General features: G+C 42.7%; 57 protein-coding genes. 10 read left to right on the forward strand and 47 right to left on the reverse strand.

Translation table 11 applies throughout. The features are described from left to right. Positions 1 to 78: 78 nt before the first annotated feature. The 5 genes from DZ860_RS20575 to DZ860_RS20595 form a co-directional block, all read right to left on the reverse strand. Complete coding sequence (locus tag DZ860_RS20575; protein ID WP_243641897.1) at positions 79 to 858, reverse strand: NYN domain-containing protein; 780 nt, start codon at positions 856 to 858, stop codon at positions 79 to 81. Positions 859 to 875: 17 nt separating this feature from the next. Next, positions 876 to 1595 (reverse strand): hypothetical protein, encoded by a 720-nt coding sequence (locus DZ860_RS20580; protein ID WP_032073007.1) that lies wholly within the window; start codon positions 1593 to 1595, stop codon positions 876 to 878. Positions 1596 to 1724: 129 nt separating this feature from the next. Beyond that, positions 1725 to 2702, reverse strand: coding sequence for a nuclease-related domain-containing protein (locus DZ860_RS20585; protein WP_032073006.1), 978 nt, complete (start codon positions 2700 to 2702; stop codon positions 1725 to 1727). Positions 2703 to 2758: 56 nt separating this feature from the next. Further along, positions 2759 to 3019: a hypothetical protein gene (locus DZ860_RS20590; protein ID WP_014386658.1), complete on the reverse strand. Its 261-nt coding sequence runs from the start codon at positions 3017 to 3019 to the stop codon at positions 2759 to 2761. A 19-nt stretch (positions 3020 to 3038) separates the two neighbouring features. Beyond that, positions 3039 to 3281, reverse strand: a complete 243-nt coding sequence (locus DZ860_RS20595; RefSeq protein ID WP_014386657.1) for a hypothetical protein — start codon at positions 3279 to 3281, stop codon at positions 3039 to 3041. Positions 3282 to 3512: 231 nt separating this feature from the next. Here DZ860_RS20595 and DZ860_RS20600 point away from each other — a divergent pair, with 231 nt between their 5' ends. Further along, a complete protein-coding gene (locus DZ860_RS20600) occupies positions 3513 to 4607 on the forward strand; it encodes an ATP-binding protein (RefSeq protein ID WP_014386656.1) in 1095 nt (364 codons plus the stop codon). A gap of 36 nt (positions 4608 to 4643) precedes the next feature. On the opposite strand, the gene DZ860_RS20605 is transcribed toward DZ860_RS20600, so the two are convergent. The 13 genes from DZ860_RS20605 to DZ860_RS20675 form a co-directional block, all read right to left on the reverse strand. Beyond that, complete coding sequence (locus DZ860_RS20605; protein ID WP_014386655.1) at positions 4644 to 4919, reverse strand: hypothetical protein; 276 nt, start codon at positions 4917 to 4919, stop codon at positions 4644 to 4646. Between the two features lie 203 nt (positions 4920 to 5122). Continuing rightward, on the reverse strand, positions 5123 to 5569 hold the full coding sequence (locus DZ860_RS20610) for a hypothetical protein (protein ID WP_014386654.1): 447 nt from the start codon (positions 5567 to 5569) through the stop codon (positions 5123 to 5125). Positions 5570 to 5652: 83 nt separating this feature from the next. Further along, complete coding sequence (locus tag DZ860_RS20615) at positions 5653 to 6081, reverse strand: hypothetical protein (protein WP_014386653.1); 429 nt, start codon at positions 6079 to 6081, stop codon at positions 5653 to 5655. Positions 6082 to 6285: 204 nt separating this feature from the next. Next, positions 6286 to 6810, reverse strand: a complete 525-nt coding sequence (locus tag DZ860_RS20625) for a hypothetical protein (protein WP_101905910.1) — start codon at positions 6808 to 6810, stop codon at positions 6286 to 6288. 76 nt (positions 6811 to 6886) lie between these two features. After that, positions 6887 to 7141 carry a hypothetical protein gene (locus tag DZ860_RS20630; RefSeq protein WP_041154783.1) on the reverse strand — a complete coding sequence of 85 codons (255 nt, stop codon included), beginning with the start codon at positions 7139 to 7141 and terminating at the stop codon, positions 6887 to 6889. Positions 7142 to 7232: 91 nt separating this feature from the next. After that, the gene (locus DZ860_RS20635; protein ID WP_032073003.1) at positions 7233 to 8027 is read right to left on the reverse strand and encodes an RHS repeat-associated core domain-containing protein; all 795 of its coding nucleotides are present in this window, start codon (positions 8025 to 8027) and stop codon (positions 7233 to 7235) included. Continuing rightward, positions 8027 to 8281, reverse strand: a complete 255-nt coding sequence (locus tag DZ860_RS20640; protein ID WP_101905909.1) for a hypothetical protein — start codon at positions 8279 to 8281, stop codon at positions 8027 to 8029. The genes DZ860_RS20635 and DZ860_RS20640 overlap by 1 nt, the downstream gene beginning before the upstream one ends. 455 nt (positions 8282 to 8736) lie before the next feature. After that, complete coding sequence (locus tag DZ860_RS20650) at positions 8737 to 9615, reverse strand: RHS repeat-associated core domain-containing protein (RefSeq protein ID WP_243641898.1); 879 nt, start codon at positions 9613 to 9615, stop codon at positions 8737 to 8739. Positions 9616 to 9672: 57 nt separating this feature from the next. Next, complete coding sequence (locus DZ860_RS20655) at positions 9673 to 10104, reverse strand: hypothetical protein (protein WP_101905908.1); 432 nt, start codon at positions 10102 to 10104, stop codon at positions 9673 to 9675. 67 nt (positions 10105 to 10171) lie between these two features. Beyond that, on the reverse strand, positions 10172 to 10627 hold the full coding sequence (locus tag DZ860_RS20660) for a hypothetical protein (RefSeq protein ID WP_133305458.1): 456 nt from the start codon (positions 10625 to 10627) through the stop codon (positions 10172 to 10174). Then, positions 10608 to 14807 carry an RHS repeat-associated core domain-containing protein gene (locus DZ860_RS20665; protein ID WP_014386644.1) on the reverse strand — a complete coding sequence of 1400 codons (4200 nt, stop codon included), beginning with the start codon at positions 14805 to 14807 and terminating at the stop codon, positions 10608 to 10610. Before DZ860_RS20665 ends, DZ860_RS20660 begins: the two co-directional genes overlap by 20 nt. Before the next feature lie 535 nt (positions 14808 to 15342). Beyond that, on the reverse strand, positions 15343 to 16428 hold the full coding sequence (locus tag DZ860_RS20670; RefSeq protein WP_046224244.1) for an AAA family ATPase: 1086 nt from the start codon (positions 16426 to 16428) through the stop codon (positions 15343 to 15345). Further along, on the reverse strand, positions 16425 to 17534 hold the full coding sequence (locus DZ860_RS20675) for a hypothetical protein (protein WP_046224245.1): 1110 nt from the start codon (positions 17532 to 17534) through the stop codon (positions 16425 to 16427). Before DZ860_RS20675 ends, DZ860_RS20670 begins: the two co-directional genes overlap by 4 nt. 349 nt (positions 17535 to 17883) lie before the next feature. On the opposite strand from DZ860_RS20675, the gene DZ860_RS20680 reads away from it, so the two are divergent. Beyond that, positions 17884 to 18258, forward strand: a complete 375-nt coding sequence (locus DZ860_RS20680; RefSeq protein ID WP_052715035.1) for a hypothetical protein — start codon at positions 17884 to 17886, stop codon at positions 18256 to 18258. Positions 18259 to 18467: 209 nt separating this feature from the next. Here the strand turns inward: DZ860_RS20680 and DZ860_RS20690 are convergent, their stop codons facing one another. The 4 genes from DZ860_RS20690 to DZ860_RS24825 form a co-directional block, all read right to left on the reverse strand. Next, positions 18468 to 18803: a hypothetical protein gene (locus tag DZ860_RS20690; RefSeq protein ID WP_181382977.1), complete on the reverse strand. Its 336-nt coding sequence runs from the start codon at positions 18801 to 18803 to the stop codon at positions 18468 to 18470. A 93-nt stretch (positions 18804 to 18896) separates the two neighbouring features. After that, the gene (locus DZ860_RS20695) at positions 18897 to 19139 is read right to left on the reverse strand and encodes a hypothetical protein (RefSeq protein ID WP_014386860.1); all 243 of its coding nucleotides are present in this window, start codon (positions 19137 to 19139) and stop codon (positions 18897 to 18899) included. A gap of 25 nt (positions 19140 to 19164) precedes the next feature. Then, positions 19165 to 20115 carry a DNA-methyltransferase gene (locus tag DZ860_RS20700; protein WP_046224247.1) on the reverse strand — a complete coding sequence of 317 codons (951 nt, stop codon included), beginning with the start codon at positions 20113 to 20115 and terminating at the stop codon, positions 19165 to 19167. 39 nt (positions 20116 to 20154) lie between these two features. After that, entirely contained in the window at positions 20155 to 20418 is a 264-nt protein-coding gene (locus DZ860_RS24825; RefSeq protein ID WP_226977602.1) for a hypothetical protein, read from the reverse strand. A 379-nt stretch (positions 20419 to 20797) separates the two neighbouring features. Here DZ860_RS24825 and DZ860_RS20705 point away from each other — a divergent pair, with 379 nt between their 5' ends. Beyond that, a complete protein-coding gene (locus DZ860_RS20705; protein ID WP_032073047.1) occupies positions 20798 to 21073 on the forward strand; it encodes a hypothetical protein in 276 nt (91 codons plus the stop codon). Between the two features lie 4 nt (positions 21074 to 21077). On the opposite strand, the gene DZ860_RS20710 is transcribed toward DZ860_RS20705, so the two are convergent. The 12 genes from DZ860_RS20710 to DZ860_RS20770 all read right to left on the reverse strand — a co-directional run bounded on the left by DZ860_RS20710 (position 21078) and on the right by DZ860_RS20770 (position 30503). After that, positions 21078 to 21593, reverse strand: coding sequence for a hypothetical protein (locus DZ860_RS20710; protein WP_032073046.1), 516 nt, complete (start codon positions 21591 to 21593; stop codon positions 21078 to 21080). Then, the gene (locus DZ860_RS20715; protein ID WP_041154785.1) at positions 21590 to 22099 is read right to left on the reverse strand and encodes a thermonuclease family protein; all 510 of its coding nucleotides are present in this window, start codon (positions 22097 to 22099) and stop codon (positions 21590 to 21592) included. Before DZ860_RS20715 ends, DZ860_RS20710 begins: the two co-directional genes overlap by 4 nt. A gap of 10 nt (positions 22100 to 22109) precedes the next feature. Then, the gene (locus DZ860_RS20720; RefSeq protein WP_120034883.1) at positions 22110 to 22532 is read right to left on the reverse strand and encodes a hypothetical protein; all 423 of its coding nucleotides are present in this window, start codon (positions 22530 to 22532) and stop codon (positions 22110 to 22112) included. Between the two features lie 184 nt (positions 22533 to 22716). Beyond that, positions 22717 to 24291: a hypothetical protein gene (locus DZ860_RS20725; RefSeq protein WP_046224250.1), complete on the reverse strand. Its 1575-nt coding sequence runs from the start codon at positions 24289 to 24291 to the stop codon at positions 22717 to 22719. Positions 24292 to 24309: 18 nt separating this feature from the next. Further along, positions 24310 to 25185: a DsbA family protein gene (locus tag DZ860_RS20730; protein WP_032073044.1), complete on the reverse strand. Its 876-nt coding sequence runs from the start codon at positions 25183 to 25185 to the stop codon at positions 24310 to 24312. Between the two features lie 12 nt (positions 25186 to 25197). Next, positions 25198 to 26160 carry a signal peptide peptidase SppA gene (gene sppA / locus DZ860_RS20735; RefSeq protein ID WP_014386852.1) on the reverse strand — a complete coding sequence of 321 codons (963 nt, stop codon included), beginning with the start codon at positions 26158 to 26160 and terminating at the stop codon, positions 25198 to 25200. A gap of 2 nt (positions 26161 to 26162) precedes the next feature. Next, positions 26163 to 27293 carry a hypothetical protein gene (locus DZ860_RS20740; protein ID WP_014386851.1) on the reverse strand — a complete coding sequence of 377 codons (1131 nt, stop codon included), beginning with the start codon at positions 27291 to 27293 and terminating at the stop codon, positions 26163 to 26165. A 5-nt stretch (positions 27294 to 27298) separates the two neighbouring features. After that, a complete protein-coding gene (locus DZ860_RS20745; RefSeq protein ID WP_014386850.1) occupies positions 27299 to 27592 on the reverse strand; it encodes a hypothetical protein in 294 nt (97 codons plus the stop codon). Positions 27593 to 27602: 10 nt separating this feature from the next. Beyond that, the gene (locus tag DZ860_RS20750; protein ID WP_014386849.1) at positions 27603 to 28076 is read right to left on the reverse strand and encodes a hypothetical protein; all 474 of its coding nucleotides are present in this window, start codon (positions 28074 to 28076) and stop codon (positions 27603 to 27605) included. A 776-nt stretch (positions 28077 to 28852) separates the two neighbouring features. Next, entirely contained in the window at positions 28853 to 29257 is a 405-nt protein-coding gene (locus DZ860_RS20760; protein WP_014386847.1) for a hypothetical protein, read from the reverse strand. After that, positions 29247 to 29636 (reverse strand): K201_gp033 family CxxC-rich protein, encoded by a 390-nt coding sequence (locus DZ860_RS20765; protein WP_014386846.1) that lies wholly within the window; start codon positions 29634 to 29636, stop codon positions 29247 to 29249. The genes DZ860_RS20760 and DZ860_RS20765 overlap by 11 nt, the downstream gene beginning before the upstream one ends. Before the next feature lie 54 nt (positions 29637 to 29690). Next, entirely contained in the window at positions 29691 to 30503 is an 813-nt protein-coding gene (locus tag DZ860_RS20770) for a hypothetical protein (protein WP_181726419.1), read from the reverse strand. Positions 30504 to 30903: 400 nt separating this feature from the next. Here DZ860_RS20770 and DZ860_RS20775 point away from each other — a divergent pair, with 400 nt between their 5' ends. Next, on the forward strand, positions 30904 to 31365 hold the full coding sequence (locus DZ860_RS20775) for a hypothetical protein (RefSeq protein WP_014386844.1): 462 nt from the start codon (positions 30904 to 30906) through the stop codon (positions 31363 to 31365). 863 nt (positions 31366 to 32228) lie between these two features. On the opposite strand, the gene DZ860_RS20785 is transcribed toward DZ860_RS20775, so the two are convergent. Together DZ860_RS20785 and mobI are read right to left on the reverse strand one after the other, a co-directional pair. After that, the gene (locus tag DZ860_RS20785) at positions 32229 to 32519 is read right to left on the reverse strand and encodes a hypothetical protein (protein WP_014386843.1); all 291 of its coding nucleotides are present in this window, start codon (positions 32517 to 32519) and stop codon (positions 32229 to 32231) included. A gap of 24 nt (positions 32520 to 32543) precedes the next feature. After that, complete coding sequence (gene mobI / locus DZ860_RS20790; protein WP_120034884.1) at positions 32544 to 33098, reverse strand: conjugative transfer protein MobI(A/C); 555 nt, start codon at positions 33096 to 33098, stop codon at positions 32544 to 32546. Positions 33099 to 33570: 472 nt separating this feature from the next. Here mobI and DZ860_RS20795 point away from each other — a divergent pair, with 472 nt between their 5' ends. Continuing rightward, positions 33571 to 34548 carry a ParM/StbA family protein gene (locus DZ860_RS20795; protein WP_017086038.1) on the forward strand — a complete coding sequence of 326 codons (978 nt, stop codon included), beginning with the start codon at positions 33571 to 33573 and terminating at the stop codon, positions 34546 to 34548. A 13-nt stretch (positions 34549 to 34561) separates the two neighbouring features. Then, positions 34562 to 34837 carry a KPHS_p301480 family protein gene (locus tag DZ860_RS20800; protein ID WP_041154791.1) on the forward strand — a complete coding sequence of 92 codons (276 nt, stop codon included), beginning with the start codon at positions 34562 to 34564 and terminating at the stop codon, positions 34835 to 34837. 74 nt (positions 34838 to 34911) lie between these two features. Here DZ860_RS20800 and DZ860_RS20805 read toward each other — a convergent pair whose 3' ends face one another. The 4 genes from DZ860_RS20805 to DZ860_RS20820 all read right to left on the reverse strand — a co-directional run bounded on the left by DZ860_RS20805 (position 34912) and on the right by DZ860_RS20820 (position 36929). Further along, positions 34912 to 35439 carry a FlhC family transcriptional regulator gene (locus tag DZ860_RS20805; RefSeq protein ID WP_342749706.1) on the reverse strand — a complete coding sequence of 176 codons (528 nt, stop codon included), beginning with the start codon at positions 35437 to 35439 and terminating at the stop codon, positions 34912 to 34914. 37 nt (positions 35440 to 35476) lie between these two features. Next, positions 35477 to 36082 (reverse strand): hypothetical protein, encoded by a 606-nt coding sequence (locus DZ860_RS20810; protein WP_226977603.1) that lies wholly within the window; start codon positions 36080 to 36082, stop codon positions 35477 to 35479. A 1-nt stretch (position 36083) separates the two neighbouring features. Beyond that, complete coding sequence (locus DZ860_RS20815) at positions 36084 to 36584, reverse strand: transglycosylase SLT domain-containing protein (protein WP_234352464.1); 501 nt, start codon at positions 36582 to 36584, stop codon at positions 36084 to 36086. Between the two features lie 87 nt (positions 36585 to 36671). After that, entirely contained in the window at positions 36672 to 36929 is a 258-nt protein-coding gene (locus tag DZ860_RS20820; protein ID WP_032073043.1) for a helix-turn-helix domain-containing protein, read from the reverse strand. A 704-nt stretch (positions 36930 to 37633) separates the two neighbouring features. Between DZ860_RS20820 and DZ860_RS20825 the strand changes: the two genes are divergently transcribed. Further along, entirely contained in the window at positions 37634 to 37993 is a 360-nt protein-coding gene (locus DZ860_RS20825) for a permease (protein ID WP_128740504.1), read from the forward strand. A gap of 53 nt (positions 37994 to 38046) precedes the next feature. On the opposite strand, the gene DZ860_RS20830 is transcribed toward DZ860_RS20825, so the two are convergent. The 6 genes from DZ860_RS20830 to DZ860_RS20855 all read right to left on the reverse strand — a co-directional run bounded on the left by DZ860_RS20830 (position 38047) and on the right by DZ860_RS20855 (position 48016). Beyond that, on the reverse strand, positions 38047 to 41685 hold the full coding sequence (locus tag DZ860_RS20830; protein ID WP_120034886.1) for a conjugal transfer protein TraG N-terminal domain-containing protein: 3639 nt from the start codon (positions 41683 to 41685) through the stop codon (positions 38047 to 38049). 6 nt (positions 41686 to 41691) lie between these two features. Further along, positions 41692 to 43131 carry a conjugal transfer protein TraH gene (locus DZ860_RS20835; RefSeq protein ID WP_014386833.1) on the reverse strand — a complete coding sequence of 480 codons (1440 nt, stop codon included), beginning with the start codon at positions 43129 to 43131 and terminating at the stop codon, positions 41692 to 41694. A 1-nt stretch (position 43132) separates the two neighbouring features. Continuing rightward, positions 43133 to 44083, reverse strand: coding sequence for a conjugal transfer protein TraF (gene traF, locus DZ860_RS20840; protein ID WP_046224271.1), 951 nt, complete (start codon positions 44081 to 44083; stop codon positions 43133 to 43135). 173 nt (positions 44084 to 44256) lie between these two features. Further along, on the reverse strand, positions 44257 to 45771 hold the full coding sequence (locus DZ860_RS20845) for a UvrD-helicase domain-containing protein (protein WP_120034888.1): 1515 nt from the start codon (positions 45769 to 45771) through the stop codon (positions 44257 to 44259). Between the two features lie 56 nt (positions 45772 to 45827). Further along, a complete protein-coding gene (locus DZ860_RS20850; RefSeq protein ID WP_053309112.1) occupies positions 45828 to 46379 on the reverse strand; it encodes an Lcl C-terminal domain-containing protein in 552 nt (183 codons plus the stop codon). Beyond that, positions 46379 to 48016 carry an Lcl C-terminal domain-containing protein gene (locus DZ860_RS20855; RefSeq protein ID WP_120034890.1) on the reverse strand — a complete coding sequence of 546 codons (1638 nt, stop codon included), beginning with the start codon at positions 48014 to 48016 and terminating at the stop codon, positions 46379 to 46381. Before DZ860_RS20855 ends, DZ860_RS20850 begins: the two co-directional genes overlap by 1 nt. Positions 48017 to 48366: 350 nt before the next feature. On the opposite strand from DZ860_RS20855, the gene DZ860_RS20860 reads away from it, so the two are divergent. Together DZ860_RS20860 and DZ860_RS20870 are read left to right on the forward strand one after the other, a co-directional pair. Then, entirely contained in the window at positions 48367 to 49182 is an 816-nt protein-coding gene (locus DZ860_RS20860; protein WP_120034892.1) for a hypothetical protein, read from the forward strand. 385 nt (positions 49183 to 49567) lie between these two features. Next, complete coding sequence (locus tag DZ860_RS20870; RefSeq protein ID WP_032073039.1) at positions 49568 to 50650, forward strand: hypothetical protein; 1083 nt, start codon at positions 49568 to 49570, stop codon at positions 50648 to 50650. A gap of 67 nt (positions 50651 to 50717) precedes the next feature. Here the strand turns inward: DZ860_RS20870 and DZ860_RS20875 are convergent, their stop codons facing one another. Beyond that, the gene (locus tag DZ860_RS20875) at positions 50718 to 51611 is read right to left on the reverse strand and encodes a DNA replication terminus site-binding protein (RefSeq protein ID WP_104975154.1); all 894 of its coding nucleotides are present in this window, start codon (positions 51609 to 51611) and stop codon (positions 50718 to 50720) included. A 328-nt stretch (positions 51612 to 51939) separates the two neighbouring features. Here DZ860_RS20875 and DZ860_RS20880 point away from each other — a divergent pair, with 328 nt between their 5' ends. Then, positions 51940 to 52587 (forward strand): restriction endonuclease subunit M, encoded by a 648-nt coding sequence (locus DZ860_RS20880; protein WP_133305459.1) that lies wholly within the window; start codon positions 51940 to 51942, stop codon positions 52585 to 52587. Positions 52588 to 52733: the final 146 nt, after the last annotated feature.

The following is a 52733-nucleotide window of genomic DNA, read 5'->3' on the forward strand; positions in this document are numbered from 1 at the left end:
TTGGTAAAGAGAGTCGTGTAAAATATCGAGTTCGCACATCTTGTTGTCTGGTTATTGATTTTTCTCAGAACCATTTGATCACATGACAAGATGTGCATCTACCTTAAATTTATGATTTTTATCAAAATCATTAGGGGATTCCTCAGTGTTACGGGTTCTATAGCGCGTTGGATATTTATCAAAAAAGTCAGATAACTTCTTCAACCCGTAGTTTCGAGGGTCAAAATCTGGCTTCAGTCTCTTTAAGTACTTGCCTATTTCACCTAGTTTTGCCCAGCCCGATTCATCTCGATAGTTCTGCCAAGCTTGATGCATTAATCGCCATAATTCGCGTTCTGAGTCTTGATTAGAGCTTGGTTGTGCCTCCCCAAGATCAACATCAGCGTTTAAGTTCTCTATCGCTACAAAGTCATCACAAGCGTTTTTAAACGAAGTCGGAGTCATCGCTTTTCCTACACCGATGACGTGTATCTCCGACTCTCTTAATCTCGTAGCAAGACTTGTAAAGTCACTATCACTGGATATCAAAGCAAAAGCATCAAACCTTTGGCTGTACAAGAGATCCATTGCATCAATAATCATTAAAGAGTCTGTCGAGTTTTTTCCAGATGTATAGGCAAATTGCTGCTTAGCTTGAATCGCTAACTCATTCAAAGGCTGCTTCCAGTTTTTTAGTTGTTCAGCAGAAAAATCGCCATATGCACGTTTAACGATGATCTGCCCAAAACTAGAAAGCTCTTCAATAATCAGGTTTAGCTTTGAGTGTGGAGTGTTTTCTGAATCAATTAATACAGCGATTTTTCTGTTACCCATAATCCGTGCGTGACCATCCTTTATGTAGTTAGTTGCACTATCCAATTTTATTCCTTCCAAGGTTATTGTTCGCGCTCAAAAACAGTTACTAAGGTGCGACGCCCATTATCGTTAACAATAAGGTATGTGAATTTGGAAGTTGGATGCCCCCAAGCTTCTACATTGTCGGCAGTACCGTATTTTTTCGCTTTATGGGCCAAAACATTTGCAGGCAAATTTCGAATTCTCAACTCAGGATGTTTAAGTCGATTGACTAAACTCGCCCAGGGCTTTTTGGGATCTCCAGTGCTCAATCGCTCTTTATACTGTTCAACAGCGTGAGCGGTAACATAAACGGTCCCCATTGCTGGTGTTTCAACGGCATCATGCGTATTTGCATATTCCTGGCGATTTGCATCTAAGAGCACTGTTACACATGATTTTGGGTCGGCCATGAACTCACGACTTTGTGATACCTCTATTTGCACTCCAGCCATTCGGTTTTGAAGAAATGCTGCAAACTTTTGTGCATGTTTTTTCGTAGATTTACCACGGGCAAGCTTTTTGATTGCTCCCTTTGACACAACGAGTTTGTAGCCAGAACCAGAACCCGGCTCTCGACCCATTACTTTTTCTTCAAAGAGTAGGTATTGAATGGCTGATAATTCTGAAATCAAATCAGAATCTTCATGGGAAAAGTCGATTTTTACATCAAGAATTCCACTGCGTTTAGTGCCCACACGCCAGAATACTCGGCTCGTTTGGTCATCTAGTTTTTCAGAAAGAGTGGTTAGAATCATCATAGTCTTATCTCCGGTATTTAAGATCCCTTCCGGCATCGCCGTAAGGACCTCATTTAGTTAATATTCATACTTACTTTATCATGCTTTTTGAAAACGCAACCCCTCCCCTCCACTTTCACATGTGAAAGTCTAAGAAACGGTATTTTGCTCAGACTCCACGCGCTCTTTTTGCACAAACACCAAATACGATTCTGAACATTCACATTTTAACCAGTACTCTAACTTTTTCTTTGTTACCTTAGCTCTCTTGCTTCCACAATGAGCACAAGGAGTTCGCATTGAAGTGTTAGTGTCACAACAAAGACACTTTACGAAGTAACCAAACTTCCCATGACATGCTGTAAGCTGCTCAGCCTCACCACACTTTTTACAGCGGATTTTTTTTGAATCAACCTCATTACGAACAAGCATTTCGTTTTCCTGTTCTTTATGTAATGAGCCAGAGTTATCGACTGACCTGTTAGAACAAAGTTCATCCAATAAATATTCAGTTATGCTATGCAACTCTTCTTTAGTAAAAAAAGGTTCTGTTGCTAAAAACGCTTTAAGCTTTCCTTTTTCACCTATTCTCCTAACGGCATCAGCTACAGCTTCGCTTTTAATGATTCTTTCGTTAATGTCAGCAGGTATATTATCTCTGTGCAAAATACACGAGTTAGAAACAACGCATAACGAGTCCCACCGTCGGCCACCAACATTTTGCTGGACACCTAACATTTTCCCCAGGAACTTAGGAGCGTTATCAACAAGAGCTTTCTTCAATAATTGCTGTTGCAACTCAGCTTGTTTGATCGGAGAAGGAATACCTGACCAATAACCTTTATAACTTCTGGACCACTCACCACTCTCGTTAACTTTGACTTCCCCATAGATACTTTTTGATTCAAGTATTAGGAAACCGTATTTATGCAATACTAAGTGATCTATCTGTGCTTTTTCACCATTATACGTGAAGGTAAAATCGTTAAATACGTGAATTTCTTCGCTATCTTTAAACGCTCGACGTAAATAAAAAGCCACATCTCGCTCTTGTTTTTCACCTGCAATGATACGACTATCCTCTGAGTTACTTTCTGCTTTAATAGCCTTTGTTGTAATAATTGGCATATCAACACCTTTTAAATGCGAGTTCTTTATGCAGACTTTCACATGTGAAAGTCCAGCTAGTACGCCCAACTGTCAAAATCTGTATGGGTGAGAATTTCACCGTCTTTGGCCGGACGAACATAAACACTTCCATAACCCCCTTCTGTTCCAATCGCGTAACACGCAATAGAAAATGCAATTTGAGGGTTAGGTACAGTGGCAACTATTTCTTCATTGATTGTTACGACAGAACAATGACCCGTGTACGAATCTGGCAACTCAGAAATTGCGGTTGCTGCATCGAGCGTTTCACTTCCATCCGATATCAGAATGCTCATATTTAGCTACCAAACTGTACTAAAATCCAAAGAAACTACCACCAGCAAGTCCTGACGAATCGCCAACAACAGCAGCATAAATGGCAGCAGCTATTGCCGCAACGATGACAAACTTAACGATGGCAAAGCCAAAAGAGAACAGCCTCCATATTAAAAAGAACCCAATCACAGCAGCAATCCAGCGCCAATCAAAGGGTATATCACCTAAAGAACTATCAAGGGCTCTCTGAACTTCATATAGCCAGCCGTTTATCATATCCATAAGATCAATCTCCAGAGCATCATGCTCTTAGTGTACCGACATGACATTTTTTTAAGAGATGAGAACTTGCCCTTTTTTGGGCAAATTGAGGGACATGACAAAGAGCTACTTAGTAAAAGAGTGATCTGCTTTAGGATGGCAATCCTATTTGTGGTTGGTTGTGTTAAATAATCTACCACAATTCTATTTTGTGGTATCATTGATAACACAATTTACCAAAGGAGCACGACAATGGATATCTGGCATTATCCTCGTACACAGCTTGCTACGTTTATCCTTAACGGGATGGACAAAGGTCTTCTTCAACGAGTTTCAATCTTCGCTCCACGCAAGCGAGGAAAAACTCAATTCATTCAAAAAGATATCATTCCTATGGCTCGTGAACTTGGTGTCTTACCTATCTATGTAGATTTTTGGATGCAAAAAGACGACCCAGAAGGCATCTTCATTAAATCCGTCATTGATGCTTGTGAAAGGAATGAAGGATTTCTACATAAGCTTGGCAAAGCTCTCAACTTCAAAAAGTTAGGTTTTAGTGCAGCTGGTGGCAAAGTTGAAGTAGAGCGTTCTCAGGGAGAACTGAGAGCTGACTTGTTCGCTGTATTTCAACGCTTAAACGAGCTGGATATGCCTGTTTTACTGTTGCTTGACGAAGTTCAACATTTGGCTACTCGCAAAGAATTTGACTCGTTTACGGCAGCTCTACGCAGTTTTGTAGTGAACAGAGAGGATAACAACGTCAAATGCATCTTCACAGGTTCAAGTAGAGAGGGGTTAAGTCGCTTATTCAAAGACAACAAGGCTCCATTCTACAACTCCAGCCAAACCCAGATATTTGAAGAGCTGGATATGGATTTCGTTGAATTCGAGTTGGCCGCATTCAAAAATGTCACTGGTGGTGTCGAACTCGACAAACACAAAGCCCTAGAAATCTTAATCAAACAAAATCGCGCTCCCGCTCGGTTTGTTGAAATGTTAAAGAATATGGCCCTGAACATGGTTCATGACCTAGATATTGGTGTCCATCGTTATGACGTTGATCGTATCGAGTCAGAGGACCACTTTTCAAAAACATACGAACAACTGAAACCTATCGAAGTGGCGATCCTAAAGCTTGTTGCTGCCAATGAGTCAAAAGGTCTTTATACCAAAACAGGACTAGACAAAGTGAAAGCTTTCACTGGCGACCCAGAAACAGACGTTACAAAATGGTCGGTGAAAAATGCAGTCACACGATTGAAGTCGCTTGAGCTAATTTACAGCCCAGAGCGTGGGAAGTTGGAAATTGAGAACCACGACTTTCGTGATTATATTCTTGAAAAATAAGTGCCTTTCGGCATGTTAAGACTATCAGCCCATGCTTCATGCGTGGGTTTTGTTTATGAGTTGTACTTCTATATTCTCAAACCCCATGTCTCTAACCTGATTTACCAGGATATCAAGCCTCCACACTCTCAAGTCACTGGTTCTTCCATGTCTAATTGCATACGCGATTCCTTTACCACTATCAATCCCAACCAAATGAAACTTATTAGGATGCAGTTTAGATTCCTGCGCAATTAGTTTGGTCATTGTTCGAGTCTCCGCGAGACGGCGGAACTCACCTTCTTTTACTTGATGGAAAACGACTCCAGACATACATATCACCATTATATTGACTACATATGCTCATTATGTCGATTTAAAGGGGGAAATCAAAGAGGTTTTATTGCTGGGGCACGATAAGTAATAAGCTGAGGTTCGAAGCAGAAACGCCATCAGCCAGGTCAGTGATGTAATTTTGCACAAACTTTAACTAATTGTCCAAAGTCTCAAACACATCCCCCAGCAATATAGCACAATTAGTTCAACTGACTTTCAGTAACAACTTGATCCCAAGTGTGCAGTACCTTCGACAAATGCTGATGCTTCTTGTTGAACTCAACATCACTCAATACCGCTTTATACGGGGCACTTAGGTCGGAACAATTAATATTAGCCCCTACCAGTTGAAGCGTGTCAGTGAGGGAACCACCACTAGCATCAAGCCCTAAGCGGTCAACGGTTTCACTACTAACAAGCGCTTGTACAACATTGGCAAAGTCGCGTGAGCTTAATTGTTCAATACTAAGCTTTGTCTTACAGCTACTTTCCACTGCGGCCTTGTATTGAATGGTGTATTTCGCGTTAACTGGGGCCATAGAGTGCATCGCCATTAGATACGCATCAACTTCTGTTTTAGGGAAAACATCCGCTTGAGCTGAAAATGCAGTTAACGTCGCTAGCAGTAGTCCAATTTTCTTCATCATTCTTGTTCCTGTTACATTGTTCAAAGTGGCATTATTTACTCGACTGATTTTCAAGCTAAATATTACATTCAGTCAAGCACTTATCACTTTTCGAACATGGGTAGTAATTCCTGAACACTTTTTTCACAAGCGGCTTGTCTACGGCCACTTTCGTAAAAGTAAGCCCATAGACTTTGTGGCATCCCCTCAAGAAACTCGATAGGAAAAGGATTAGGTGTTTTAGCCCAACAGTTTTGCTTCTGGTCAGAATAACCTTGTCGTTGCGCATCTTGCTGAAATAACGTGTATAACGCTTTTAGTTCATCATCATTATAGAAACAATGATAATTACCACCAACTAGTTGGTTGGTCCCTAGTTCTATCCATAGAGGATACCGAGAAGAACTACCGAAACAAATTAACTGATAGTGTGGCTTCGATTGTCTTACCTCATCTTCACAAAGCTCTACTTTGCTGGAGGTAAATGTATCTTTCCCTATTAAAAATGGATTGTATTGATACTGACTAGCCATTTTATCTCCTTGATATTCATATTTGCGCTGGTTTTCCCAGTTCCGGCATCCACCTCGGCAAGTAACTCGCCATCGAGGCCATAAACATAGAGCACACCCACGCCACCAGCTGGCTTAATCCGCTGGTGGTAGTGAAAAAGGTTCATAGAGGTCAGTCAATCCCAGTGAGTTCAATCACTTCAACGCATGTTTAGATGAGCAACTTCAACCTCTATGCAAATCCTCTTCTAACTTTTGCTCCTCATCATCTGTGACTACACCTTTAAAGACATAAGTTGTTTCACGGGGCAATTCTTTTTCTTTGAATAAGAGAGCTTTTATATCGCCTACCTTTGCTACTTTACTTTGGAATTTACTAGGCATCTTCTCAAACTGAATCTCACCTATACCTCCCCTACCAAGGAAAATATTAAATATCGCATATTCCTTGCCATTTCTTTTAAGAGCAAATTTATATCCAGTTACAGGTTCGTCAGGGCATATTTTTATTTCTTTAAGCCATTTTTTTCTAACTGTATCCAGCCCATCAAATATCTGTAGCAACTTCCCACTCTTGGAACGCTCCATCATATCCAGACGTTTAAATTGCTGAATTAGTTTACCTTTATCCTCTTCCGTAATGTGTAGGTAGAAGGCAGTTAATGCCTCTACCTCATAACACCTCAACCACTCACAATCTGAGTAAACGGCTTTTTTTAACGACCTTATGACGTTTGATATTACTGACATCCACAACCTCTCCCTTATTGCCCACGCCACCAGCAGGCTTAACCCGCTGGCGGCGTGTTACAAGCATGAATGTTTGCTATGTGTCACCGTGAACACCGGGATGTCTAATGAATGCAATTAGCGACTGTACCGCTCCTACTGTCCCAGCAAACACCCCCATACCTAAAAATAACCAAAAAACCATCTCGTGCTGAATTTGTCTTTCAAATAAACCAAACCAATTTGTGATGTAATATCCTACTCCCCCAAATGCAGCACCAATAATGGCCCCACCAACTAAAAAGGGGAGAAATACTGTTATCATGAATGCACTAAATCCTTTCATCTTCATCTTCAATTCTCACTTATGGGATATTAGCAATGATGTTGCTTCCGATATTACCAGTGGTGACAAAAAATACCGTTAGCGTTGGAGGTGCATCTTAACGGTGAAACGCATTCGACGAACTCTTTAACCGTTTTTCTAATGACGCTTTATCCCACCATCGGTTAGCCTGCATCTTTGGAATTATTTTTCCTAGCCCAGCAAATGAGTTACCAACCCCTGCTCCTAATCCACCTAATATCATACTGCGCCCTGAGTTAAGCCAAATATCATCACAGCTGCCTGTAACTTTGTTCTTAGCAGCTGTCACACCACCTCCAATTACCCCACTACCCAATGAATTGGCAACGATATTTTTCCCCCAAGACAACCCCTTAGTTAAATTACCAAGACCACCTCCCGCAGCCCCTGTAACGACAGCAGCCCCAAAAGATGCAAAGTCAAACGTCTGTCCTGAATGGTATTGAGCAATCGCATTAAGCGAACCGCCAACGAAAGCCCCAAAAGCAACCCATCCAAACTCGCCTGTAGGATCAATAAACTTCAACGGATTTCCATGCACATACCCATAGGTATCCACTCCATCGAACAGGCCAAGGCGGTCTGATTGTAAGTAACGGCCAAGTGCTGGGTCATAGTAGCGATGCCAGTTGTAGTGAAGCCCAGTCTCTGCGTCAAAATACTGCCCAGGGAAACGTAAGTTGAACTTGATTTGTTCTGTCGTGACAGTCGCTTTGCCGAACGGAGAGTAACTGGCTTTCCATACCGTGGCTCCGGTCTCATCGGTCAATGCTTGCGGCGTACCTAAATGATCGTTATGGACGTGGTAAACGGTGCCATCCACCAGGTAACTATTTAACTTTGGAATTCGTGAAAGATTAGCTGAGACCATCACTTTTCTTGGCTATTTCCTTTCGTCTCTCTCATGTGTCGTTCAATTCCTTTTTTTTGCTTTAAGCAACGAATCGTGCTGCAAACTCCTAAAGCTAGGCATACCCCTCCCCAAACAGCAATCATCATAAAAAGAACAAATATTGATTCAGGATACCCGATCAATCTATACGCACCGTAGGATATGAGTCCCGTCATAACTCCCACTAAAGGGATCAGAATCAGATATATAGAAATCTCTGTTTTGTATGCCATATTTACTCTCCGTTACCTATTGGCATATTCACACCTCCAACCAAACCCCACGCAAACTCACCTGTAGGATCGATCCTTATTAGTGGATTTCCATGCACATACCCATAGGTATCCACTCCATCGAACAAGCCAAGGCGATCAGCCACAGCCAGCACCAGCGTAATCTGCCTTATGTTCCAGCGAAGAACCTCATCACTTCCGGAAGGTAATGTAAGAGGTGGCCACCTTTATCGAAGAACAGAAACCAAATAGAAGCTCCAATACAGAAAATACCTAAAAGAACTAGCTCTATAGATGTGTTTGCATACACTGACACATTGCTATCTTTTTTGAATTTCACAATCTTGTATTTAAATAGTGCAACAAGACCTACATAAAGGCATCTTATCCCTAATGGAATTGCTATAAGCAACCCACCTAAAGTCATGAATGTGTACAAAACAAAGTCAAGCCAATTATTGATTTCCAATTGTTGTTCCCCCAGCAGAACCTATAGCCGAACCATACGATTCGTAGTTAAAACTAACCCTTTTTTTCAAATCCACCCCGATTATGTCTCGTGGTCTCAAAATATTTTTGCCTAATATTCCCCCGCCAAAACCAACTGCTCCACCAAACGAGCCAAGAATTGCACTTCTTCCTACCTGATATAAATCAAGGCTCTTTTGATACCTTTGATCACAACCAGAAGACTTTTCAGTTAACTGAATATACATATTGCCAATAGCGCCTGATGATGCACCAAAAAATACAGCTCTCCTTAGAGTGCTTCCAAACCCTCCAAGTGCCCCCGTAGCACCAGCCACAAGAAGTCGCCCCGCATCAAACGAACCAGTTTGATATTGTCTGTATCCTTCAAAGCCTATGTTAACCATTGCCCCAATAATTTGCGGAACCCATAAACCAGTAGGATCGGTGTAAATAGCAGGATTATTCAATGCATAGGCATAGGTGTTAATCCCACCAGCCAGCCCTATTGGGTCACTGGTGATATATATCCCTGTATTCGGGTCATAGTTGCGATGCCAGTTATAGTGAAGCCCAGTCTCTGCATCAAAATACTGGCCGGGGAAACGCAAGTTGAACTTGATTTGTTCTGTCGTGACAGTCGCTTTGCCGAACGGAGAGTAACTGGCTTTCCATACCGTGGCCCCCGTTTCATCGGTCAATGCTTGCGGCGTACCCAAATGATCGTTATGGACGTGGTAAACGGTGCCATCAACCAGATAAGCCATCAGCTGGCCGTCAAGCCAGACATATTCTCGCTGGGTTTGCCCGGTTCCGGCATCCACCTCGGCCAGTAACTCGCCATCGAGGCCGTAAACATAAAGCACATCCACGCCACCAGCAGGCTTAACCCCGCTGGCGGAGTTGCTTAGACTAAGTAAATATCAGTTTTCAGGTCGAAAGATCCTGATTACTTCTTCAATGCCATTTGCAGCCGCAAGATCGTTCAACATTGCTTCACGCCCAACCCCTGATTCCCAACTTTCCTTTTGCTCATTGATCACTTTTGCTACTACGCTTTTAAACTCTTTCAGTTCCAACTGAGATACCAATGTTGTTTTCAGCTCAGCTTTCAATAGCCTAGAGTTAAACATTAACACCTCTAAAGGCCATCGCCATACAGCGTTTAAAGGCTTGACCCCAACTACCTCGTCTACTTTGTAATGCCTTCCGTTAGAGTCGTATATTTCCATTTGGTTAAAGTACCCACCTTTTAGAGCGGCATTAGTACATTTCCCCAAATGGCTTCCGGTTAGTTCTACGTGAACTGATTTTTTCTTTTTACTGACCAGTAGCACTGGATATGTAAGTTCCACAACCACCCCCTCTTACTGTCCACGCCACCAGCAGGCTTAACCCGCTGGCGGCTTTCTTTAGAAATTATCAAACTAACTTTTTAGAAAATTCATTATCATCCTCAAGCCTGAACACAGCGAATAAATCTTCCAGCGTCTTACATCCCATCACCGCTTTTTTCAACTCGGCTTTGCTGTCATAGAATTGACCCCACACAGAGTACGAACCGCTTTCAGTAGCCAGATTAGCGATCATCTCTACCCAGTCCACAAAATCATTTTCTACTAGGTGAAGAGAACATTTGATGTCTCTAGGCTTCCCCAATAACTGCAAACAAACTCGTTGTATAAAACGAGGGCTAACCTCTTGTACTGAGTCAATTCTCCAGACGCTACCATCTCCTTTGATAAGTAACGATCCAACATAGCGATTTCCTATCTTTTTAGCCGAGGCGGACGCCTTCTCTAGGGCTTCCTCATAGATAGGCAGCATAAAGTTTTCTTTTTTACTCAGTAATATACCTTTATTTTTCACTGCACCCACAACCATTCCCTCCTGCTGCTGTTAACCCTAAGCCTGCTACGGTTTCTCTTGCCCATATTGGAACACCATTAAACCAACCTTTAATTCCGTTATTGTGAATTTTTGTATTGTGATAGATGTTTGTGAATGGTTTTGGATTAAGGTTCCAAGGCTGATTAAATATACGCTCTAATTTTTGATTACCTTCAAAGTGTCTTCTTTCAACAAGCCAATGATGAATATGTTGTCGTGGCGGGATGTCCTTGTTTATGTTTTTCGCGTACCACCTTCTCGTTGCTCCCCATGAATGGGGGTTGCCTTTAGTAGTGACAGCACTTTTGAAGCGATGAACTTTTGCTACCTTCACGGCATTGAACATTCCACCCCCAAGAGCTGCCAATCCAACATCACCCCAGTTAACGCAATCAATTTTCCCACCGTTATCATAAAGCTGATATGCCAAATCTATCCCGGCGAACACCACTCCCCATGCGAACTCACCTGTAGGGTCTATGCTCGACAGCGGATTTCCACGCACATACCCATAGGTATCCATTCCATCGAACAAGCCAAGGCGGTCTGATTGCAGGTAACGCCCCAGAGACGGGTCATAGTACCGATGCCAGTTGTAGTGCAGCCCAGTCTCGGTATCAAAATACTGGCCGGGGAAGCGAAGATTAAAGGTGACTAGCTCTGTCGTGACACTGGCTCGGCCAAATGGCGTGTACTGCGCTTTCCATACTACTTCACCCAGTTCGTCTGTCAGGGCCTGCGGTGTGCCCAGGTGATCATTGTGAACGTGGTAAACGGTGCCATTCACCAGGTAAGCCATCAGCTGGCCGTCAAGCCAGACATATTCTCGCTGGGTTTGCCCGGTTCCGGCATCCACCTCGGCCAGTAACTCGCCATCGAGGCCGTAAACATAAAGCACATCTACGCCACCAGCTGACTTCCTCACTCGTTGATGAGCACTGTTATAGTGATAGATTGATGTTTCGCCATTGACCGTAGCCTCAGTCAATCTATTGAAAGCATCATAGACAAAGACATCCGTTCCTCGGCCAATCGTGTTTCCGTTTGCATCATAGCTGTAGGTGATCGAGCCAATACTTGTTTTGGTTAGACGATTGCTATTGAACACAATGCTGTACGAATCTTTCACGCCGTCGCGGTAGATAGCCGTCCGGTTGCCGTTGTAGTTGTAGGTGTACTCTCGGGTCCCGTAACCACCAGTAGCATCAATCAAGCGGCTCAGCTTGTCGTAATTGAAAGTTTGGCTATAGCCACTATCCATTAAGTCTGTAATTGAATCGACATTGCTATTGGCCGTATAGAGATAACTGCGGTGCATTGCACCAGCAACCTGTACAGACTCCAATTGATAGTTCATGTCGTACTGGCGCTCTTCCCAAAGCCCATTTCCATGAGTCAGATCAGTTACAGGCCCAAAAGGTTTCCGTACCAAGTCAGAGACTAATGTTCTGCTGTTAACACCATTATTCAATGTAATGCCAATGACCTCTCCAGCTACATTGCGCTGATAAACCGCTTTGCGGCCACTCGGGTACTCGATACTCGCCAACTGCCCTGCACCATCATAGGTGTAATTGGTTAACAAGGTGCGGCCATCCACAATTAGTTCTTGGCTGGCTATCTCACCACTGGCTGTGTAACTGTATTTTGATACGCCAGAAGCGTCTGTAATGGAAGTAAGCTGCCCTACCCCATACAGCGCTTCTGGCTCATCGTAGCGGAATGTCACACTAGCATTAGGTTGACCATCCACAGTGATTGAAGAAAGGCGATTAAGCGCGTCGTAGTGATAAGTGAAAACCTGACCGTTGGCATCTGTTTTACCGATCAGGTTTCCAGCCTTGTCATAAGTGTAATGAGCCGTGCCTGTGTCTGGGCTTTGTACTGAGAGAACATCGCCATATCCGTTGTATGAATAGTAAGTTCTCCGCCCTCTTGGATCAGTGACTCTCGTTACTAAGGCATTATCGTTATACTGCATTGCAGTGGCGCGGTTAACAGGGTCAATTGATTGGAGCAGGTTGCTAAAACCATCATAGCGGTAGGCATAAGCATTTCCAGAAGGGTCAACTTTGCCCGTTAGGTTGGCTGTCTTGTCATAGGAATAGGTATAAACATTTCCCGTTCCATTTGTTGTTGATGAAAGCCAACCATTCAAAGTGTAACTATGCAGTTGCTTCCAGTGAGCAATGCCACTGTTATCTTTCAGCTCAACTTGCTCAATATTTCCTAGTGAATCTCGATTGATACTTTGTCGATTTCCATTTGCATCAATCACGGCCATCAGCTGCTGAGCAGCATCGTACTCATAAGTGAAAGTGCTATTGGTTGGTAAGGTGATAGATACCAAGAGTCCTGATTCATCGTAAGAGTACAATGTAGTTCCATCTGGACCAGTAGAAGAAATCATTTGACCTAACGTGTTGTAGTTAAGCGAGTAGCTTACTCCATTGGCATCTGTGACGCTCTGAGCCCTTCCATGAGCATCGTAATTGTCAAATGACACTACGTGCCCAAGAGAGTTGATAACTCGGCTTAGGTTGGCTTGAGCGTCGTATTCAAAGCGCGTTACATCATCAACATCCACCCGTGGACCATCCACTGATTTCAGTTGTCCAGGAACACCAAGAGAGTCTGGATAATATTCAAATGCCCACTGCCTGACATCTGAGTTGGTTCGGTCAATCAATTTAAGCGTTAACAGCCGCTGGCGGTCGTCATAGGTAAATTCTTGGACCAAGTATGACGATGTAATTTTGGTTGGTTTTGGGAACTCTGAATGCCATTGTGTTGTGATCGTATCACCAGTCGAGCTTGTCCTCGAAATTTCAAGTCCTCTTTGGTCATATTGGTAAGAGAATGATTGGCCTTCTTCATTGATAATTGACTTCAACTCACCGTTGGTATCGTAGCCAAACGACTTCGTACCACCAGCAAAGCCAGTACATGCAGCACCCTGTATACTGTCAGGCTTTAGTTTTCCGTTATAACGACTAAACAGATAATGTTGTTCGTGACCTAGAGCATTCGTTACCGTAACTGAACCATCAGGGTTGTATGTAACACTTGTCCTATCAACACCACTGCTATGTTCGCTCAGAACAGCGCGACCCGAAGGATCATGAGACCACGTAGCAAATCTGCTTCCCTTTTCATCCGTAAGGCCAGTCAAAAGGCTTGGGTTTAAACTGTCTTCATAGTGGTAACGTCGCTGATTGGCATCCGGTTTATGCACTGCAACTAACAATTCATTCGAATAATCGTAAGAGAAGGTTTGTCCAGCAGGGTCGATCATCTTTATGATCTTCCCTTGATCGTAACTAAACCTTAAAGTCCGGCCAAAACTGTCAGAAACAGAGTCTAACTTACCGTTGGTATAATTCAGATCCAGCTCATTTCCCGATGGATGAACAATACGTATCAACTGACCATTACTATCATATAGTTCGACAACACCATCAGCCCTCTGATATCTCCAACCAGAATCTTTGTATAACCGATCATCACTTTTCCATGTTGGCATCCAAACCGCATTTGTCCGGTAGAATGCTAACTCTTTCCCATCTGGCCGATGCAAGACAACCATATTCTCTCCGTGACTTTCTTTGTCAAAAATCACTTTGTTTGAATAGTTGTGGCTCCATCCAATACCAACATCGCTTTGTTTACCACTCAAAGCTAACTGGCTGTTGTAATGTCGTGTGAATACAAGAGGCTCCATACCAGCGCTTACATAATCGGTTTCTTGCTGATATTTATTACCAGTAGCTAGGTTGATAGGGTTTCCAACGCACAGTTCTGTCTCTGGTTTACCAAGATCTCTATTGAGAAGTGGAGAATCAGTCATCTCCCCAGGAATTATGAATTTTGTCAGTGTAGTTCCAGAGAGAGCTCCAAAGTAACAAGTGTCAGGGTCATAACTACCTGGAGCATCACTACGATGCATACATAGCCATGAGATTAGTCTTCCATCACTATACGTTTCACTCGGGTATAGCTTTTCACTCACATAGCTGTGTGTGCTTGCGAGCTCGTTAATTCTATAGTCCCTTAAAAATTCATGCGCTTGCTCTGGGAGATCAAATCTCATTGCATCAATTTCTGAACTACCACTGGCATTGATACGCCACTGAGCAGAAACAGCACTAGGAACTATAAGTGCTAACAAACAAGCTCTTGCGATTAAGTTAGTATGAAAATGATCCACTGGTTTCTAAAGTCCATTAATTACTTTCTACACGGACTCTATTATCAACTTAATCAAAGAGATTAACTTCATGCTTAACTGCCCTATACGGGCGCATACAGACATGAAACAATGGCTAATATGGAAGCGGGTTTTAATTGAATCGCTCGACTTTGTTTTACTGCTCATAGCAGTGAAACGAAGTTGAGTGATCAGCGAAGCCGCATCAGCGGTGAACGCTACTGATCATATATAGATCCATAGGATCATAAGATCATGCAGCGTGTTAGGTAGCTTAATATCAGGAAATTTCCTAACTTTAAGCTTTGTTTCTGTAAGCTAAAGCTTAATATTAGGAAATTGAAGCTTAATATTAGGAAGTTCATCTCTATCACATAGCTTAATATTAGGAAACACACCTATATCTAAGCTTAAAATGAGGAAACGCCTTAATCCGTATATATAGCTTAATTTTAGGAAAAAGGCGTTAAGCAATAGCTTAATTTAAGGAATTGGATTACTTGGAGGACTTACCAGTACGAAGTTCGGAGAGCTCTGATGCCATGCCACCACCAAATGGGCCATGACTGGTTTGTTGGGCCAAGCGCTTCGATTCCTCAGATAGAAGGGAGTCATCTCTGTGTATCAATCCTGGCTCTTCTGAAAGACGCGATAACCGTCTTTTAACTGGTTTATCTGCTCCTGGCTTTTTCTCATTATCACTATCACCGTCTAATTGATCATTTCTAAGTTGGATAACGACTTCTTGATCAACGTGCAATAGTGAATTGTTACTCCAGTGCAGCCTTATCGGTTTTCTCCACTGCTGGTCAAAAGGCACATAGTTAGCTTTGATATGACGCAAACGAGTCTCTTGTACCGTTCCATCTTTCTTGTCTATCAACTGATCTAAATACAGATGAAGTTTTGACTTTGAGAGAGTGGAAGATAAACCAGAGCCAGAGACGCTGTTGATTATCTCCTTTCCTCTGCTCACATCTTTTGTCGGATGGTGAACAACAAGAACCGCGACATTCGCTTCATTGGCAAGCCTCTCCAAAGCAATTCTGATGTAATAGTCATCATCTACTACGTCAGCTGAGCCAATTGCATCACGCAATGTATCTATAACTACCAAGTCGTACCCTTTGGCCGTGGCAATAAGTTTTTCCAGTGCACTGGATGCTTCTTCCCACTCTTTAGTATGTTTAGATGAGCCTGAACTACAAATTGGATCAGAATGCTTGTATATCCCAATGCTCGATTTTAATCGGTCTTTGATGCTGGTGGAGAACTCAGTCAAATGTGCTTTGATACGCGGAAGTGTTCCGGGCAAGGAATCTTCGATCGGCCATATCAAAGTTCTAAGCACTTTGTTTTCCTCATCCCGTACACCAATTAATGGGTACTCTGGCAAAGCCATCTCATAAGCTATTGATAAAGACAAATAGCTCTTACCAGAATCAGGTGGAGCGATCAGAAATCCGACACTGCCTCGAAACAAACCTTTCAAAATCTGTTCTTTGTTGGAATTGGCTAAACTTTCATTAATGTCTTCTTCGCTTAGAGCGATAACATCCTCATTGTGGAGTGTTGTTGTCATGTCGTTACCTCTTCTTTCTCTTCATCGCCCAGGTACAACAGCATAATATCTTGCTTACCATCGTCACGTACTTTCTCTTGGAGTAGCAATCGGAAATCTCGCAATAACACATCCTTTTTCAAAATGACTTCGGCCATAGTGTTATTGATATGGCGACTCAGATGCTGTTTAGACACTCTAACCTTGTTGGCATAGTAATCTTTAATAAGGTGACTCAGATACTTACCATGTACATATTCACGCTTATGAGCATCAATATATTTACAGAAGTCAGTAACAGCATGTTTGCCCGTTAGCTGCGGGTAGACTTTTAAAAAACGTTTCCGGCTAATAGCTCCCTCTTGTCGCAAAGACGCAGTGAAAGTCTTATGCACTCCAACTATGAAGTGAGTGATCGTATCTGCCCTGATAGATCCTTTATTTTTAATCCCATCCAGAACCAGCAATGGAATGTAGTTGCTGTCCACCAGCTTCATTCGCGTGTGGTAGTGAGGTAGCGTTTCACCATCCTTCTCGTAATCCAAGACCAGTAACATTTGTGATAGCCTTTGAAGTCTTGTCATTACTGTGTTCTTGTTGGCCTTTTGATTTTTCAGGTTCAAGAACTCAAACAGTGTTGTGAAGTCACAAAGGAAGTAGTCGTATACCCCACTAAACATTTTTGTATCGAGAAGGTTGTGGTATTGGTGTGACAACTTATCCAGTTCGACATTAATCTGCGCGAGCTCAATAGCCTGGCGAAGCGTTAAGCCAGATAGGTCTACGTACATCCCCCCTACACTAACGATCCCTTCCAGTAGATGTCTGTCATCGGCCAAGCAGACAGCACTGTATACGTCGATTCTAACGGCATCGAATTCACGTTTATTAGTCCCCTTCTTCCAGTATGGCTTTGACAAGCTGGTGGATAGAAGAGGCTTTTGTGCCAGTAGCTGTTGCTCAAGTTCAGCCTTGTTACCACTGATCCTTGTAATTAAGTCTCGCGGAATTCTACCTGGCAAAAAGATGCAATCCATTAACGTAGTAGTCGATGGCCTGCTGCCAAATGCCTCGTTGACTATCTCAGCAGGGAAATACCCTTCTAAATTGTCTGTGTTACTACTCATTTTTTAATACCGTAATGTTTTTTTGAAGCATACCACATACCTTAAAAAGAGGAAAACAAGCCAAATAGATGTGATTTATACCTTAAAAAAGGACAATAGAACGCTTTACATTTCACGTTATAGCTTAATTTTAGGAAATGTTCGACCATACCTTAATTTTAGGAAAAGCCAGATCACGCTCTTAGGCATTGCTACATAAGACTTTCACATGTGAAAGTGGACTAAGCGTGTTTCTGGGTCACGGTTGCATTTTTTAATTCCATGATATTATGGAAGTGTAAGTTGAATTGAATGAGGGCTTGACGGTGATGCCGAGATAGCTTTCCAGAGTCAATTAAGGAGACGAAAAATGAGACACATACTTAACCTAGTTGCTTTAGCAGTGATTCTTCTTGGCGTTGCTATGATTGAAACTAACGATAATCAATGGGGTTTGGCTGTAATCAGCGTAGCGGTTGTTTTCTGGTTGATGCCTCTGCTTAGGCTTGTTCATAAAAATGCAGTAGTAATGGTCGTCTTTTGGTCTGGCGTAGCTTACTTTTCATGGCAGGTTGCCGTAGTTGCTCTTTTGGCGTTTGTTGTTTTTTCGGCCACAGCTTCAATCAAGCGCGTTCCAAATACTCCTGCTATTAAAAAGCAACGGTTTATAGTTAATCCTTCTTCTGGTCTGGTGATGAAGAACAAACACTTTGATATCGCTGGCAATGGATTTGCCATTCTCTAGGAGCCATCCTTGCCTCCTAGAGCCCTTAGCAATCTACTTCCACTGAGCCGAGATTGGCAATCTCAATTCTCGTATGACTTTTCCCGTTTGCACTAACAGCTGATATGAGTATATGAGCTGACAATTCAGCTGACTCGTCCATAGTTAAGCCTTGCTCAATACAACTCTGAATGAACATTTCCGCAAGCTCTTTCTTTTTAGGGTCCATTCTATTTGTTCTCCGTGATAGTAATTGCCATAGTTAGATGCTGATTTTCGCTCTCTGGCGCACCTTTTTTAAAAGGAATGATATAGCCGGATTCTGGAAAACCTTCGGCTACCGTGTAAACAGTATCGCTCCCCTCTTCTGTTGGCTTTTGGGCAAATAAAGCTAAAGCTTGCCCTTGATGCTCTTCGTTTAGTAGCCAGAAGGATTGGTTTTCATGTGTGTGTAGCTCTCCATTTGGATGACGCACAAGATATTGTTCAGAGCCATATGCGTCACGCTTCTCTCGTACTTGAACGATATAACCAACAGCATGGTCGAAATCATACTCACTACACATATGTACGACAGGCCCTTTGCTGAACCTGTCGAACATCCTGGTTATTGCACCAACGGCTTAGTCCTGCTTTATCACATTGCTCTGGCATTCTTGCTATCCCAGATTTTTTTGATGTTGCAGAGTATTGAAACGCAACTTGCTTTTAACCAAGCAAAATGTGGCACCTAAGATGGTGCTTGCGGCTAAATAAGCAACGGAGATAAGCGTGATGCGATCCCAATCTAAAGGTGAAGTAGAACCAGTAAAATGGGTTACAGCAGCAAACTCCAGAGCCAGGACTAAAATACAAAGCATGGATACAACCAGTGTGCTTGGTGTGTTTGAAGGTTTGTTCATAATGTACTCTCCAGTAATCACGAGTTTATTTAACACTTCGACCGACACAGGCCAAAGCAGGATTCATCCAAAAGCCAGCAAACGAGCTAAACAACTCAGCTTGTGTTCGCACGTACTCTAAAATTAAGTCACATGCAACCCAACGTCGCCCCGCTCTCTCCGCTGCCAGTCCGGTTTTATTGCTACCAGAAAAGAGATCAACCACCAGCTCATCTTCATTGGTTAGGAACTCAATAGCGAATGATGGAATGTCTGTAGGAAACATTGCAGGGTGTGGTGGTAAACCCAATTCCTTGGCTATCTTCCTTACTGCTGATGTATCAGCACAACGATGACCTCGTTGGATTATGTTTTTAGGGATCTTGCCTTGCGTTTTATTGGAAAAGGCATTCCCTCTTAATCGGTAAGCACCATCACCGTAAGTAGCGATACGACTATCGCCCCCTTGTTCGAGTAATTTCTTATGTTGCTCAGTGTGCTCTACCAAAACTCTTCGGTTATCAGAGCGAACTCGGTCTGGATCGTTCGTAAACCAGTAAACAGGTTCCCACGCGGAACAAAGCTGCATACGGTTAACGCAAGCCCATTGGGTTGGAGCTGGTGGCTTGGATGTGTTTATCCAGGGCCAACGGTCCATTAATGAAAGCCCTAATCGATCATTTAGAGCTAAGACCATACGTTCAAGGTAAGTTGAACGCGAAGGGCGTTTACTTTCAAAAATGTCGTTACTCACGTTGAGTACCACAGAACCCCCTGGCACCAAGTTTTCTACAATTGGTTCCAAAGACTCGGTGATAAAGTCCACCCATGCCTGTTCACTAACATTCCCATACCCGCGCTCGATTTTTAAAGGATACGGAGGGGATGTCACACAAAGGTGGATCGGTTCTCCAAGCTCTGTGAATACCTTTTTGCTATTTCCCCAAATAGCGATGCCTAGATTTGTTGAATATGCGACAAGCTTTACTTCGCCCATTGCTTCATGAAGCCCTTTTTTATTTTTGTTTGCCAGCTTCTATACGCCACGCTCACCGTCCACTTTTTGGATGATATTCATGGACTTTAATGTTTGCTGAAACCAACGAATTTTTCTTTTGATAGGGCTGTGTTGTGCCTTGGCTTTGCCGATTTCGGCTTTAGTATTGATTTCAGCCTCTGATAGCCCGGCTATACTTGCTACCTTCGCATATAGCTCGGCATTGGTCATTGGACCATCAGCTTGTGCATAAGCTTCTTCCACATGGAAAAGCTCCAGCTGCCCCTGCATGTTTGGTTTCATTTATGCTCCAGACCAATATTAATAATTCATAGAATCATTTTATAGTTCTTTAAATGAAATGGCAATATCTAAATCCTGTAGAGATGTCGGTATATCTCTTCGATGGAATTGAACTAATTGGATAATGGGAGCTCTTTAAAGTGATTCATTGTTGAGTTTATGGCGACTTAGCTAGGGTAACGTTTTGTAAAATATGAGATTCCTGCCAACTTATGCCACAGACTTTCACATGTGAAAGTGCGAGTTGGATCTTCTTTATCTATAATGAGATCCTTGCGATGTTCTGACAGAACATTTTATGTTCATTGATAAGATCTACTATATTAACTATTACTTATCGTGAACCTTTGAAAGCAACTTATTTATTGGGTAAATATTAGTGTTTAAATTAAATACACTGCACGAAGCTGTGCCTGGCGTGGATCTAGATAGCCTGCCAGACATTAAAGCAGTAATAGGCCAAGCAGAACCGCTTGAAGCAAGTATGATGACGGTAATTGCATATCGTGAAATGCATAACGCCAACATTTTGAACCTTAGTGAGCGAGAGCGATTTTTTTTGAGTATGTCTTTGATGAAATGCTTTGTGGAGAAAGGGCTTCTATCGTCAGGTGATATGATGAAGTACCGACTTTCACATGTGAAAGTCGGCTGAGGATTTAGTGGATTTGTGTCGGTTGCTGGCACATTGGACAAACGTTACCGCGATAGTTAGGCAATACCAAAACTCTACTTGCCACGTTAACTAAGATTTTGTAGAGCAACATTCTCGCCGTTACCAAACCAACTGCAAAACACCCACCGTAACCAACAACTCTATTTTGAGCAGCTTTTAAGTACTCTTGCCCTATGAGTTCTTCTGCGTTCTCGTAGTTTGTAAGTTCGGTCATAGTTGTTAGATAGACACCTCTAATCTCTTGGGCAAGGAATGCCGCAACACAAAAGATAATGATGGTACACAGTATTCTTACATGGGTTAAGCGGGATATCCCCGCTTTAAACTCATAGTAGATATTGAATACAAGGGAGAACATAAGAGCAAAAAGTAGTGGCTCTGGAAGCGTCAGCTGGTGGAGGTATATCCGGATCAGGCTGATATAGACAAAAATACCAAATACATTCAAAGCCAATGTGCTTACATCCCTACCCAGTTGGTTGTTAATGGATAGTTTCACTTTTTACGTCTCCATTCCCAAGGTGGCATTCTTTCTGCCTCCGGCAATGCCCATAAGCCTACACCATTCTGTTTTGCCTCTTGCTCGTAAGAAAACAGTTCAGTGCTTTTTGCATACCGCCTGTATACCCATGCGTTACCCGTTTTTACCAGTTGTCCGTTTACCCACAAATCATCGACGTAGATATGACCAACAATGCGGCCATAACGATCAACGTCGGTTTGTTCTACACGAACGACTTTCCCACCCACTATAGAAAGAAGGGCTTGTTTTGCTTTCTTTCCCCAGGGTTGTTTCGACTCGGGTGTGTCGATTTCTGCAAGTCTAATACGGTGTTCTTTTTTACCATCGGTACACTGATAGGTGCCAGTGCATGAGGCATCTGTGAGGACTTTTATAGTGTCACCATCGCTGACTCGTACCACCTTCCCATAAAAGGTTTCAGCCATAATTGGTGCATTAAAAACGAAGTAGAGAAGGGTGGTAGTTAGAATTTTTTTAAGCATGATTAATTCCTTACTGTTGTCCTGATAGAGCATTCCACATTTGTTTGTGTAATGCCGAAATAGCGGTATAGGCCCCTTTCATTTCTGGTCGCTCCAGTTCCTTCAAGAACCAAAGAGACCCTAAGAGAATCGCTAAACATCCACCAGCCAGCATTAGATCATTGAACGTCATGAATAGGCTGTACCCAGACAAGCAGACATTGCACAGCATCCAAATTTTAGTGAAGAGCAATACAGTTGAGTGATAGGTTACAAGCAAGTACGAAATGAAAGATGCGCATACTAGAACTAAAATTGGACCTCCCAACCACGTCGCCCATGTTTGAGTACCAAGAGGCGAGGGTAGTTCTAGTAACCATACTCCAGCACTCCAAATTACAGCTGATGCCATCATGTAGGCTGCTGCCATTTTTATCATCATTTGTGGTTTCATAACACTCCTTACCTATTCCACTTTCACATGTGAAAGTTGTTTTTAGGTTGTTTTTTCATTTAATTCCGATCCATAGCTGTGACGGATACTGTCATCGTTGAACCAGAAGCCCTTTTTGGATGGGGACTTAGTAGTCTCCAATCAAAAAGGCCCCAATTACTGGGGCCGCTTTCACATGTGAAAGTCAATTTGTGCTGATAGAGATAAATACTGACTTTGTGCCATTTACATCTTTCAGCCATGACATTGCACCATAATCTCCATCGACCATCGCGCTGTACCGTTCCCGCACACCTAGACCACACAAGAGGTCATCAATCGCTGTTGTTGGGTCACAGGATGGACGATATGTTTCTTGCCAATGGATATCTCCAGATTCGATGTATGCCTCTTTGATATGGAAGTACTCGCCATTCCAAGTTGTATATAACTTGTCGTCATTTCCAGAAAACAAACGTGGATATATAGCACCGTTTGAATTGAGCTCTGTGACGTTACTTGCTATGGATTGTTCTAATGTGGCAAACATTAGCTTCTCTGTTCTGATGGTATTGCCAACAACATTGTCGCGTTGACGCCACACAGCATGAACATCTCCATTGGTACTGGTTAAGCTAGCTTGCCCTGCATCGGCACTTATATTGGGAATGCCTGAGATAGGAGAGTAACCATTGTTGTCACTACGCCATGTTACGCCGATTAGGTCAGAAGAACCCGACCCTCGGCTTTCAGACCATAGCGCATAGCTAGTAAGGTTAGTGTTGATAGATGCTAAACCACTCTTGACTCCATCATCATCAATAACGCTGCGTTCCACTACAGGCGTATTGAATGGACCAAGTTTGACGGTATGTTTGGCTAGGACATCATTTTCATCATCAGCGCCCTTTTCGATACTTAGGATTTCAAGTACGCCAGGAGAAGTTTCTACTGAATGTATCGAGATAGCACTTTTAACTTCACCGTCACTGTTTGTTTTTATATTTCTCGAAAGTTCTGTCGTTGCAATGATATTGGCTTTTGTGCCGTCGTTGCTTAACCAGGCTATTGCCAATGCATTTGTATCGGAGCCAAAAATCGGAGTTTGCCAGATAACGATGCTTTGTCCTGACGGGTCAGTGAAGAGAGTGTTGTCGGTGATTTTTACTCGACTTTCCTCATTCGTAGCTGCCGCGTCAGTCATAAGTACATGATCAACTTCTAATGGTGGGGACCATTCTTGTGTTGTTGCGTCGTAATAGGAAACGTTCAGTTTCTGGTTGTTACTATTGTCTCTCTGTACCCATGTAATATAGGCATTACCATGATTTGAAAGGCTCATTTGAACAGAGCTCTTGTAGTGGTTTTCATCGACAATGAATGGTTGCCAGTCTGATCTTAGTATTTCACCAATATCGGCACTTATCTTGACTTTGTTAGGTACATTGCCATTCGCATAGTCTTCGATAGGGGCTACAGAAGCATATAGCTCATCCGGTTTGTCATTGTTGGCTTCTTCGACCCAGGCACTGTATAGAACAGCCGAACCATTTTCGTTTTGTAGCTGGATGACAGGAAGTGTTGCATCTCTTGTTGGAGAGCTCAGTAACACTTCTTTTTGCCATTCTCGCTTAGCGACCGTTGTTGTTTCTGTTGAGTTGTCTTGGTTATTGCTTTCACTACCATTGCCATTGGAAGTAGTTCCAGTGCCTCCACTGGAACCACCACATCCTGCCAACACTGATAGTAGAGCAGCTGCTAAAGCTGTTCTTCTTAACATCAATTACATCCTCTGTTGTTAGTTGTTTTCGGATTCAATCATCATTTTTCGAATGATGGCCGCGATAGCTTGTGATGGCTGTGCCCCACGAATAAGCTGAGTTTTCCCAGTTTGGTTATCTACGATGAAAGTCGCTGGTGTACCTGAAATGCCATTTTCAGTAGCTTGCTTCACATCTGCTGCTATTTTCAGGTCGTAACGGCCAGAAGCTAAACACTCTCGAACTAGGGAAGCATCGGCACCAACACTCTCAATAACTTCTGCCAAATTAGGCACTCCACCACCATTGCCTTGTGATTTGGCAAATACTTCGTCTAAGAACACCCAGAATCCACGGTTGCCTTTTTGTTCAGCAACACATTCCGCTGCTAACGCTTCTTTTTCTGCCGCTGGGTTATGAAAACTCAATGGCAGATGTTTCCATTGCCAGTTGATATTCCCGTTACTTGCATCCACCACTTCTTTTGGTGTGTCGTGGAATTTTTTGCAGAACGGACACTCCAGGTCAGAAAATTCCACCAGCGTGAATCGAGCGTTCAGGTTTCCATATATGCGTTTATCGTCAGGCACTTGTTCGGGAGCTGATTCGTATTTTGCGTATTTAGCCTGAATATCCTGTTCGCGTTTCTGTTGAACGAAATGTTCCAGTGCTTTTTGAACTGCATTGTTAAAGCGCTCTTCTGATTTAAAGCGATAGTCACTTTCTAGTTGAGTAATCTTCGACTGGAGAGAATCGCGCTCTTGAATGAGCAACTCTTTGGTCTGGTAAATTTGATATCCCACTGTAGCGACAGACGCTCCCAAAATTAGGGTCATAGCAGCACCAACGGCCAGTAGCTTTTTCTGCATTGGACTGAATGATTTTTGTTGTTGTGGTGTGGTTTGTTCTGACATTACATTTTGTCCTTAGTAAACTTTTACAGTTGCCAATTCATGAATCAGGGTTGAAGCTTCCATTTTTGCGCGTTGTGTTAAGCGCTTAACGATGTCTTCACTTGGTGAGTAATCAACGAGGTTTGTTTCTTCTATAACATTGCGAGAAATAGAGTGTAGGCTTCCTAAACCATCAATTAACCCAATCTCAAGTGCTTGCTCTCCATTCCAGATCAATCCAGAGAACACTTTTGGATCGGCTTTGAGTCGTTCACCACGGCTCTCTTTTACTCGCTCGATGAACTGCTGGTGGGTTTTCGATAGCACTTCCTTCCAGAAGCTAGTTATCTCTTCTGAAAGAGGGGAGAATGGGTCTAACAAAGCTTTGTTTTCACCAGATGTTATAGCTCGTCTTTCAATACCCAATTTTTCCATGAGCCCGGTAAATCCGAAGCCAGAACTGATGACACCAATAGAGCCAACCATACTTGCTTTGTCCGCATAAATTTTGTCTGCGGCCACGGCGATGTAATAGCCACCAGATGCACCGATATCATCAATTACAGCGATAACTTGTTTTTCTGGGTATTCTGCTTTTTGAGCTTGAATCTCTTCGTATATTCGACCTGCTTGCACAGGGCTTCCACCAGGACTGTTTATTCGTAGAACGACAGCTTTTGCATGGGGATTTTTGAAAGCAGCCTGAATGGAAGGTATTAGATGATCTTCATCTGCAAGTGAACCCGCAGCGATTTCTCCTTTGATATTAATGAATGCAACATGTGGAGTGTCAGCTTTGGATGTCTGCCAAGGTAGTCCTCCTGGATTTGAAGCTACGGTTAGAAATGCAACTATCATAAGGACAAAGCCAAGGGAGCGAATCAACTGAATCCCTCTTCGCCATCTTCTGTCTTTTACCTGTTCCTTATGGAGGGTAAAGACCAGATCTTTAATCATGTCTTTTTCCCATGCTTCTGGTTTATTGTTTTCACTCATGTTTATTCCTTAGTTGTGGTTTGTTTTCGACCTGGGTGAGGTGGAACCAGAAACAGCTCCCATTCTTCCTCGGTTAATTTGTTCTCTTTCGCTAATTCAAGTTTGTCGGCTTGTTTTAACCTCTCTGATAACGTGGATTCCGCTAACCCGAAATTAGTAGCGACTGCCGCAACGGAAGGGTATCCCTTGCCATTTATCACAATTTCAACATCGGCTTTTCGATTAGGGGGAATAGCGTTGAGTACCTTTTCCCAGTCCATATCTGAAAGCTCGTTACATCGTGCCTTTTCCAATAATTCTCGATGTCGAAGTCTCTGGTAGAGAGCCGAGTACGTTAAGTTAGCGGCTTCGGCTAGATGGTTTAACGTGGGGTAGGAATCACCTTTATAGGTGATAGGTTTGTTGGCCGCCTTTGGGCCCTTGTTTGGAGCTGGTGGTTCAGATAAGACTGAGTTCCAGTTCTCATCTGTCATAGTGTTGGTTTGGTAGGCTTTTAATAGCCCTTTATCCCTAATCCTTGAATAGAGAGTCCTTTCTGCTTTACCAGTTTGTTGGGCCAGTTCGGTTAAACTAGCGTAGGGTTTTCCTTTGACGTAAATAGGTGAACTCTTTCTTCGCCTTGCTTTACGTTTTTTAGTCTTTTTTTCTGGGCAAAATGTGCCAGCTTCTCTTTGTTCTATGAAGACAGAGCTAGTTTCTGCGTTGAAGAACTCATCCGCTATTCTATTTTTAAGCTCCGTTGCCCTGGCTATGACGACATCAAGCATTCGATCAACAGCCACAGCATTTGCTGCACTATACGGAACCAGCTTTCCTTCGCGGTTGCGTTTAAGGCTAAGTGCTTCTGCTTCTCGGCAAAGCTCTGTACATTGAATAGCGAAATGTCCGGTATCTTTCATTAGGTATGATGAAATGATGCCGCTCATTTTCCTCGTGAATCTTGAAGTCATATATTGAACATGCCCATCCATCAACTCCTGGCTTTCTATACCAAGCTTTCTGGACAGCTCTTCAATATCTTTTTGTTTATAACGGAAAGCCGAGTGTTTTAAGCTTTGTGCATTACGAATAAGCTCTTGACTCGCGCCATGTCTCTCCAAGTCGGATATTAGGAATGGGGCCAATAGATCCATGCGCACTACACTCCAACTCCAATGACCTTCAAGACAAATAGGCATAGCATTGAATAGAAGGGGGTTAGCAGTAGAGATGCCATGACCATACCGAATACTCGTGCTGGCATTTTTTTAGCGTACATAACCATCCAAGGCATCATTGCACATAAGGCAGCGATCATTGCTCCACCAGCGCCAAGCTCAGGGAAAAGCACTGATTGGATAAGGATAAACAGGCATTGAGCATAGCCAGCTTGATTCAATGGCTTGTTACTAAGGTTTTCTTCACTTTTTTCTGGTGTTTGAGTTCTTTCCACATTTCGCTCCTTACGCCAACTCTGGTTCACCGAAGTATTGACGGTATAAGTCGTGATCATTCGCTAACAGACGCTTGACTGTGCTTTCATCAATCTCATTAATTGCCATGATTAGGATTTGGTCTTTCCCAATCACACTCATATCTACAGTGAACCAAGTGCCTCTGACCGATTTAGCAAGAATTTGTAGGTTCCAAGGCACTTTTATCTCGTTGGCCGCAGTGATGTTTGAAACCTTAACAACCGTTGCATCCTTCCCGAGCCAGCGTTTGTTATCAATGACAAGATCCATATTGTCGAACGCTGATTTGGCTGCTTTTTTGCGGATTTCTATGATGGAGTTTGAGCCTCCATTCTTGGCCGCAAGCCAAAGAACTACCCCTAATGCTGTACAGGCGACGATAGGTTTACCTGCAAGACCAGCAATTACTCCGCCGATAGATATCAGCAACATCATTGCTTTATTGATTCTTGTTAATGGCATAAGCCCTCCTTTGCCATGAGAGTAACGGATAAACAGCAAAAGCTTCTCACGGCAACATGCCCAATAAGGGCAACTGAGAACTCAATGAAACAATCCCTCACACGAACAGGACGTCTTTATTAGTCCTTGCCTAATAGCCTGATATTTGTAGTAGAGAGAGACGACTTTTTTTTCATTCAGTAACTTTGTTCTGATGTAACGAACCTTGTTCTTTCCGTCGGGCTGTGGGACAACCGTTCTAACGTACCCGTAATCGGATACCTCTAAGTTGTATTGATTTTTAAGAATCACTCGGTATACAGATAGCTGGATTACATCCGATTCAAAGATCCTGTTATCTTTCCTTAACTTGGTATCCAGAGGGATAAGGACTTTCTTTTTTGATAAAAAAACCTGATCAACTCTTCCATGCAGAGGTACAGGTAGTGTTGTTGCCACATCTTCTTCACAAAGAAACAGAGTTGCGTTTCTCAACTCTTTTGGCATGTTTTCTTCACTCCACCAGCTGAGCACCTCATGCAAATGCTTTTTCCGCCATAGGTCTACTTTGGCAATTAGAAATGGAGCGACAATCAGTGAAACTAACAACAAGACTATATTCATAAGATACTCTCGATTACTTTATAGTATCATTATATAGCCCCTTAAATATTTGTCACGTAGCCACTTAGGAAGTACTAAGCATTTAGGTTCGGTATGAGGGAAGGGGTAGCGTGAAAGACTTTTAGGGCAGGGAAGAGCCCCGTGTAGAAGGGGCTATTGCAGCTGGTGGAGCACTAGTGAAGCAAAGAGGGGACTTTCACATGTGAAAGTCTACCGTCAGACATCATATCTAAGGTGTCTACATCTAAATTTGAGTCTCTTAGCCCTTTTCCTTCGTAGACGATATCTGGTGTGCAGCTTGATTTAAATACGCCGTGGGGAATATGATCGAAATCCCCAAGCCACATTCTAAGTCTGAGATCAACGATGTAGTCTCCTGGCAATGTAATCCAGCAATGAGGGGTTACTACGTCTCCTGACGACTTTTCTGTTACATAGCCGAACATGCAACAGTGTTCAACGTTGGCTTGTTTCAGAAGATGGCTTACTAGATAAGTCATTCCATCACAGTCAACCTGACAGTCCTCCAACACAAACAGAACTGTTTCTAATTCAGAAAACCATTCCTCATTGATCATTTGAAAGTTCCTTTTTATTTATCTCATTCTCAAAAGGGTACGGCTTTCTTCTTTCCGCCAATTCAATGTCTGCTCCGCACTGTTTACATAACCCCTGTTCCTTTGCACAGCTGTCGCAGACTGCATCAGTAGCAGTTGAGCCGAACTGCATTGTTTCTTCGCAAACACCACAAGGTTTTGATGTTATCGCAGCTCCTCCTATTCGTTGAGAACGAGCGTAATAGCAACATAAACACAAATGCATGGACTCTCGTTTTTCCTTTTCGACGTCAGAGGTAATCCTTTCGGCAAGTTGGAGTATGTGCTGGATTTGTTCTTTAGCTCTTTTGTTTCTATATGAAATTGTTGAGCGTGTAATTTGTTCTTTCTGCTGCTGCATGTCTACCTCCTGAAAAAGGCAATCTCCCTAAGCAAAATGCTTGGGGAGAGCTAATTAGTTCTCTGGGTGTATGAACAATAGAGGTTCGCCATTGTCGAGTAGATAAGGCGTTTTAAATTTAGATTCACCTACCTGTATGTTCCCAGATGCTACGTAAACATAAGCCCAAGAGGGAAGTTTTCCGCTTACAAGTGAATATATTTTGTCGCTTGGGACATGGCTACCTTTGCCGGGAGTAACTCGGAATCGGTTGTAGTAAACACTGTGGTTTGATTCAAAAGCATACGAATCAATTTCATCGACTCCGACAAAGCTAGGGGCCTTTGCTTCGCGGGGCTCAAAGACTTCGGTTGCTATGTAGCAGAGATCCACATTTGTCATGCCTGGTTTGTATATGGGGCAACCGTACTCTTCACTGTGAAAGTAGAACTCTACTTTGCGTTCGGAATTGCCATTTGTTGCTTCATACTCTAATCCCATTTCTTCTAGCGTTGATTCAATGGCCGTTTTCATTTCAGACAAAAGTTTTTCTTGAGCATTTTTGGTGGATGACGCTTCGGACTTTGGCATCCATGCAATTACGCTGTTTCTGGATGCTGTGTCGGGCTGCTCTAAAAGAGAGGTGACAAGCCCCAATCCTAACCCTGATGTTAAATCTAGGTTCGCACCGAAGGAGGAGGTAAACAAAAGAGAGTTTGTCGCAGCGCTGCCTGCAAATTGCAAAGACTCGTAATTCTCTCTTGGGACGTATTTGTCACTTACATCGTACAATCCACCAGCTTGCGCGATGTTATATGCACGACTGTGTGATTCATCGTATGACACTGGTTGGGAAGTTGACGCACAACCAGTCATTATTACCGACATTATTGACACGCCTAAACCTATTAGTTTTCCATTTATCATTACCTAACTCCTAAGTTGTTTTTAGGTTGCTTTTGTGTTCCTTTAGTGAACAATGCAACTTTACCTTATCTATCAAAACACTACCTTAAAGGCACTTTGCTTTTCTTGACGGCATTCAATCTATTTTTATGCATACCCAGCATTCAATCTAAATGTCGTCTTTGGGTTGCTTTTCGATATTTCACATTGAAAAGCCAAGTCCGTTTTCGGTTTGCCTTTTAAGCTCATTATATGACCTTATAAAGATGATGCAATACACTAATTCACGGCTGGTTAAAGTAAATGTCAGTACGGTCGATTAAAGAAAATCAGTGTCCTATGCTTTTTATTGGACGCTCAGAATTGGCTTGGAGAGCCTTGTATGGAATTTGTCGTTATTACTTTCTTTGGATTAGCTATATCCACGCTGGTGGTGCAATACACTTCTCGGCGTACTAACGGAACAACGCTAAGTTATTCCCAGTCTTTTAAGGTCGTCTTAATTCGCAGTGGAGTGGCTGTGGGGGCTGGGTTTTTGATTGGTAGATTGTTCTCAGTAGCGATTTCAAAAGGCTTTCTGAATAAGGATGTTTTGATAGAACAACCTCTGGTTGTTGCAGGTATAGTTGCGTTTTGCGGCCTAGCTTCGTTCCTGGCATTTCAGTGGGGTTACTCAAAGATTTCCGGCAAACAGGTCTCTCTGTTGTCAGCTCTCAAGTTCGCAGTCAAAGAGATAGGGTACTTTATGTTACTGCTTGCTGGAGTGTTTGTTCTTTCGTTAGCTCTGTTTGGTATTGTGGAGGTTATGGCGAGTAATGGTTCTGAGTTGTCTATCCGGTCTTGATTCGATGTGTGATGTTATTTCGGTGCTCGGAAACATCACCAAACCGGGTTCTAATTCATTGATTAGCCTCTAGTGCTATTTATCTTCTTTGCTTTCACCAAAGCAGTTCCTATGGACCGAAGGAAACACAACTAGGTAGTACCAAGCATTACATAAATCCTTCGGTATCTTCAAGACATTCATATCTGCATCATTTTTTATGACGTTCATCGTATGGCGATAGTGAGCTGGATACCGCGTTTGCAAAGGTAATAAAGCTCGCAATACTTGAGAATAGAACTTCTGAGCTGGCCGCAAGGCAAGTATACACATTGATTTTCTGGATTAACGTAAGACCAGCAAGTGGTTTCGTTAATTCTAGGACCTGCACTGTTGGAGTCTTTTAGGTTGCTAATTGGTAGAGCTCCCTAATTTGGTTTTGGGGTAGGTTTGATATTGATTCATAGACATAAGGCGCGATCGGTTAACTGATCGGGTCTGTATGTTAATTGGCTTGGTGTGTTCTGGTGTGTCATTTGTGTTTTGTCACGCTATGTTCTGCTGTGACATTGTTAGAGCTCTCGTCTCGTTCGAATTTTACCTGGCAATCATGTTTAGTATCCGATTGGTGATTTGTAGAGGGCAGCGTTGTGTTTGGGGGTAATCACCTAATGGAAGTAAGCCGAGAGGATGTAAGCCATTATTTCGACTCTGACATTAAAACCTTTGCTGTGTCTCAATGCTGCTCTTAACAACGTGCAAATTCTGTGTATCAGTAAGGTTTGTTGTGAGGTGACAAATGATGTTTTTATCCACAGAAAAAGTGGATAAGTTTTGTACTAACACCAATTCCTCTGTGTCTTGTGAGTGCAAATTACCCTTGCTTAACTTGCGTATAAAGCTACTAGTGATAGCAATCCCATAGCGAACGCACCGCTTAAACATAGTTGCAGCACACGACGGCATTTAACTTGTTTGTCTGTCATAAAGCGCTGTGTGGCACTCTCATAGGAGAAGTGAGCAAATTCACCTCGCAATGTATCACTGGTTCCGTTAAAAGCGTTAGAGAGCTTTCTAGGCGCTCTCTCGTTGATCCTTTTACTCACTCGTGATCGTTTGATCATTTTTTCACATTTGCCTAATTTTGCCATTTCAGTGGCTGATACAGAATTCATGTTGGTCTCCTTGGTTCATTGTTCTTATAGTTCAACCTTTCGCTTATCAATAAGTTTTTCGTAGTCATTCAGAAGCCTACGGATCTTCATTAGTACATTTGAGCGTTGTCTTAGCACTGCGTAGTATTCTTCGGTCATTTTTATGGACTTGAACTCATCGTCAGTGGCTTTTTTGAATGCTGACAAGTCGTATTGATTGCCTGTCCCTTTCTTGAGGTATGTTGAATACACTTGGGATTTACCCCCCTTTGGTTCTGGCTTGAAACGGTTTAAAAACCATTCGGCAGATAGGCTTCTTCCATTCATTCTTGCCCTAGTTCCGAATCGCCATTGATTATTTTCGTCCTCTTCTTCTCTGGCTATTCTGTTTGATGCCCAATGTACGTCTGCTCTTTTCTTTGCTTCAACGATAAGAACTTTCATCTCTTGCTCTAGTGCGGTTTGTATCTCTAGAACAAAGTCTCTTGATATTGCTTCAATGTCATCAAGGTACAGTTCAGATCTTTCATCCTCATTTTTGGGATCTAACAAAAGATCCCAGTCTATATTTGCCTTCTTACTGGTTTTATCCGTACTCATTTCTTAGGCTCCTGAGCTGGCTTTAGCGTGGCTAATAGCAAAATTCCTAACCAATTCCTATCCAAATACCTATCTATCTGGAGGATTTAACTCTTTTATCCAGATAGATAGGTACTCTCTTACGATAGCTCGTGAATTATTTTTGTCAACGCTCTATCTATCTGGATAATTTGTTACCAATATCCTAGATATTGCAATCTTTATGATTATGTATCGGTTTTATCCAGATAGATATAGGATTTCTACTCATAAATATTTCACTATACACCAGCGAGGTTATTAAAGAGTCTTGAGCAAATGCTTCGATTGTTGCTTTTTTTTGGTTTTTTTAATCGAAAAGCAATCTAAACGCCCCTTTTGGGCAATTGTGGAGGCGGTCTTGGTAAATGTCGTGATGTAAATTGTCTCTCATCGGCTGAATTGCATCTAAAAGCCATCTTGTGATTACTTTTTGATTTAATAGGAGTGGGGCATGTTTGTTCTTGGTCTAGATATTGGATACTCAAACTTAAAACTTGCATACGGAGAGAAGGGGGAAGAGCCTAAGGTTGAAGTTCTGCCTGTAGGCGCTGGGCCAGCAGAGCTTATGCCTCAGCAGTTAATGGGAGGCGCGTCTAATTGTATCCTGGTGGACATAGACGGAGAAAAATGGGTCGCTGGGGTAGAGCCAGATCGATTGCAGGGTTGGGAAAGAGAGTTACATGGTGATTATCCCTCAACCAAATCGTATAAGGCTTTATTTTTAGCTGGCTTACTTTTGAGCGGACGTTCAGAGATTGATGTTCTTGTAACTGGTCTTCCTGTTGATCAGTTTATGGATAAGTCTAAGAGAGATGCACTTGTTGAACGTCTTACTGGTGAGCATCAAATTTCACCTAAAAGAAAGGTGCTGGTGAAATCAGTTGTAGTGGTGCCTCAGCCTGCCGGAGCGTATATGGATGTGGTTAGTTCTTGCGATGATGAGGAACTGTTAGAAATCATAAATGAAGGTCGGACAGTTGTTATTGACCCTGGGTTTTTTAGTGTTGATTGGGTCGCTCTCGAAGAGGGGGAAGTGCGTTATCAATCTTCTGGTACGTCTCTGAAAGCTATGTCTATGCTTCTACAGGAACTAAATAGACTAATACAAGAGGACTATGGTACGGGACCTGGATTAGAAAAAATCGAAAAAGCTATCCGCTCGAATAAGAAAGAATTGCTTCTACACGGTTCGAAAGTTCCTCTTGGTGAGTACTTCGATAAGGCTGCGTCCAAGGTTGCTCCAAATGCATTAACGCCTATGAAGAAGTCTATGCGTGAAGAAGGTATGGCTGCTGATGCTGTGTTGCTTGCTGGTGGAGGAGCTTCGGCTTACAAAGAAGCTGCAAAAGAACTGTTCCCTCATTCAAAGGTTGTGGTTCCTTCCAACGCAGTGGCATCGAATGCTCGTGGTTTTTGGTTCTGCGGCTAGTTAAGGGGGACGTATGGCTAGTAGTGATTGGGATGGGAAAATTAGTAATTTTAAAGTCTCAGAGCAGGCATTTCCCGAGCTTTATCAAGAGCTATCTCAAATGCATCATAAGGAACGTTGTGACCGTCTTAGATGTTTAGCTATGTTAGGTATGTATGCTCTTAGAGGTGGGGCAATGACTACAGTCCAACACTCTAGCCCTCCACTTGAAGAGCAGGTTGAAGAGAAAAATAATAAGTTAGACAAAGCTAGGAATGGGTTGAAAGGTAAATTGCTGCAAAGTGTATGACGCAGATTGTAAATAGAGCGTTGTTCCAATAGAAAAGGGGTGAGAAATCACCCCTTTTTTAATCAATGAGCAAATCAAGCATAAGAATAGTTGCTTTCATGGGTGAGCGATTCTTCTTCATTTTTTCCGCTACATGCTTGGTTTTTACAGAAAGGGCAATCCACACTTGTTCTTTGATTAACTGATGTGAAGTAGTTGCACTTGCAGCTATGACAAGTTTCTATCATAGCTTCACCAGAACGCAGCTCTTGGGCTAAACACCACGCATCGGTGATGTCGAGCATCTGCCAACGAGTTCCTTTCATTCCAGGCGTCTCATTTCTAATAGCGCAATACATTTGGTAAGCCACATGGAGTGCATCAATGTTTATTGAACGAAGGGCCGCTTCGCCAGCTATATTGTAATAAAGCTGCATCAATAGAGACGCTTCAATCTTTGATGTATGGCTATGAATCAAAGTTGCACCTCCACGCGCAGTTCTACTCTTCCTGCAAATTTCAAGACCTTCATCTTCTAGCTCTTTGTACATTCTACGTACTTGCTTGTAGGTAAGCCCTGTTTCTACCATGATGATTTTGGTAATGTATCCAGCCAAAGCCATGTTCCTAGCCGATATCCATCGGGCCAAAGAGTTTGAATTACAACTCATTGCCGCCTCCCGTTGTAGTTATAGATTGTTGATGCTTCTTTAAAATAAGGTGTGTAACCCTTTGTTCGTCACTGTCCAGAATTTCTCTCACCAGCTCAGGTGAAAACCTGATCGAAAATGGCATGTCCTGACTACATGCTAAGTTTCTTAGTTGATTATCAGAGGCTTGAGATACGATTTTTGTAAGGTTGACTGAGACCCCGAAAGTTTGCGCTGCAATATTAATGTCTTGCTGTGACACTTTTCCCATAAGCAGCCAATATGCAGCCCCAAATCCAGAGTCAGAAGAAGGCGTCAAACAAATTTGATCGAAGGATTGCTCCAAGTGTGAGATATAGGTTTTTTCTGGCGAGGAAAGCTTAAAAGAAAGGATCACACCTGATGATAAGAGCTCTAATTGATGCTTTGTAGCATCCGCAAGTGCTTCCACTGTTTCCAGTGGAAGAGAAAATTGCTCCGAGACTTCTCGTGGGTGGATTTCTGCTAGGTGCTTCAACAATGTCCATAAAGACAGATCAAATTCGTAAACATTTCTATCAGCCTGGGATTCACTAAGAGAGGCAATATTCATATTGTAAGAACATGAGTAGTCCATCCTAAATGCCCTCAGTATCCAAGTTTCTATAAATGGCAAGGATTCGACTGCCGTAATTTCTTGCTCTAGCTTCATCAGACCAGGTGTAGTAACGACCGATGCCTAGCTCCAAATCTCCAGGAGCGGACGAAATGCACTGGGCTAAGTAACCAGCTCCGACGTCAACGTTTTTAGCAGGGTCCAAGAGCTCATCTGGAGAACTTACTTTATCTCCGTGCCAACGTAGATTGATTTGCATCATACCTACGTCAACATTTCTTCCGTGCTGAGCGAGAAGTGCATCGAGTTTTAACTTGGCTGATTCGAGAGAGGTCTCGTAATGAGGACCACCTTTGAGTGTCCTTAATGCCCAAGGCCAAGGGCTAATGTTTCCATCACCTCGACCTGTAGCTGACTCAGCCAACGCAACAGAGTACAAAAGCTTCGCTTCTACACCGTGTTTTATTGCTGCCTTTTCGAATACTGTACCAGTTAAGTCAATCGCGTTTGCTACGCTAGACATCCCGAGCAACGTAATTGCTATAAACTTCTTGACCCTTGCCATATATGAAAACCCTTATTTTCCTAGCCAGTCCTTCGGGGTGATCCCTTAAACTTTCAATTTTTCTTTTGGTAATCCGTCTTCGTATCTTTCCGGCCATATCTCAGTAGGCTTTTTGTTTAACGCTTGTGCGATAACGTACTCCCAGCGCGGGGACGGTTCGTACAAAGTGTTAGAAAGTACTTGTCGAGATGTTTTGTGCTCCCTTGCCAGGGATGCCAGGGATTTCCCTTGTATCTTTAACTGATACTTTATCCAACTGCGTTTCTGTTCTTCGTTTTGGGGAATTTCGCTATTCAAATACATCCTTTGTCTCTCTATTACCAAACTCTTTTTAAAGTTGCTTTCTTGTCGTTTGTTGACATTTCTTGACGTATTATGACCTTATTTATAGGACCATAAAGTGAGCCTGTCAACAGAAAAAAACTTTAAAAATAGTTTTATCTTGCGTGGTAGCGTTTTTTGCAGTAAGCGAATTGAAATTTGAAGTTTAATTTTTATGCAGGTGCTTTTGACCTGCTAGAATTTTATGCCCAGTTGGGTTGGAGTCATGGGCTATAGGCGTACCATTCGGGGGAGTGCTACGAAGAGGCAGAGTACCAAAAAGGAATGTACTCTACGTGTGTGTAGTAAGCTAAATAAGGTTTAGGAACCGAGCGGGCGCTGGTTTCTAATAAATTCACAACTAACCCTAAGGGTGATTCTTATTAATACTCTGACTTGCAGATGGGATCAGATGCAATTGCAACCATTACATTTGACCGAATAGGGTGTATTTTAACCACTAACAAAATCCTAATCAACTGATTTCACAAATGGATCTATATTAAATTTAGCGTATCTATCACATTTTTACTGAGTAAAAGTCACATTTCTACCATTTTTTTAGGTGTAGAGTGTGAAGTAGGCACTTTCACATGTGAAAGTGAGTAGTAAAACCTATGGTCATGGTTGCATTATTTGATTCTGTGATATACTGGATATATATGAAATTCATTGAGGTCGTAAGTATGAAGCATGTGATTAATGTTTTAGGTTTGTTTCTTTTGTTGCTAGGTTTTGTTATGGCGGCAGATACGGCTTGGGGCTGGGCTTTGATGTCAGTTCCTATAGTCTATTGGGCTATGAGTTTTCTCGTATTGGTACATAGAAGCCATTTTGCAGCCATAGTTTTTTGGGCTGCGCTAGCTTATATGAATTGGCAAATTGCAGTGGTTTCAATATCGGCATATTTAGTATTCTCTATTGTGAAGGCTGTTATTGTTCATCAACAAACACCAATTAGTAAGCGCTATTCTACGAAAAAGAAAAGTAGGACATTAGGTCTAGGCTTAGACATGAAAGAAGATCTGTATCGCATTGGCGATTAGCCAATTAGAAAGGAACCCGAAGGTTCCTTTTATTATTTTTTGTTTTTGAAAGATCATTCAAACTGTTTATTGGCGATGTTATATCCACGAATAGCGGTTAAGTAACTACCAGACCTGTCTCCGGCGTCGCCAGCATTTTGAAGGACATTTACAAGTTGATCTGTAAATTCCTGATTTTCTTTCGATAGCACAGGGCTACCGTCAGGATTCATTATTGCTGCTCCATTAGCATCAGTTTCAGCGTATTGCATTTTCAAATTATTAACAGCTTGGTCCATTCTCTCTTGATTGGTATCAAAAGATTCAGCATAAACAGCCGCTTGTTCGTTTGTTAAACCGTATCTTGATGTTCCGAGTTCAGCCATAGTTTGCTTGAATTCATCTCCATATTGTTCCATGAAGTTAGCTGCTGCACTGCCACCAGCTTCCGCTGCCGACGCTGCTGCTGCTGCGTAGAATGCCCCTCGTTGTTCTAAGCTCATTCCTTTCGCTGCTTCTGAGAGATCCGACTCTCCCGTTAGCCACTCTTTAGCTGCGTTGTAACCGCTAGCTGCTGCGCCAATAACATTACGACCTAATTTAGCTGCTGCAACTGCCATTTCTCCGCCAAAGCCGTACTCTTCGGAAATATAGTCGTCACCACGTTGAGTTGCCTCGATAAACTGGTCCCTTTGTTCTGGTGTCATAGTACGCAACTGATCCATTGCATTTGAAAAATCGCTCGCTGTCGCCTGTCCACCAGCTACAGCTGCACCACCAACTTGCTCAGCTCTTCTAGCCAACCAGTCGCCAGTGTTGTCTACTGCCCCCCAAGTGGAAGCGCTCCATGACATATCCGGCAAAGCATTGAGCATATTATTTCTTGCTTTTTGCTCTTCTGGGCTAGAAACAGCTCGGTTGGTCTGATTTGCAAGACTGCCTAATTGTTGGAGGTTTGCATCATGTTCGCTAGTTACCGGAGTAACAGGAGGTGTTGGTGGAGTTTCTGTTACCGGAGCTGTGCCAGACGTACTGATTGTGTTCTCCCTAAAATTGGAAGGTAAAACAGGACCGCTTCCAACGTTGCTGCCTACGGTCTGTCCTAAATTCTCTGGCACAGTTGGAGGAGTGAGGCCGCTGTACTGTAGAGGGTCGCTTTCAAATCCGCTATTTCTCCCGGTAGCCAAGTTGATAGCACTAACAGCTGCTTGGAAACCTCCAACTTGTTGCCCTGGTTGATAGTTGTTGGTATTTGTCATAGCTGTCAGTCTAGCTGCCGCTTTGGCTACACTTGGGTCCATTCCATAACCACGATATCTTTGTTCGAGATTTGCCGCTTCTTTTCGAACTGAATCCGGTGCATTTTGAAAATGTTGGTTGAGGTAATCCATTGCCTCTGGCGAGCGAGCCACTTCTCCACCCAATGTTTTAAAGTCGCTATTTGTCATCGAACCCATAGAGTTTTGCAATTGATCCATTGTTGTATAGGCATTAGTTGCAGAAACAAGCTCTTGTGCAGACTTAGATAGATTTTGAGATAAATTATCGCCCCATGACTGTTTAAAGGACTCGCCCCCTTGTCTATTTATTCCATGAGCTAATTGATTGGTAAGTGCCTGAGAATCAGTTTTACCCCATGAAACATTTTTCATGAATTGCGATACATCACTGGCAGACCACGTTGATGTGTCGCTTGTTGTAGACTCAGTTTTACCTATAGCGTCGGCTCTGAGATCGACTACATCATTACCACCTTTATTTCCATCCCCTTGAGACGGAATTGTTGCGACCCCCGTACCTTTTGAGGGGCCTGTTATTGCTCGTTTAGCTGCTGCTCTCGCGGTTCCCATCAGTGGCATCATCATGGCCGCAGCTTCTTTTACATCTAAGGAGCCAACGGCTTGCATACCAAAAGCACCTTTTACAGCATCGGCATGTTGATCATCAATTTGAAACTTATCCATGAAGCTTTTAGCTTGTTGATTAACCAACTGGCTTTGTTGAGTGTTTTGTGAACCTATAGTTCGGCCAATGCTAGAAAGACGAGAGTATGCTTGGTCTTGCGATACGCCATGAGAAAAACCTCGGCCAAGGGTGTCTGAGAATGCTTCTGACTTCTGGCTTTGTACTGCCCTTGCTGAGCTAACCCCGCTTCCAATAGATGAGCCAAGAGAAAATGAACTGATCATGCTTTCTGCTCCTGTTGCCATCGTCCCACTAAATTGGTTGTGGTTATATGCAGGTTGACTGTTCATTACTGGGCCTTGATTCAAAGCGTCAGGCGACTGAATTTTCTCATTGACATGATCAGAACCGTTAACTCTGTTAGCAAGACTGGTAAATGCGTATGTTGATCCTGTCACTATGAACAGTGAAATAATAGGAGTGGCTGCTGCTAACATTCCCCCCGTAGCAATCCAGTTCTGTAGAATGTCTCCTGTTGAGGATAATGCATACATTGAGTTTAAGCCTGGTGTAGATAGACTTGCCATTTCATTAGTCGCTGCTGTATGAATGAATAGGTTTGTTATAGATAGAACTGGCATCCATAGCTGTATCCAGAGAACCGTTTGGAAGTATTTTCCTGCCAACGTCATTCCCATTGAACCCATAACGATGATAAAGCCCATTATAGGAGTTATCGCGTAAACAAAACCTTCAAAGAACGTTAACATCGGTCTGACGACTGACATGAACATAGATTGCTCTGCTGCCCATTGAGTGTTTCGCTGTTGAATCGCTTGGTTAATCATCAATGCAGAACCATAGTCTTGAAGGTCCTGGTATCGTCCGGCAGCTGCTTCATAATACAAAGGCTCTAGTAGAGCGACTTTTGTATATTCTACTGCTGAGGTGGAAATTGCTCCTACTGCTTGTAATGAGTCAGCTATCTTTGTTAGAGCATTTACACCTGTATAGGTAGGATCTACACCAAGTAGATTGTTTAAAGCGTTATTTACATTGGACCCACTTAGGTTATTTAATGCCCCAACAATACCAACCCCCTCAGCTGTAGACCATGCTTCACTACAAGTAAAATCACCACCATCTGGATTCGATGCGTTTAGATATACACGAGTTCCGTATAGTGAAGAATTGAATTGTAAGGCTTGATCTAAAGGGAGTGTTAGAAGCTCATCTAAGCTCATCAGGTTGAGATCTACTTTTGTTAGCGTACATTCTCTAATGTAATTAGAAACTGAGCGACGAACATCAACATATCCACCACCTTGCTCTTGGTTTAGGGCTGTAAAAATAGCGCTATCGTACACACCGCGTCTTACATCATTCAGTAGCTTGAGTGTTTCAGAAAAGTGAGTTTCAGTAACATTGGGTACGATAATGCCGTAACCAGTCTCAAATAATTTTGTTAGGGTGTAGCCAACATTCGATATAACACCTCCGGCAAAGCCTATGCCAATCGGCACGTTTGCCACAGGACGAACTTGCCCGGTGTAAGCATCTTCAATCTTGACTAATGAAGTCGGTACGAAGAAGCAGGCGTATAGTAGCCACCCCATAAAAATTTGCTGAATATTGATCTGTTTTGCCCCTTGGAAAACAGATTGAACGGTTATCATCACTACACCAATAAGCAACCCAACACTGACCATCTTGGTGAAGTCATTGGTCCCCGTGATCATGGCTACAGCAATTAATATCTGCTCAAGAAATGCTGAGTCGCCAATGGAGTAAATAGTAAATTCAGGCATGAAGTTTTACTCCTTTGTTCTTGGTGCTTTAGTTAGCGTCGATAACATATATTTTTGCTTTCGAACGTTATTTAGGAGGTTGTTGTACTTTTCGATTTGAGAAGAGAGATCTCCATATTGAGCTGTAAGAATTGAGTATTCGGCTCTCATGTTGGCTTGAGATTCACGTAATACTTCCAACGCTTGCTGTTTATAAGGACTATCACTGTTTGATATAGCAATAAATGCAGCTCTGAAAAGCTCATTGGTAAATGAATACATCATTGCTAGAGAAATCGCTCCAGACGACTCTGAGGCAAATAGCATTGCAGAGTCTTTAGATAGAACAGAAAGATTTCGGATGATTGCACCTATACCAACAGGTAAGCTAGCTAAAAAGTTTTGCTCACTAGTTGATAGTGTTCCAGCATTACTAGCAAACTTGAAAATAATACCTGTAGATGTACTTGAACCAATAAGCATATCTTCAATTTGGCTCTTTATGCCTGTGATGTTGACGGTTTTAACACCGCCACCAGTTGCCCCAGCGCTTAGGCAATTTTCAGTATCTGAACCACATGAGTATATTTCAACGTTACTACCAGTGATTAGATCTGAAATTTGGATTTTATTGCCAGGTAAAGTGGTGATTGGTGTCGTTTTTTCCGTAATACTTGCGTGTGAATCATTAACAATATCACCGATTATTACTGTTCCCGTCACAGACATTATGGCTTCTAGTAATGTGTTGTCTCCGTATGTGAACCATGCGTTTGCATTATTTTTCTTCAATTGCTTCCAGATGATATTACCAATCATTTTCTTGTACTCATCTGGGTTGTTTGATTTCAATTGTTCGAGTGGTGTAGAACCGCCTTGCTCTTGCTTAGATGAGAATACATCGTCAAACAGACCCGTTGTGGTAGCTGTAATGGAAGCGTCAGTTTTGTGTTTAACATCGAATGAAGAGGTAGCGTCATTTACGATACCTTGTGCTAGTTGACAAGAATTACCCAAATATTGGTTTAATTGTTGTATTTTCTTTTGGAAGTTTTCTATCCATTTTGCACCATCAGGAAAGACGTTATCCAATGCTAATTGGAATGCATATCCCTTTGCATTTGCAGCTACCGAACGCAGCAAAGTGACGATTTGTTCTGCGTTAACAAAGCTCAATGAGCCCCCAAATAGGTCAACACCACCACAACCAGCTTTCCATGATGGAGGTGTGAATGACACTAGGTTTTCATTAAATATGCGTGTTTTCGTGGTGTATCGACCACCAGCCAGAACCCCTCGACGCTGTGTTTCAAATACACCTGGTTGAGTGACATTGCTCATTTCATTGAAAAGGGCGTCCATTTCAGACTTTAAGCCGTTAGCTGTAGATATACTCGGTACTGTCCACAGAACGGATGCTACGCAAATAGCGAGAGCTTTCTTCCGCAGCTTGTTCTTTCTGAACATCTTATTTCTCCTTAATTTTTTCGCGGATGAAGTCCATCAATTGTTCCGGCGGGATATAGTTCCCTTTATCATCCGTCATGATTTCTTCTAAGGAAGCCTCACCTGTTTTATCGGTAAGAATTTCCGCAATGTTGTTGTCGGTATTAACCAGTGCTCTTGTTTTGTTGAATTCGTCATCACTGATCCAACCTGCTCGGCGAGCAGTAACTAGAATTCGATTGGCTGTATCTGGAAGTGACATTACCCCTTGCCCAACAGGAGCAAAACTCCCATCTGGTGAAGCTAAGAATAAAGCTGGGTAGGTGACGACACCTAGCTGTTCGGCATGGCCGTTATCTACTTTGAACTCGGGGAAAATGTTTCCTGGGAAAGGGGTGCCGTCAGAAGATACTGCCACGACAGTAAATCCATATCCTTGCTCAAGCATTTTGACTATTGGAGCCTGTATTTCGCACATTTCGCAGTTTGGCTGGTAGAAGAAAAATAGACCCACACGACTTGCTACAGTCCCAAGTAATGTCTGCCTTTCCTTCCCAGCCTTACTATCTACTTGCTGAGATGCGAATGTGGCATAAGGTCTTCTGGACACTTCATCAAGATAAGGATCACCTAAAATAGCCAGTTCATATGCATCTTGCGCTTGTTCTGAACGATCCATTGCGAACCGCTGCATGTAAGCAAAAGCTTTAGCGTTCTCAATGGTTGGGTTATCCCACCAAGCATCTTTGTATTTAGGTAAGTTCTCTCTAAACCACGCAGCAGAAAAATATTCAGGTCCTTCACTCTGGGCCATCTGTTCTTGCTCAGGAGGAGGTGGGGGAGGTTGTACTGCTACTGGCTTAGGTTTAGGTACTTCTTTTTCTTCTGGCTCGACTTCATAGAAAAACCATCCTTCCGCCTTTCTATCGTAAAAGCCGGGCCTACTGTCTTCTGCTACGGAGATATTTGGCATTGAGGCTATCAATGCCAGAGCTAAAGTAGCTTTCTTTAAAGTCTTGTTGTTCATGTCACCACACATATTTTCCCATTCAGGCATATGGTAACGGGGGGGAGGATTAAGGAATGCATCTGAAACCTCCCATTTAGGGCAATTAGGGGAGGTTTTATTGTTGTATTTTTGGTCGATTAGGCTGTTTTTATGTGTTCTGACTGATTGTTAGTTGCTTCTTCCTGCTGAATCTTTTCAAGTTGACGCTTATGGGTGATGTTCCTGATCACCATTTCCACTGAAGCGTTAAGCGCAAGTGCTCGCATGGCTCTCGTGCTTGCAACGTACAGTAGGTTGATCTCATCATCCCGTGCATCAGGTTCTAGCTCGGGGTCCAAAACGTCAGGGAAGTCATCAAATAGTTGGACATAATCCCACTCCAGTCCCTTTGCTCTATGGCTGGTAGACACAGTGACATTTGCAACCAATTCGTCTTTTACGGTGTTAAGGCGTAATATCGCAAGATGTTCAGGAAGATCTTCGTAGGCTTCGATAATTGCCATCGCTCTAAACATCTCGTTGTCTTGAGTCGCACGAGCTATCTCGGTGAACTCTTGATAGTCCTCATAATCATTAAGTATCTGCTTGTTTTTGACACGTTCTCTTTCTTCTCGTGAGAACCAAAAGATATCTTCCAGATAGTCGATTTGGTAAGAATCTATACCACCAGCCCAAAAAACTTTATGTCCCGCGCCTGTGTAGCCCAAAGCAGTTTGAATAACTCCCATTACCGTGCGGTGTAACACAGCATGATGTCCGATATTTTGAGGTAGCATCATAAGAACCTGATCTTTAGCTCCGCGCCCAATTACCGGCTTGGTCTCTCCTTTAAGTTCGAGAAGGGCATTGGCAACCATCGCTACATTAGGTCCAAATCGGAAACTATGTGTGAGGTAGAGTTGATCTGCGTTCGAGAAGCGGGGGTTATTCATCGCATCATTTGCACCTCTGAAACGATAGATTTGCTGGTGGACGTCTCCAACAAGAATAGTCCTTGAGCGCTGCCTAATTACAATGTCACTAGTTACTGGGTTTGCGTCCTGTGCTTCATCAAAGAGGATTACCTGGTATCTCAATGATAGATTGGGGTGAGATAATTGGTACAGCTTTAAGTATCCATCATGAACCATAGGGAAAGGATCTTGAGGCTCACACATTCTCTTCCAAATATCTTCTGCACTTTGAACGACTTCTATTACGTATCTCTCTTGCTTTGTTGTTAGTAGTAAGCCAGTATCAGCTCTTTCGAAATGGTCATATAGAATCTGGTCATCTGCGCTGCACATAAATGCATTTAGCGTATCCAGGCAGTCTCTTGCAAGAGTCCAATTTTTAGTGTTCAACGCTTGTGCTATATCGGTAAGGCGAATGTTCCCCACTAATTTGTGCGCAAACATACGTCCAACAGATGCGAATGCTAGTTGATGAGAGGTTTTGCACGTAACATTTCGGGGAAACTTTTCCGCTGCTTCATCTCTTATCGCTCGGTTGTACGCGATATACAGCATTCTTAGCCGAGGGTTAGCAAGAGCATATTTGATGAGGGTTGTTGTCTTTCCCGTGCCAGCATAGGCCCTAACTATCAGTTGGTTTCCTTGATAGTTGGTGATTCGGGCTTGCTCTGGGGTATCAGGTGGTAATGTTTTGTTCATCGCGTGTACTTCACTATGGGAACGCCCCGGAATAAAATCCGGGGCTTACGATGGAATTAGTTGGACGTTTCTTTAAGGTCACGAACTAGCCGCAGATATATATTAGATTGTGCTAACGATGCGAACTCAGTTCCTTCATTGAAATCAATAACTCGCGCTTTCAACTGAGGGTTAACCTTGCTGTCAGGAGTGTTTGACCAATAAAGTACTTTTGGAGTGCTTTTGAATACCTCCAATCTGATCGCAGGAGCTGAGCATGACCTTTCGACAATGGAACCAAGCTCTTTAATGTTGGGTAGTCTCCAGTCAGAGTACCCTAGTAAATTGCTGCTGTTAGCGTCGTCCACAGCTAGTAACGCATCAGACCAAGTAGGAAATGATTTAAGAGTTCCAATGCAGTTATCGGCACTATATCTTTGCCCCATAGTGCAAGTGGTCCACATCAAGCCTGTTGCGGCGTCAGTAACTGTGCCGTCTTTATGTACTGTAAATTGCTCTATATTGGTGGTGGGAGCGATAATATCTGGCTTACAAGTCTGTGCGTAAGTTTGAGTTGATATCCCTACAAGACAAAGAATGCTTGCCGCAACGGTTAGTTTGGACTTCATCACTGTTTCCCTCCTCTTGCTAAACGAATGCTCGCCGAGTTGCTTTGTTTATGACACAACTTAGCTTGTCCATTGCTTGAGTCCATACACCATGCTGTACCTTCACCATTTGAACTCGGGGTTCCAGACCAAATCGGTGCGCCACCTTCGTAGTTATAGAAATAGTCGGTATCGAGCAGTGTTTGACTGTTTTCATAATTGGCAATAGAACGTAGCTCTTCAATGGAAGGTAATCGCCAATCTTTATAGCCACAAACGGCTAGCTCGTTGGCCGCACGAATGTAGTCATCGGTACTACATGATGTGACTTTTACATAGCCAGCGTTATCTGTCGTAGGGAACGCGCATTGTGCCTTATTGTGAACAGGAGCATTACGGTTTTGGAATTCTAGTGAAGCGCCACCAGCACTGCCACCGTCATTAGTTCTATCTTTGCTGTACCAGGTGTATAGGTAGTTTTTAGCTTGCCAGTTTTGATGCCAGTGATAGTAAGGGTAAGGAACATAATCCTTTGAGCTTGGGTTTCTGCTGGCACTCCAAGCATCATTTACTAGGGCTTTGAATTCTGCTTCCGAAAGTGAAGATGGAATATCAGTAATTGCATCACCTTTGTTTTCCCAGACGATCCCTGTTCGGTTATCCAAGACACATGACCATGCCGTCGCTGTATGAGGAAGGTGGTTTCCGGAAACGTCTAATTTTGTAAAAGAGAAACCTGCATAACCATCTAAGTAGTTTGGTGAGTCAGTATCAGCGCCAAATTCAGCATCTTGCCCAGGAAGATCATTAGGTGCGCCTTGGGCATCGAAGTCATTCCCATTTACATATCTGGTGACGCCAGTATCGTTTAACACTAAGTCTCCAAGGATAATAACACTGGTCTCAAACTGTTTGCTGAGTGTGGCATTGTTAGCCTCGGTAAGTTTAATTTTTATTGTTTCACCGCCTTCGGGAACGTCATCTTGAACAATATTTAACTCAAGAAACTGCTCAGTAGTTCCAGCCGGGAAAACAATAGTGCTGTCACTGATGACACTATAATCTTGGCCGTTAATAGCTAATCCACTGAGTTCGTAACTGACGCTTACATCTTTTCCTGATGAAGTGTTTAGTTGTAGCGGAATTTTAACGCGACCACTTCCTTCTGATGTGGTTCTGATTTCTGAGGTAAATGATATTTCTGGAGAGGAGTCATCATTGGTGATTGTTACGGTAGCAGTATCTCTCTCTATGCTGGAGGCACCAGAAACATCGAAAATTTGAACGGAGAATGTTTCATCATCTTCATCCTTTACATCACCAATGATAGGGATGATCAAATCAACCCGAGTAACGCCATCTTGAAGCTCAAATTCTCCAACAGTTTCCAGGTAATCTTGATCTGATAATGCAGTTCCAGGGGTAGTTCGGTATTTACCTTTAATTACACCATCTTTACCACCGCTACGAGTAACACGCACTTTGGCATCACTGTTACCTGAATTTCCTTCTTTTATCGAGATGTTATCAATTTTAATAGAGCCAGATTTTGTTCCTGGGTTGGTGTTTGTATTGGAACTACTTCCTCCATCTTCTCCACCGGGACCACATCCGCTTAATGCTGCAATCAAAGCAATTGCCAATGCTGAACGTTTCATTAATGTATTGCCCTCTTTAATTAGACCTGTTTGAGGTTTCCAGTCTAATAGGGTAGGTGCATAGATTATGACTCTGTATCAGCCCATTTTGGGCAAATACGTCGCAAAGGTTAGATACTTCGTGAAATGGTCCATTTTGGGCAGTTTGGGAGTGGAAAAATGGAGTAACGAAAAGGAAAATCTAATCGTCAATTTGGTTTCGCGCTGAAAGATGCTCAAATCTCTGACCAGTCCTTCGACTAGACCGCCCTGTGAAAAAGGTGTTTTTATCTAAACCAATATGTTTCGTGTAAACCGGAGCGATGTTAGGTAATCAGGGCATCCTATAAACTCGCTCTATTGGAGTTGACATGAAAAACCTATCTAATGACGTAACTTTTGCCTCTAAAGAGGCTGCAAATTCATTTGCTGATAACCTTTCCTCAGTTTTGAAACAAGACCATAGCATCTCGCTCAAACCAATAAAACTGCTTCACGCCACGGCTAAATGTCTCGGGTATAAAAACTGGAATCACTGGTGTGGCTCTGCATTTAGCTCCAAATCTGATCTCATGTATTTATCAGGTGATAATGGGGATGATGAATTCTTTGTTTCTCATGAGGAGCGCACTCCAATTCAGTTCTTAGATGCGTCTTGTATTGATGAAGTTAGAGCTAACGATAGCGAAATAGCTTATTTATGTGGTAGTAAGGTGCTGTCTACACTAGAAAAAGCTATCGAGTATATGAGGCCGGATGACGAGTACGACTTCCATATCGAAAACTATGGAGGTGTGATCCATTCATTTGTTGTTGCCAAGCGTTTTATGATGACTCACGAAGAGATCGCGGAGCGAGCAAAGTTATCCATTTTATCGCAATTAAAGCGTGAACCTGATTCTTATGAACTGAAAAAACAATCTCAGCTTGATTATTTTGGGGTCTATGATAACCCTCGTCTTAATACACTTTACTACCGTCTCGATAATGCCATTGGTGCTTTTTTTAATGAGGAACTGGAGCACAGCATTGGCTTTCACTATTTTTCTCCCGTGGAGCAATTCGCTTACTTTGATAGTGAAGGCAATCATAAGGTAATGGATCGAGATGAGCTTATGGAATTTTTAAGTTCTATTGAAGGAAACATCCCTGTATTGGCTGGTGTTTACAGACCTCTCTTTGGATAGGCTCCACTATCAAATTGCGTAATTACCAACCATCCGGAAATTCCGGATGGTTGGATTTTGAACAGATGGATTTTGGTTCCCTCATAGATGAGGGAACCAAATTTATGTGCGTGAATGTATCAGTTCTCTGCCTGATTGCCCTCAACGGGCAGTTCTACAGTGTGTCATTTGATATGTACTTGCTATCATTCTGGGGTCATTACGATTTCGCGCTGAAATATGCTCAAGTCCTTGACCAGTCTTTTGACTAGACCGCCCTGTGAAACAGGTGATTTTATCTTTGCAAATGTCTAACCGTGTTAATGCAGATTCATTTAACTGGGGGCTTGGCAGGTAATCAGGGCAACCTTTCATAGATACCCCGTTAATTTGGAGTTGCTTTAATATGAAAACTACCACGATATCGTTTGGCTCGAAATCAAACGCTGAATATCTCGCAAGAAAACTGTCATCAACATTGAAAGATGATTTTAATGTTTCGCTGAAACCAATCAAACTCCTTCATGCACTAGCTAAGGCTCAGGGTTATAAAAATTGGAACCACTGGGCTGGGGCTGGGCTTTCTGAAAATACAGATCAAGCTTTAACTGAGCGACCACCTATCGCTTATGACTTAGATCTTCCTGTGCCTTTTTTAAAACGAGCTCCGGTTGATGCGAATCCTGACGCGGCAACATCCTATATAGTTGAAATATTGGATATTAATCTTTTTGACTCAGTACGAGTTATGTCAAACGAATTATCCGCCGAGCTTTGTGAGAGGAGAAGAAAAGCATACTCGGAAAACCCCAGCATCACAGCAGGTTCAATGACTGTGTACACAGTGGTTATAACAGGCAAACGCTACACTAATGGACGCGGAGGTTATTGGTACTATGACCCTGAGGTTAAGTATTTTCACCTTCCAAAGGATTCTGATTCAGGTACTTTTGTCACTGAAAAATATTTGAATGAATTGAGGAGCGTTCAGTCCAATACAGTTGTCGAAATGATGCCGCCTGAATACGATGGTTTAGGTCATGCTGTTATTTGCGACAAGTGTGGTTTGAATTACGTGCCAAACTTGGCTGAGGATAGAGTTCTACATCATCAGTTCTGTACTCTATTGTCTTCTGCTAGTGAGTATTTCGGGAGACCTTTGTTTACTTATGAAATGTTTGAAAAGGCCAAATCCGTTCAATTGAACGATCCTAATCCAACTATCGCTGACCAAGCTGCTTTATATAAAAACAAATTGTGGGGATATTTTTCTCGCTCAGTGCAAGCCTGGATGAGGCAACGTGATTTTAAGGAACATCCTCCCTTTTTTGTTTACTCACAAGCAATGATAGCTTCGGACTTGGATGATGGTCACGTGTCTCATGATGTAGCTCAGTATGTTGCTAAAGATATGGGAATTGAGCATCTTGAACAATCTCCAGCAATGCCAAGCGGCTCATCGTATTGGGCTATTGACGACAACATCTAACAATCCTTAAAAGCATCAGTTGTTCGGTTTAACCGAACAACTGATATCAATTTCTTCTGTCTTCGTTTTACGTTGAATCTTCTTTATTTAACTTTTTGGGAGCTATCTGCTCTATTTGTCGGCCAGCGAACGTGCCAAGGATAGTTGAGCTTTGTTTGTCCGAGCGTTGCTTTCTCTCCACTGCGGCCACAAACGAAGCGATCTGTCCAGCCTTGAAGGGTTCATCTTGTACCACGATGATCGGCAACGGAGCAGTCATGGTTTTCTGCCCAGAGAGTTTTACCACATTGGCCGCTGGCTGTACTTTCACATCCCGACGAATTCTCAGTGTCATATCAGGGGCGCTGGCGACTTTCTTGATGAGCTGGGTCAGGGGCAACTCGTTCTCAGGGTTGGCTCGCTCCAGTTCTTTGATCATTTGGCTTATTAGTACTGCTTTGTCCGGTTGGTGCAAAGCATCTTTTCTCTGCCAACTGAACTTCACTGATTTGACGTCCGCATCGACTAGGCAGTGGATTTGTCTGTAGAGATGTTTTGTCATGACGCCGGGGCAGTTGTCATGGATTTCCTTGAACCGTGCTTGCCGGGTTTCGTTTTCAGTGATCACCAACTCCTCGATGTCTGCCTTGCCTTTGTTGATGCTATGTATCAACTGAACAATCTCAGCGCTGTTAGGGTTAGAGGGCAGTAGGTGGATCACGCCAACATACCGTCTGGCAGATTTCTGCGAGTAGGGGTGTTTGATGTGCAAGTCCATGTAGCCTTCACCCGCCAGCTTCATAGCGGCCATGCCGGAATGGTGTTCGGGCATGATGAGCTTTATTACTTCATGCTCATTGCCTTTATGTACTGGAGGTATCCGGCTTACTATCGCCATGCTTGGCATAGTGCTCGTTAGTAGTTTGTTCAGACGAGACAGATTAAGTGTCACGTCATCAAAGAGCGTTTTTATCTGTCTCATCATTTATTCCTTGCGTTGTTCTGACGGATCATTGATTACATTTTAGCCGTTTTTAGACCATCATGCAAAGTGGGTATAAGCCTCGGTCGTCGCTAACGCTCCTCCTTCGGCTTTGTTGAGCCGGGGCTCGCCCCCGAATTTAGAAAGAGAAAGATAAATAGAGAAAAAGAGAGGTCTAGCAAGGTGGTTAGGGGTGAGGTGTACTTTCAGTTTTCTCGGTGGTGGAGGGGATTGGAGCTGTATCCTATGTTGCATGATGGTCTAAATTGCTATGTTTATGGGATTATATTATGATACTGTGAGTTGAGTTAAACAGAGGGGAGAATGAATGTCGCAAGTGCATAGCGAAATCCGCAAGGCAGTTCAGGTAATAGAGGCGGCTAGATATCGTATGGGTGTTGCCGAGTTTGTTTATACATTTATCGACCACTGGGCATATCAGCAGACCGGGCTGTACCCTCCATCATCAAAAATGCCAAAAGAACTGGAACCTACGGCTATCGAATTATCGCATATCTTGAGTGCGGCCATGAGAAACTATCCTGGTATTGACGTTCTCGGCATGTTTTTCTCCGAGTGTGGTTACTACAAACAAGGACAAAACTTCTTTCCTACTCCACCAGAGCTGGGGCGTTTACTCGCAGCACTCGTAGGATCGCCTAGTGACCATCACAATCAAGAACTTTCTTTCTATGAGCCATGCTCCGGCACTGGAGCGATTGCGATGAAGTGGATAATGGAGAAGATTCATAACAACGATAAAGAAACGTTGGAGCAAAGCGTTTTAGTGCTTGAAGATGTTGATCGTACTATGTGTAAGGCAGCGTTGATTCAGATTATTAATCTTCTAAGTAACCTTGAGGTGAAGGTTAAAAGGTTGAGTATTAATGCTGTTGATGTACTCAGCCGTGCGCCCAAAGGCTTAGTGTATATCCTTGAGCCTCAACCTTTAACCTATCTAGATAAAGCAGGTTAAGCACTGATGAATCCCCTAATGATTTTTATCAAAATCATTAAGTTAAGGTAGATACACATCTTGTCATATGATCAAATGGTTTCGCCAAAAATCAATAATCAGACAACAAAATGTGCGAACTCGATATTTTACACGACTCTCTTTAC

This window comes from Vibrio sinensis (assembly GCF_003605645.1).
Lineage (GTDB): Bacteria > Pseudomonadota > Gammaproteobacteria > Enterobacterales > Vibrionaceae > Vibrio > Vibrio sinensis.

Coding starts and splice junctions, on each gene's coding strand:
- DZ860_RS20635 (WP_032073003.1), bottom strand. CDS start 8,027: ATGGTCTCAGCTAATCTTTCACGAATTCCAAAGTTAAATAGTTACCTG.
- DZ860_RS20680 (WP_052715035.1), top strand. CDS start 17,884: ATGAGACACATACTTAACCTAGTTGCTTTAGCAGTGATTCTTCTTGGC.
- DZ860_RS20800 (WP_041154791.1), top strand. CDS start 34,562: ATGGCTAGTAGTGATTGGGATGGGAAAATTAGTAATTTTAAAGTCTCA.
- DZ860_RS20700 (WP_046224247.1), bottom strand. CDS start 20,115: ATGGGCGAAGTAAAGCTTGTCGCATATTCAACAAATCTAGGCATCGCT.
- DZ860_RS20815 (WP_234352464.1), bottom strand. CDS start 36,584: ATGTCTAGCGTAGCAAACGCGATTGACTTAACTGGTACAGTATTCGAA.
- DZ860_RS20615 (WP_014386653.1), bottom strand. CDS start 6,081: ATGGCTAGTCAGTATCAATACAATCCATTTTTAATAGGGAAAGATACA.
- DZ860_RS20730 (WP_032073044.1), bottom strand. CDS start 25,185: ATGTCAGAACAAACCACACCACAACAACAAAAATCATTCAGTCCAATG.
- DZ860_RS20870 (WP_032073039.1), top strand. CDS start 49,568: ATGAAAACTACCACGATATCGTTTGGCTCGAAATCAAACGCTGAATAT.
- DZ860_RS20795 (WP_017086038.1), top strand. CDS start 33,571: ATGTTTGTTCTTGGTCTAGATATTGGATACTCAAACTTAAAACTTGCA.
- DZ860_RS20715 (WP_041154785.1), bottom strand. CDS start 22,099: ATGCTTAAAAAAATTCTAACTACCACCCTTCTCTACTTCGTTTTTAAT.
- DZ860_RS20695 (WP_014386860.1), bottom strand. CDS start 19,139: ATGAACAAACCTTCAAACACACCAAGCACACTGGTTGTATCCATGCTT.
- DZ860_RS20835 (WP_014386833.1), bottom strand. CDS start 43,131: ATGTTCAGAAAGAACAAGCTGCGGAAGAAAGCTCTCGCTATTTGCGTA.
- DZ860_RS20670 (WP_046224244.1), bottom strand. CDS start 16,428: ATGACAACAACACTCCACAATGAGGATGTTATCGCTCTAAGCGAAGAA.
- DZ860_RS20765 (WP_014386846.1), bottom strand. CDS start 29,636: ATGCAGCAGCAGAAAGAACAAATTACACGCTCAACAATTTCATATAGA.
- mobI (WP_120034884.1), bottom strand. CDS start 33,098: ATGAGTACGGATAAAACCAGTAAGAAGGCAAATATAGACTGGGATCTT.
- DZ860_RS20720 (WP_120034883.1), bottom strand. CDS start 22,532: ATGAAACCACAAATGATGATAAAAATGGCAGCAGCCTACATGATGGCA.
- DZ860_RS20760 (WP_014386847.1), bottom strand. CDS start 29,257: ATGATCAATGAGGAATGGTTTTCTGAATTAGAAACAGTTCTGTTTGTG.
- DZ860_RS20585 (WP_032073006.1), bottom strand. CDS start 2,702: ATGCCAATTATTACAACAAAGGCTATTAAAGCAGAAAGTAACTCAGAG.
- traF (WP_046224271.1), bottom strand. CDS start 44,083: ATGCCAAATATCTCCGTAGCAGAAGACAGTAGGCCCGGCTTTTACGAT.
- DZ860_RS20775 (WP_014386844.1), top strand. CDS start 30,904: ATGGAATTTGTCGTTATTACTTTCTTTGGATTAGCTATATCCACGCTG.
- DZ860_RS20590 (WP_014386658.1), bottom strand. CDS start 3,019: ATGAGCATTCTGATATCGGATGGAAGTGAAACGCTCGATGCAGCAACC.
- DZ860_RS20855 (WP_120034890.1), bottom strand. CDS start 48,016: ATGAAACGTTCAGCATTGGCAATTGCTTTGATTGCAGCATTAAGCGGA.
- DZ860_RS20605 (WP_014386655.1), bottom strand. CDS start 4,919: ATGTCTGGAGTCGTTTTCCATCAAGTAAAAGAAGGTGAGTTCCGCCGT.
- DZ860_RS20750 (WP_014386849.1), bottom strand. CDS start 28,076: ATGCCATTAACAAGAATCAATAAAGCAATGATGTTGCTGATATCTATC.
- DZ860_RS20880 (WP_133305459.1), top strand. CDS start 51,940: ATGTCGCAAGTGCATAGCGAAATCCGCAAGGCAGTTCAGGTAATAGAG.
- DZ860_RS20860 (WP_120034892.1), top strand. CDS start 48,367: ATGAAAAACCTATCTAATGACGTAACTTTTGCCTCTAAAGAGGCTGCA.
- DZ860_RS20610 (WP_014386654.1), bottom strand. CDS start 5,569: ATGATGAAGAAAATTGGACTACTGCTAGCGACGTTAACTGCATTTTCA.
- DZ860_RS20640 (WP_101905909.1), bottom strand. CDS start 8,281: ATGGCATACAAAACAGAGATTTCTATATATCTGATTCTGATCCCTTTA.
- DZ860_RS20725 (WP_046224250.1), bottom strand. CDS start 24,291: ATGTTAAGAAGAACAGCTTTAGCAGCTGCTCTACTATCAGTGTTGGCA.
- DZ860_RS20825 (WP_128740504.1), top strand. CDS start 37,634: ATGAAGCATGTGATTAATGTTTTAGGTTTGTTTCTTTTGTTGCTAGGT.
- DZ860_RS20675 (WP_046224245.1), bottom strand. CDS start 17,534: ATGAGTAGTAACACAGACAATTTAGAAGGGTATTTCCCTGCTGAGATA.
- DZ860_RS20770 (WP_181726419.1), bottom strand. CDS start 30,503: ATGTCGGTAATAATGACTGGTTGTGCGTCAACTTCCCAACCAGTGTCA.
- DZ860_RS20845 (WP_120034888.1), bottom strand. CDS start 45,771: ATGAACAAAACATTACCACCTGATACCCCAGAGCAAGCCCGAATCACC.
- DZ860_RS20820 (WP_032073043.1), bottom strand. CDS start 36,929: ATGTATTTGAATAGCGAAATTCCCCAAAACGAAGAACAGAAACGCAGT.
- DZ860_RS20830 (WP_120034886.1), bottom strand. CDS start 41,685: ATGCCTGAATTTACTATTTACTCCATTGGCGACTCAGCATTTCTTGAG.
- sppA (WP_014386852.1), bottom strand. CDS start 26,160: ATGAGTGAAAACAATAAACCAGAAGCATGGGAAAAAGACATGATTAAA.
- DZ860_RS20595 (WP_014386657.1), bottom strand. CDS start 3,281: ATGGATATGATAAACGGCTGGCTATATGAAGTTCAGAGAGCCCTTGAT.
- DZ860_RS20805 (WP_342749706.1), bottom strand. CDS start 35,439: ATGGCTTTGGCTGGATACATTACCAAAATCATCATGGTAGAAACAGGG.
- DZ860_RS20625 (WP_101905910.1), bottom strand. CDS start 6,810: ATGTCAGTAATATCAAACGTCATAAGGTCGTTAAAAAAAGCCGTTTAC.
- DZ860_RS20740 (WP_014386851.1), bottom strand. CDS start 27,293: ATGGATCTATTGGCCCCATTCCTAATATCCGACTTGGAGAGACATGGC.
- DZ860_RS20630 (WP_041154783.1), bottom strand. CDS start 7,141: ATGAAGATGAAAGGATTTAGTGCATTCATGATAACAGTATTTCTCCCC.
- DZ860_RS20600 (WP_014386656.1), top strand. CDS start 3,513: ATGGATATCTGGCATTATCCTCGTACACAGCTTGCTACGTTTATCCTT.
- DZ860_RS20785 (WP_014386843.1), bottom strand. CDS start 32,519: ATGAATTCTGTATCAGCCACTGAAATGGCAAAATTAGGCAAATGTGAA.
- DZ860_RS24825 (WP_226977602.1), bottom strand. CDS start 20,418: ATGAAACCAAACATGCAGGGGCAGCTGGAGCTTTTCCATGTGGAAGAA.
- DZ860_RS20690 (WP_181382977.1), bottom strand. CDS start 18,803: ATGTGTAGTGAGTATGATTTCGACCATGCTGTTGGTTATATCGTTCAA.
- DZ860_RS20850 (WP_053309112.1), bottom strand. CDS start 46,379: ATGAAGTCCAAACTAACCGTTGCGGCAAGCATTCTTTGTCTTGTAGGG.
- DZ860_RS20580 (WP_032073007.1), bottom strand. CDS start 1,595: ATGATGATTCTAACCACTCTTTCTGAAAAACTAGATGACCAAACGAGC.
- DZ860_RS20875 (WP_104975154.1), bottom strand. CDS start 51,611: ATGAGACAGATAAAAACGCTCTTTGATGACGTGACACTTAATCTGTCT.
- DZ860_RS20810 (WP_226977603.1), bottom strand. CDS start 36,082: ATGGACTACTCATGTTCTTACAATATGAATATTGCCTCTCTTAGTGAA.